Source organism: Acidobacteriota bacterium (assembly GCA_020845575.1).
Lineage (GTDB): Bacteria > Acidobacteriota > Vicinamibacteria > Vicinamibacterales > Vicinamibacteraceae > Luteitalea.
In genome coordinates this window covers 1-57,671 of record JADLFL010000055.1, presented here as the reverse complement: position 1 = coordinate 57,671, position 57,671 = coordinate 1, and the positions used below count along the sequence as shown (strand labels likewise).

Genomic DNA, 57,671 nt, shown 5'->3' with positions numbered 1-57,671 from the left:
CGGAGGAGTTCGGCAGCGCCAATCTCGTGATCGGCACGGCGCAGTTGTTCGTCGTGCCGATGCTTCTGGGTCTCCATGCCGCGGCCGCGCGGGAGATCGCCTCTTCTCCTGCACCAGGGCGGGTGCTGAGTTCCACGCTCGTGTTGATCGGTTGCCTCCTCCCGGCCGTGGTCCTGGTGGGCACAGTCACGGCGACGCCACTCTCGACTGCGCTGGGTGTGCCGCGCACAGTACTGCTCTGGAGTCTCGGGTTTGCGGCGGTGACCACTCTGCAAATCGTGACGCAAGCCATGCTGACCGGGCTGCGGCTGTTCGCGCGCGTCGGCCGGCACAACGTCGTAGCGGCGGTGGCGTATGCCGTGCCAACGGCGGCCCTGCTCGTCACGCGCGTTACCTGGACGTATGCGCTGTACGTTCTCCTGAGCGCCATGCGGCTGCTCGTGTTCGCCGGGCTCTGTCTGAAGGACACCGCGCCCTCGATGGAATGGCCGCAACGAGCCCTGGTTCAGCGGCTGGCACGATTCGGCGCGGTCTACTCGGTCGGCAGCGTCGCCTACCTGTTCGCACTGAGTTCAATCGACACGCTGATGCTCAACGCGTACCACGGAGTGAGTGCAGTCGGCCTGTATGGCGCCTACTATGCCGCGTTCAACATTGTTGCGAGCCGCGTGACCAAACTTGTCTCTGACGTCTTGCTTCCGACAGCAAGCGCGCACGGCAACCCATCGGCCATGTACGGACGTGTGGCCCGCACCTTCGTCGTCGTGGGCTGGTTGGCCGTTCCAGCGGCAGCGTTGTTGTGCCGCCTGCTCTTCGTCGTCTACGGTGGCAAGTTCGAGTTCTCGTGGGTGACCGCGAGCCTCCTCGGGTTGTGTATCTACATGCACCTCGGGGTCACCATGAGCGCTGATCTGCTCGTCGCAAAGGGCCTGCGCGGCGTATCGACGACCTCTGCCATCTCGCTCGTGACAGCGGTAGCCAATCTCGGTGGCAACGCGCTCCTCATTCCGGCTTACTCAGTCGACGGCAGCCTGCTGGCGACCGCGGCCGCGTCGCTGGCAGGTCTGATGCTCCGTGTCGCGGTACTCCGTCGCCAACCTGTCGTGACCCGGGTCACTTGATCGGCCGGAACGATCGCCGATTGCGAAGCGAAGATCGCCAGCGCCGCTCAATGTTGCCGCGTACAACAGGGACGGTCGAGAGCCATCGGGCTGCAGGGCGCAACAGGTCGCGCCAGTCGCGACGCGCTCCGCCTTCTCCTGGAGCCACCGGGTCAGCAGCGCCGTGCCAGGCGGCGGCATAGTCGCTTTGCTGAGGCGCGATGGCGAACGGCTCGACGGCTCGTATCCTCGAGGCTTCTACGAAGAGTAGAGCCGCCTCGCCCGACTGCAGTGTGATTCGGTTGCGAACTGTCGCCGGGTCCTCCACCGCATACCACGTCCCTCGCGGCGTCAGCTCAGCACTGGGGTACGCGTGCACGAACAGCACCATGCGGTCGACGGTGTAGCCGTGTTCGGGAGCAAGCGCGCGATACAGGAACTCCGGACTGAACTGGTAGAAGCCGTGTCCACAATGGTTGTTGGTGGGCGTGGCAAGAAAGAGTCGGCCACCAGGACGCACCATCTGCATGAGGCTCGCGAGGGCGGTCGTTGCGAAGAAGATGTGTTCGAGCGTGCCGCCATCGATGACCACATCGTACTGGCCGTGCCACGCGGTGGGTACCGGACGATTCAAGTCGGCCACGAGGTCTGCGCCTTCGTAAGCCGAAGCATCGACGGCCTCGACTGTGGATGCTCCGCACGCATCGAGCAGGAAGTGATCCGCGTACGGAGCCTCAGCCACGGCGCGCGCCACATCCGGCGCGATGCCGAAACGATGGAGTACGTCACTGCGCACCATGTTCTGTTGTCGGCCGACCGTCAGCGTCCGGGCGAAGGCGCCTTGCGCGCGGACACTCTCCAGCAAGAACTCGCCGTAGGGTGAGAGAAGTGCCATCGCTTCACTCTCGCACGGCCCACTGATACTCGCCACTGATCGAGCGCTGCCAGCCACCGCTCCCGACTACGCGCTCCAGTGCGGCCTGACAGCCTGGTCGAAACCGGTCGTGAGTCTCGACGGCGATGGCACGTACGCGCGATTCCCATTCGGCAGCATTCTCGAGCACCTCGAGTTCGCTGCCCTCTATGTCCAGCTTGAGAAGATCGAGACTGTCCCATCCGGTGTGTTCCATCACACCACCGACCGTGACGCCTTCCACGCCTCCGTCACCGACCGCTACTGCCTCGAACGCACAGGCCACGACAGCGTGATCGCGCACGCCGACGCGCTCCGACTGCCCCCGCAATGCGGCGTGCATCGGGCGGATGGTCGGCCAGTGCTGCGTGTTCCGAACGAGCAGATCGAAGTTGGCTCGCTCGAACTCGATGGCGACGACTTGGGCCTCCGGATACCGCAAGGCGAAGGCAATCGACGCGAACCCGACATTGGCTCCCGCATCGACGATGCGCGTCGGCGAGAAATGCAGGTGATGATCCAACTCGCCCGCGAGGAAGATCTGCTCGAACGTGGACAGGTCTGAGGTGTGCGCCCGAAGGAAAACAGGCCCAGGCCAATCCGGCACGTCGAGGCGAACCATGGTTCCAGGAACGTCAGTCCAGAGCCGTCGCACCTGCAGACACAGACGTAGGCCTCGCCACGTTCCGAATGTCGCCCGGTAGGATGCGCTCCACCGGGCGAACCGAAGCAGAGCGCTCAACGAGCGTCGCACACCGACTCCGCAGTCGCGCTCTGGACCGCTGTGAGGAAATCCGACACGCTGGCTGACTCTGAAAATGCCGCGACAGCACGAATCCTGGCATCCTGCGACAGGGCCTGACGCAAAGGCTCATCACGTGTGACACGTTCCAGAGCAGCGGCGAGTGCGACAGCGTCGCGCATGGGTGCCAGCAGGCCCCCCCGGCCCACGACGACACTGCCGCTCGCCACGGGCGGGGCGTCCACGAGATCGAGAGCTTCCCTGGCGCCGCTTACGTCCGTCGTGACGACAGGTGTGCCCGTCGCCATGGCCTCGATCAACACGTTCGACAACCCCTCGGCATCGCTCGACGTGACTAACGCCAGACTGCGCTGGTACGCGTGCAGCGGATCTGTGGCCCATCCTTCGATGATGACGCGGTCGCGGCAGGGCAGCGCAGCCACCAGGCGCCGGAGCGTGACCTCCTCCTCTCCCGCGCCAACGATGCGCAGGCGTACGTCAGGCACCCGTACGGCAAAGAGTGCGAACGACTCCAGCAGCAGAGGCAGGTTCTTCTGCGGATGCCAGCGCCCCAGACACAACAGCTCACGCGCCGGCGGATCGTCAGCAGGGCGAAAGCGGTCAACGTCCACGAAGTATCGGTAGTCGTGCACGCGCTCAGGTCGTGCACCGGCCGCCAGGAGTTCCTGCCGACTGAAGCGCGAGAGCACGAACAAGGCGTCGGCATCCACCGCCCGTCGCACGAGCGACGCACCGCCCCGAATCGACGCAAGACGCGTGACATCGGAGTAGTCCTGGGCCGCGACGAGCAGATGACACGACCGGCGTCCGTGCTTGCGTGCGATCTCGTTCGCTTCCACCGAGTGCAGATATAGCTGATGGCACATCACCAGGTCCCACTGCGGCAAGAGTTCATTGAGCCACCGGCGTACCTGACGCCGGTAACTCCATCCCCATAACGGCCCCGGCCCCCTGGGCCGCAGCACGCGCAGCACACGCACACCATCTTCACGTGCGTCCTCGGGTAGGCCAGCGGCATGTCCCGTCACCACGGTCACGTCATGTCCACGGCGCACGAGCGCCTCGGACAACCGTTGACATCCTCGTTCCAGACCGGCCGCCTGCGCGGGCGGGTACCCGCTGGCCACCATGACGAGATGCAAGGAGGGCGACTGTCCGCTCATCACCGGCGGCCACTCGCGCCGGCCGGCATGGCGTGGGGTGTGAACACCGAAGACATCCATGCATTCTCCCCGAAGGCCCCTCTCAAGTACACCCACAGTGCTAATCTCCGGACCGTGTCCGGACGTGTTCGCCGGTGGGCGTGGGTGGCAACCGCCGGTGCCGTGGCCAGCGTTGCGCTCTGGCTCCTGTCGTGGTCGCCAACCGTGACCCTGTCGCTCGCTCCGGACGCGATACGTCATGTCTCCGGACAGCAGTTCGCTGTCGACATGGCCACACTCGCTCGGGCGGGCTTCGAAGTGCCCGGCGATACGAACGAGGCGCCAGGCCGTTCCACCCTCGTGCTGCTTCGGGACGGTACCGCGCTCGGTCCATCGCATGCCATGCATGCCCTCATTGCGGACCACGGTGGAGGCAGCTACTCACACTGGGGAAACGCCCTCCTCTTTTCCTCCCCTGATGGCACCGACCCTCGCGAGAGCCCCGCGCGCTACAGCGTGTCCGCACGCGCGCAGCCGACCGGGCTCACACGATTCATCGCGCTGGTCGCCGCGGCGGCGAGTGGGCTGTGGCTGGTCAGGGTCGCTCGCCTCGGATGGGTGACGGCCGCCAAGCTCTGCGCAATCGCCACGGTCTTCAGCCTCGCACCGCGCTTTGCCGCAGGCGCGGCCGCGTCCGAGATCGTCCGGCTCCAGACCTCGGGTCAGTACGCACTGCTCCTTGTCTACGTGGTCGTCGTTGGATGTGCCGCGGTCGCCGCGGCCACGGCGCCCTTCCTCGACAGATGGCTGATGCGCGCGGGAGTCGGGCTGCCCTTCCTCGTGGGATTCACTGCCGATCAGGCCATGCGAGCCGTCTCGGGCGGAGCACTCGAGCAGGCGATGACGACGACGCTGGTACGTGAACTGGGCATGGCCACGACAGTGCTGCCGGAGTACCTGTCATCGATCGGCCCAGCGCTCGTGATGGGCCTGGTGCTGCTCGTGGCGTACGTGTTGCCGCCACGTGGACGAGCCCTGCCGTGGTCGGTTGGGGTGACCGGCGGCATCGCGCTCGGCGGTGCCGTGCTTCTCAACACGACCGGCATGCGCCCCGCGCCGGCTTTGCCCCCGTCCGTCGCCCTCGCGGGGCAACTGGCGGTCGCGGTGACACCAGAGAATCCGGCGGCAACCGCGCGCCTGCCAGTCTCCTACGCCCGCGCAATCTCGCCCCGCGCCCGTACGATCGTCTTCGTGGTGGACGAAAGTGTGCGCGGAGACGTCCTCGGCATCAACACCCACCGCTTCGACAACACGCCGTTTCTCGAGAGCCTCGGCCCTTCTCTCGTCAACTTCGGCCTCGCGACCTCGGCGACAAACTGTTCGGCCGCGTCGAGAGTCATCCTGCGGCTGGGCCTGCGCGCCGAACAACTCCCCGACGGTGCGGACGTGTGGCGCACCGCGCCGACGATCTGGCAGTACGCCCGTCATGGCGGCTTCGGCTCCACCCTCATCGACGCGTGGGAGCGGCTGCACAGCTACATGGATGCTGCGGAGGTCGCGCAGGTGGATCGATTCGTTCGGGTGACCGACGCCCCCGATCACGAGCGCGACAGGCGAGTCGTCGAGATCCTGGCCGAGGAACTGCGGCGGGGCGACGGATACAGGCTGATCTACGTCAACAAGTTCGGTATCCACCCGCCCTACACCGACAAGGTTCCGGTAGAGCTGGCGTACGAACCGCCGCAGGACGTCGCCGCACCGCATCTCGAGCGACGCCGGCAGCAAGACGTTCGCGCGTATCACAGGGCCCTGCGATGGTCGGTCGACGCGTTTCTCGAGAAGACCTGGTCGGCGATGGACGAAGAGACCGTACTCGTGTACACCTCCGACCACGGTCAGTCTCTCTACGAAGGCGGCTACGACCTTTCCCACTGTTCGCTGGTACCGACAGCTCATCGTGGCGAGGTACGGGTGCCACTCCTCGCGCTGACGAAGGACCCGCAACTGCGGAGAGACCTCGCGGCGGCCGCGGCGAATCACCGTGACCGCACCGACCATTTCGCGCTCTTCGCCACGGTGCTCGAACTCATGGGGTACGAACGGCGCTGGGCCGAGCACGAATACGGTCCCGGACTGTTCTCGGCGCCGCGTCACGGCCCTCGCCGCTTTCTCGTCGGCACCTTCAACGAGCGTTCGTCCTACTGGCTCGATGCAGAGTAGCCGACCTGCTGACATCCGTTCGCACAGGGCAGTCTTCGCCTGCCGGGCCAACCAAGTCGGATCATGAGACGCGTTCGAAACGAAGACGCGCCTCGACGAGCACCACATCCAGTTCGTCGCAGGCCTGTTGGAGGATTCTGCGCCGCTCTGCGGGCAGCTTCGGCGTCGACAGCACGACTCGCGTGGCCCCCGTCTCTCTCACGGCACTCGCCATCACGTCGAAGCCGCCGAACACGCGTACACCTTCGACTCGCGTGGTGTGCTTGCTCGGGTCATCGTCGAGAAACCCTACAACGCGCCAGCCGAGTTCCGGGTTCTCTCGCGTCTCGCGCATGACCAGCAGCCCCCCCTTGCCCGCTCCGTACACGAGCACCGGCTCTGCGTCGGGCGAATCTCTCCGCAGGGCCGAGTCCAGCGCACGAAAAGACACGCGTGTCGCCGCGATCAGGAGGAACAGCAGCACGCCGTGGATGACGAACACGGCACGCGAGAATCCCTCGAAGCGATAGAGCCCAAGGACACCGAGCACCGAAAGAACCGTTCCAGCGGCACACGCCTGCGCCAGTCGAATCAGATCCCACAGACCGGTGTACCGCCAGATACCGCGGTGCGTACCTAGCGCGAGGAAGGCCAGCACTTGTGTCAGGAGCACGATCGGCAGCGACCGCGCGAATATCGCCTGTTCGGAGCGAACGCCTTCTTCGAAGCGCAACAGATAGGCGGTGTAGTAGGCGATGACGATGAGCACCGTGTCGATGGCCACCGTGAGGACCTGCCGCCGGTACGTGAAGTCTGCCAGGAGCAGCGCAACGCCCGATGGGGCTTCTCCTTCGGGGTAGACCTGCAGCCGGCCGAGGAAGATGCCGAACAGGGCCGTGGCCAGTACCAGCAACAACGCCAGGACCGCACCATATGACAACCCGTATCTGTAGGACAGCCAGGCGATGACGCCGCCCGCGGTCGCGAGCGCGTAGAGCGTGATCACGGCCTGCCGTTCACTCATGCCAAGCGCAACTAGGCGATGAGACGTGTGGTCTCGTCCACCTTGGGAGACCGGACGGCCGGCTAAGACGCGTGCGATCGTGACGAACGTGGTATCGAAGATGGGCACCAGGACGACAAGCACCGGCAGTACCAGGACCAGCGTCGTGCCACGGGAGTACGGCCAGCCGCCCACGAGACTGAGACCGGCCACCATGAACCCGAGGAACAGGCTGCCCGTATCGCCCATGAAGATCGACGCGGGATTGAAGTTGTAGACAAGGAAGCCGAGACAGGCACCCAGCAGCACCGACGCCAGCATGGCGCCTTCCAATTGTCCGTCCATCAGGAAGAACGCCAGACGGAAGGCCGCGACGATCGCGGCGATGCCGGCCGCAAGACCATCCATGTTGTCCAGTAGATTCAACGCGTTCGTGATGCCGACCAGCCAGACGAGCGTGATCAGCATGTCGAGCACCGCAACACCCGTGAACTGGAACTGCAGCCCGACGATGGTCATCACGCCGGCGGCGAAAATCTGCAGGAACAGCTTCGTCTGCGGCCGTAGCACGCGTACATCGTCCACGAACCCGACGACCGCCAGCCCCGTGGCACATCCAAGCAGCACCCAGACCGGCATCGTCGTCGGCATTCCGATGGCCGCCGCAGCCAGTGCCGCGATCACGATGCCCACACCGCCCATCAGTGGAATGCTGGTGCGATGCCACCTGTCGGCCTTAGGCACGGCCACGAGCCCGGTCTGCACGGCCACCCGTTTGACGAGCGGCGTGACGAGAAGCACGAGCACGAATGACACGAGGCCTGGTCCCCAGACCGACAGTGCCATCACGCCAGTCCCTTCCGGTGCAGAAGACGCAGATAGAGTGCCTCGATATCGGTGACGAGACGCTCAGCACCATACATCTCGCGGACCGCAGCCCTGGCTGCGGTAGCCACGGTCGTCCCTCGATCCGGACTGTCGAGCACCGCGCGAATTTTCCGCGCGAGTCCGTCGGCGTCGTCCATGTCGGTGAGCCAGCCGGTCTCGCCGTCGCGTACGACGTCGGCCACGCCTCCCACACACGTCGATACGACGGGCCTGGCGCACGCCATGGCCTCTATGAGAGCGACCGGTGAACCCTCGTTGCGCGATGTGAGCACAACGACGTCGAGGTCGGCGTAGATGCGCGGGAGATCGGCTCGCCAGCCGAGCATGTGCGTCACTGGTTGCAAGCCGCTCCTGGCGAGGAGTGTCTCGATGTCGGCACGGCGCTCTCCGTCGCCGACGATCACGAAACGCACCTCCGGCCGAACCGCATGCAGCGCCCGAGCAGCGGCCACGAAGACCTCATGCGCCTTGATCGGCACGAGCCTGGCCACGATGCCCACGAGCGGTGTATCGGCCGGGATACCCAATTCCGTCCGCAACTCGCCTCGCTGCGCACGGACATCAGCGAACTGCGACAGGTCGAAACCCAGCGGGACGACGGAGAAACAACGCTCATGACCAATCCGCAAGTCCAGCAATTCCCGGCGCACGCGCGGACTGACAGCCACCAACTCGTCCGTGATGCGCGCCAGGCCTCGCTCAACGGCACGGAATGCCTGCTCCTTCCGTGGAGAGAAGTACCCGCGCAACACATGCCCATGGTAGGTGTGCACGACGACCGGCACGCGACACAGGGCAGCAGCAATCCTCCCGAGTGCCCCGGCCTTGGCGGCATGAGTATGCACGACATGCGGGCGCTCACTGCGGATGAGCCGTGTCAACGCGCGAAGACTATGGAGATCGCGAATGCCGCTGAGCTCGCGACCAAGTTCGGGAATCTGCACGATATCGGACATCGTGCTGCCGTACAGCGACAGGTAGTTGCCTTCGCACTCATCCTCCGCCCCCGTGACGAGCGTCGTGCGGAATTTCGTGGCGTCCAGTCGCTCCTTGAGCAGAGTGGCGTGGATCGCAGGACCACCAACGTTCAGGCGGGCGATGATTCGGACGATACGAATCACGGGAGGAAGGACGGGCGGACAAACGCCCCGGCAGTCACGCCAACGGCTGCGCCGGGGTGGCGCTCTTCTCCAACCGCGCGAGGTCGGCGTCCACCATCATCGTCACGAGTCCGCGGAAGTCGACATCCTGCTGCCAGCCGAGTTGCGTGCGGGCCTTTGTGGGATCGCCGATGAGGAGATCGACTTCGGCCGGACGGATGAAGCGCGGGTCGAGGGTGACGTGCTTCTGCCAGTCGAGGCCGGCGTGTTCGAACGCGATCTCGACGAGTTCGCGCACCGGATGCGTCTCGCCCGTGGCCACCACGTAGTCGTCGGGGGTGGATTGCTGGAGAATCAGCCACATCGCCTTGATGTAGTCGCCCGCAAAACCCCAGTCGCGGCGGGCGTCGAGGTTGCCGAGCGCCAGCGTGTCGGCGAGCCCGAGCTTGATGCGCGCGACGCCGTCGGTCACCTTCCGCGTGACGAACTCGAGGCCGCGGCGCGGCGACTCGTGGTTGAACAGGATGCCCGAGCACGCGAACATCCCGTAACTCTCGCGGTAGTTCACCGTGATGTAGTGCCCGAACACCTTCGACACGCCATACGGCGACCGCGGATGGAACGGCGTCTCTTCGCTCTGCGGCACGGCGCGCACCTTGCCGTACATCTCGCTCGAACTGGCCTGGTAGAACCGCGTGTCGGGCTTCACCTGCCGGATCGCCTCCAGCACGCGCGTCACGCCCTGGCTGTTGAACTCACCGGTCAGCAGCGGCGTGTCCCACGACGCCGGCACGAACGACATCGCGGCGAGGTTGTACAGCTCGTCGGGACGGATGTCCTCGATCAACCTCACGATCGACAACTGGTCCAGCAGGTCGGCGGGACGCAACTCGATACGGTCGAGCAGGTGCTCGATGCGCCAGAGGTTCGGGGCCGACGAGCGACGGACCGTGCCGACGACGCGGTACCCCTTGTCGAGCAGGAACTCGGCCAGGTACGACCCGTCCTGTCCCGTGATTCCCGTGATGAGTGCTGTTTTCGCCATGAGTGGGTGGATGGGCTCGCCGGATGAGGCACGTGGCCCAAAGCCGATAAGTATAGCTGGAATCACGGCCCGCCTTCGCGTCTGGCGGGCACCGGGGTGGACCATACTCTCAGCGCCCTGTCACCTGTCGTGCTGGGGCCTGCGCCACCGTGGGCTACACCCTCGCTCCCCGCCGGACCGCCGCAAGGCGGGCCCTGAGCCGCAGCGCAAGCACCAGCCGCGCCAATGGCCGGCGCGGATCCCACCGCGCAGGCGCGTTCCACCGCGTGTAGTAGGTGTACGCGCTGTCGTGAAAGGCTCTCAACGCGACGTCCGGCACGTGTCGGCTCGAATGCCCCACGACGTGCCGGACCGACACGGCCGGCGCATAGCGAATCGTGCCGCCTCTCGCGCGCAGCCGTCGACACAGATCGGCGTCCTCCAGGTAGAGAAAGTACGCCGCGTCGAAGCCGCCAACGGCCTCGAACGCCGCGCGCTTGATCAGGACGCACGCACCACTGAGCCAGTCGACGGGCACCGAGCCAGCGCCACGCGGCACCGATTCGGGCCACACGACATGACGAACCACGCGCTGCACGCCAGGCAACCTGCGCGTGAGCGCGCTGGTGCGCCCGAAGATGCCGGCGAACATGTCCGGATCGCCTCTGGCGCTGCCTTGCGTCGCGCTGTCGGGGTCTGTGATGCGCGGCCCGATTGCGACACACGACGCGTCCTGCCCTGCCTGCTCAATCAAGTGCGGCACGACAGGTGCCGAGAGGTCGCAGTCGGAATTGAGGAACAAGACCCAGGGTGCGGTGCCCTGCGCAGCACCGATATTGCACGCCGCGCCGAAGCCCAGATTGCGGCTCTGACGCACCAGACGCGCGCCTGACACGCACGACAGGGCATCGACAGTGCCGTCGGTCGACGCGTTGTCGACAACGACGACCTCGCCAGCCATGGCAGCCGTAGCGGCAACAGCCTGGCGCACGGTGTCGACGACGAGCGCGCCGCCATTGAAATTGACGATGACGACCGTCACGCCGGTCACCACCCGCCTCCCGCCAGCCTGACGCGCTTCTCCCGCCACTTGGTCAGCAGCGGAGGCGTGCTCATCGCCCGGAGCAGGGACAGACTGGACGCGCGGCGCGTGGCCATCGTGTGCCGGCGCTTTCGGCAGGCGATCGGCCACCCGGCCAACGCCTCGCGCTTGCCGGCCACGAACGCGCCCAGTCGTCCCCGCCAGAGAAAGTAGGCGGCGGCCAGCAGGTTGTACACGATGTGGAGCGGCAGCGTCGCCAGAAGGAGCGGCCACGGCAACGAGGCCCACCACACCCACTCGAGATTGCGCTGGCCAAGACGGACGGCGTTGGCTGACTCCACGCCGAGCGTGGCGCTACCCGCGTGACGGACCACGGCAGCCGGGACGTACCGGCAGGTCCCGCCTCCAATCCGCACCCGGAATCCCAGGTCGACGTCCTCGCAGTTGGACTGCAGCTGCTCGTCGAAGCCGCCAAGTCTGTCGAACAGCTCTCGCGCGATCGCGCACGCGGCACCGCACGGAGAGAACACATCGCGCGGCACACCGAACGCCGTCGTCCGCCCGCCGCTTCCTCGCCTGAATGGCGCTCCCCACCAGGCGTATCCGTCGCCAGCGCTGTCGATCACGGAGGGATCGCCCAGCCGGACCAGTCTGGCCGTGGTGACCAGCGACTGAGGCGCTCGGCGCACGGGCTCGACGAGATGGTCGAGCCATCCTGCCTCGGGCTCGGTGTCGTTGTTGAGGAACACCAGCACCTGCCCGCGCGCCTCGGCGGCGCCTCGATTGCACGCGGCAGCGAATCCCAGGGCCGCCTCCGCGTGTACGCGCCGAATCGCTGGCCATGCGGCGGCCAGCCACTGGGCGGTGCCGTCGCGAGATCCGTTGTCAGAGACGATGACCTCGTGGGAGGTGCGGGATCCCACGCCGATGAGCGGCAGGCAGCGTTGCAGCCACGCGCGGCCGTCGTGCGAAGGAATGACGATCGATGCCATCGGCGCGGCGGGTGCATCGCTCGGCACCATCGACGGGTCACCCATGAGCAGCCTCGCAGAGCGCCTCGAGCGTCAGCGCCGCGGTGCGTTCCCACGTCAACTGCGCCGCACGCGCCTGTCCCAGGACCTGTCGTTGCCGGAAATGGGCCGCGTCGGTGAGCGCGCCGACGAGAGCGGCAGCGGCATCGACATCGCCAGGCCCGAACAGGCAGCCGGCCTCGGCCACGACCTCGGGGACCGACCCGGCATCGGCGGCCACCACGGGAAGACCCGCGGCGAGCGCCTCCGCCACAGGCAGCCCGAACCCCTCATAGCGAGACGGGTACAACAGCGCGAATGCCCTGCCATACCATTCGCGCAGCCCGGCGTCGGTCACGTTCGCCACATGGTCCACGCGATCCGCCATCCCGGATTCCATGGCCGCACGCCGGACCTCGGCAAGACTGCCTCGATCCCGCCCGATCAGCACCAGTCGCCACGCTCGCCCGTCCACCGCGACCAACCGCGCGAGCACCGCCACGGCACACGGCAGGTCTCGCCGGGTGTGCAGATCACCCACGTGCAGCAGCACGGGCTCCCGTGTCTCTCCGGGGGCGGGCGAGGCGTTGAAGAACGACGCCGCCGGTGCCAGCGGCACCAGTCGAACGCGCGTCGCGGCCACGCCATAGACGCGCATCAGTTCGTCGGCCGTGAACGTCGACGGCACCAGTATCAGCCGGGCGCGGCCGACCGAGTGCCGATAGAACCAGCGCCGCAGGGGATCGCGACGATAGGGGTACCACTCCGGGCGACTCGCGTACACGATGTCGTGGACCGACAGCACCACTGGAGCGCGTCCCCAGAGCGGCGCCACATAGGCTGGCGCGTGATAGACGGCCGCGGCACCGCGGGCCAGCGTCAGCGGCACGCCGACGGCGTGGCGCCCCAGATTGGTGGGTGGTGACCATGCCTCGCTGACGGAGCGGCAGACGGGTGGCAGGCTCGCATCCGGCGCGGCGCCGATCGCGTCGACCGCCATCCCGACCCCCTGGCGTCCCAGCGCACTGTAGAGTTCAGAGACATAGCGCCGGACGCCGCCCGCCGGCGACGAGAAGGCACGGCCATCGACCGCCGTCAACACGCCTAGACGATAACCTGAGCCGCAGCGGCGGACATCAGGACGCCGCGGGCGCCGAGACTGCCCTGTCGGACGCGAGCGCCGTACGATGCTCGCGGTACCAGTCGATGGTCCGGCGCAGCCCTTCCTCGAAACCCGTCCGGGCCGTGAAGCCGAACTCCCGCTCGGCGCGTGTCGTGTCGAGCGAGCGACGGGGCTGTCCGTCCGGCTTGCTCGTATCCCAGTCGATCCGTCCCTCGAAGCCGGTCAGACGCGCGATGAGCTCGGCCAGGTTCCTGATGGAGATCTCGAAACCGGCACCCAGATTGACGGGATCGGCGCCGTCGTAGCGTTCGGCCGCGCTCAGGATGCCTTCGACGGCGTCCTCGACGTACAGGAACTCACGCGTGGCGCGACCTGTTCCCCATACCGAGATCGACTCGGCTCCGGATTCCCGCGCGTCCACGCACTTCTTGATCAGCGCGGGAATGACGTGCGACGAGTCGGGGTGGAAGTTGTCTCGCGGGCCGTAGAGGTTGACGAGCAGGAGATGAATGGCGTTGAAGCCGTACTGCTGGCGGTAGGCCTGGCCCTGGACGAGCAGCAGTTTCTTGGCAAGCCCGTATGGCGCGTTGGTCTCTTCGGGATACCCGCGCCAGAGGTCCTCCTCCTTGAAGGGAACGGGCGTGAACTTCGGGTAGGCGCAGATCGTGCCGACCGTGAGGAACTTGGCGACGTCGTGCCGCCGCGCCTGCTCCATCAGCAGCGCGCCCATGATCAGGTTGTCGTACAGGAAGCGCCCGGGTTGCTCCCGGTTGGCGCCGATGCCGCCGACCACTGCCGCCAAGTGGAGAATGACGTCGGGACGTTCACGGTCCAGGAACTCGCTGATCGCCGCTTCCCGACGGAGATCGAGCACACGGCTGCGCGGAGCGTGGACGTCGGTCGCACCGCGTATCCGCAGCGCCTCGACCACGAACGAACCAAGGAATCCGGCTCCCCCGGTGACCAGCACCCGCTTGTCCCGCCAGTACGACTCCGACACCCGGGCTCCTTCCACGGTGATGGACCAGCATACGCCCGGACATCGGCACGGCGCCGGCGTCAGGCAGTCGTCCGCCCATCCTCCAGGACGCGACGATAGACATCGAGCAGGTGCCGTGCCGCCGCGTCCCACGAGAACGCGGCGGACCGTGCCTGCGCCCGCTCGGCCAGTCCTCGCCGGATGTCGACGTCGGTCACGAGGCGACGCAGCGCCTCGGCCAGCGCTCCCGCATCACCAGGCGCAACGACGTACGCCGCATCGCCGAGCACCTCGGGAACCGTCGCCGTGCTGGTTGCGACGACAGCCGCCCCACACGCCAGGGCCTCGACCAACGGCAGGCCGAACCCCTCGTAGTGGGAGGCAAACACGAAGGCGACGGTCTCGCGATACAGGACTGCCAGTTCCTCATCGGGCACGAAGCCGAGCGTACGAATGCGGTCGGCGGCCCGCGTCCCTCGCACCCACTCGTCGGGGCTGTCCTCCAGCCATCCCTGCTGGCCGGCGATGCACAGCGGCGGCGCGTCCGGCAGCACCTCGAGCAGTTGGAGATAGGCCTCGATGATGAACCTGTAGTTCTTGCGCGGCTCTATGGTCCCCACCGCCAGGAAGAAGGCGCCCGGCTCCAGTCCGAGGCGGGTCAGCACCGAGCGTGCGTGCACGGGCGGATGCGTGAACGCGGCCCGCGCGGCCGGCCCCACGACATCGACGCGCGCGGCCTCCACGTGCGGAAACCAGTGGAGGAACCTGTCGCGGGTGAAGGCCGAGATCGCCACGAATGCGTCCGCCCGCAGGGAGGCATCGAACAGTCCCTCGAAGCAGACCAGCCGGTTGGCCTCCGTATGGAACTCCGGATGATCCAGCGGACTGAGGTCGTACACCGTGTACACGAGTGGCACGCCGAGGTCCCGTGGACAGCCGAAACTGTTGGAGTGCACGAGATCGACGTGACCCAGTCGCGCGGCGCGCGGCGGCGGACCGTCCCAGGCGGCGTTGAGTTCCGCCCATGTCTTCCGAAAGAGCGTGGCGTCGACCCGCTCGGACGCCATGCCGACGGCCCGGCGATACTCGGGATGTCGATAGTGGGAGAACACCGGCATCGGCACGATCGTGCACGACGCGTCTGCCTCGACGACTCTCGCCAGCCCCCCCAGCATCTCGGCCTGGAACACCCCACACCCGGCACGGGCTTCGGCGGTCTGGCTGACGTCGAATCCGATCCTCATGTCACGTGCTCGATGACTCCGCGCGTCGCGCGGCCCACAGCCAGCGAGCCATCTGGATCCGCTCGCCCATCGGCGTGCCGCCGTGCGCCACAAACAGCGCCCGGGCCTCGCGCACCATGGCGGTGACGTAGGCACGATTGGCCGCCGGCGTGTCTCGCGTGAGGCCGGCGTCTTCCACGATCGCGTGCGCCAGGTTGTAGACCCAGCGCGCTGGTGGTCGTCCGAACGTCCCGGCCAGCATCGCCAGGATCTCGCGATGCACCGGCACGCGGCTGCCGAGCGTCTTGGTGTCGGCGTGAAGCCGTGACCCCGCGAGCGTCCGCGGCAGGAACAACGGCGGTACGGCGGCGCAGTACCGGAGCCACAGCTCGTAGTCCATGGAGTAGCGCAGGTCGGCACGCAGTGGGCCATGCCGCTCGACCGCGCGCCGCCGGAAGAACGTGGCCGGCTGGCAGAAGAAGCAGACGTCCTTCAATCGCTCGTAGTCGAACGGCTCGGTACCGTACGGCTCGATCACGGTGCCGGCGACGTCGATGTGCTCGGCCTCGCCATAGACGACGTCCACGTCCGGATTGGCCGCGAAGGTGTCGAGGACGGCCTCGAACGCGCCCGGATAGTACACGTCGTCGGAGTTGATCCACGCGATGACGTCACCCCGCGCGCGCGCCAGTCCCTTGTTGACCGCCTCGGCCTGGCCACCGTCGCGTTCGATGACCGCCGTCAGCCGACCGGCGTATCCCGCGAGCACGTCGGCCGTCTGGTCGCTGCTGCAGGCATCGAAGACCAGGTACTCCAGTGGTGGACGACTCTGCGACAGCACGCTCTCGATCGTGCGTCCGATGAAGCGGCCCTGGTTGTACGACGGCGTGATCGCCGTGATGTGCAACGTCTCAGCGTTCATGCAACAGGTGCTCGAAGATGGCCACATACGACTTGCCCATCTGCTGGGCGCTGAACTCCCTGATACGGCGACGACCGGCGGCAATCAGCCGAAAACGCAGGTCCGGCATGTCGATCAGGTCGGCGACGGCGGCGGCGATGGCTGCCGGCCGCCTCGGATCCACGAGCAACGCCGCGTCTCCGGCGACCTCCGGCAGGCTGGTGACGTTGCTGCACACCACGGGCACACCGTAGCGCATCGCTTCCAGCAACGGAATGCCGAAGCCTTCGAACAGGCTGGGATACACGAGGCAGAAGGCGTCGAACCAGAGGGCGCCGAGGTCCGCCTCCGGCACGTAGCCGAGGATGTGGACGCGCGAGCCGAGGCCCATCGCGTCGATGGCCAGGCGAAGGTCGGCCTCGGCGTCCAGCAGATTGCCCGGCAGCACCAGCCGCAGGTCGCAGTCGGGACGGTCCCGCCATAGCCTGGCGAAGGCCACGAACAGGACGCGATGGTTCTTGTGCGGCCACCCATTCGCCGGGAAGATCGCGTACGGCGCCGTGCCGAGCCCATACCGTTCGCGCACACGCACCACATCGTCAGGCTGTATGTCTGGCAGCCGCCCATGTACGACGACCGGCGCGACAAACGTACGCTCCGGCGCGATGTGCAGCCTGGCGATGGCGTCCTGGCGCGTGAACTCCGAGATGCACACGACCGCGTCGGCGCTTCGCTGGACACGTGCGTAGAACGCCTGGCGGTTCGCCAACTCCTCAGCGGTGAAGAACATCGGGTACGTGAGGTGCTGCAGGTCGTAGAGCAGCGACACCACGGGCACGCCAGGCTCGGCGCGGAGCGGGTCCGTCATCGGACAGAACAAGAGTCGGACACCCTCCGAGACAAGACGTCCATGGCCCGCCGCCACGCGCACACGCCGTAGGCCACGCGCCAGCCAGCGCCCCGCGCGGCCGAAGCGGTCCATCGGGTCAGGTGCTCGCGTGTCCACGCACAGCCGGCGCATGCCGATCGTCTCGTAAGCGGCAAACGACTCGTGGTTGGCCTGCGACGTCAGCAGCAGGTATCGATGGGCATGCGCACCAGCCAGGATGTCCAGCAGCGAGAGTACGAATCCCTTGGCGCCACCGTTCTCGCTGCCGGGCAGAATCGGCGTGACGTCGATGGCAATCAGCGGCGCATGTGCGTCTGCCGCGGATGCGCTGGAGGATGCTGCCGAGGACGTCTGCAGGTCAGCACGGGCCAGGTCGATACGAGCCTGCTCCAGCAAGCCGACGAGTTGTCGCGATTCGAGCGCTGCGCGCGCGACATCGGCGTCCCTCTCGGCGACGAGCGCCGTGGTGGCATCACGTTGGGCGCGTGCCTCAGCCAGCCAGACGTGCAGCTGGTCGATCTGAGTGAGTCGCGCCGCCGCATCGGCTTCCACGCTCGTCAGGCGGTCGAGTGAGGACCGGCGTGCCTCGTCGAGATCGATCACGGACTGAACGATGCGCGCGGGTGCCGATCCGCTCAGCGCCATGGCGGGCAACGCCGTGAGGGGCTGGCTCGCGGCGACCAGGCACATGTCGTAGCGCGCGAAGACAGCCGGCTCGAACGTCACGTGACCAATGCCGACGCGGGCCAGGAGTTCCCGCACGGCCCGCCGGCTGAACAGGAACAGATGCTCGCCTGGCAGGAGCATCGAGAGGAACGGCGCGCCGGCGGCGCGCAGCGCGTCGTACGTCGCCCCTTCTTCATAGCGGGGCGTCTGCAGCACCATGACGCCTGCCGGACTCAGTACGCCGGCCGCCGCACGCATCGTGCCAACGGGATCGGGCAGATGCTCGAGGACGTCCATGGCAACGAGCACGTCGACACTCGCAGCGGGGATGGCCTGCGCCTCGAGCGGACCGATCAGCACGTCGATGCCGAAGGCCTGTCGCGCGACGGCGGCGATCGCCGGACTCAGTTCGAGCCCCGACGCATCGAAGCCCGCCGCCGATAACGTCGCGACGAATCCGCCGTGCGCGCAGCCGAGTTCGAGCGTCCGTGCGGGCGGCTGCGCGTAGCGCAGGACGATCTGCAGCCACCGAGGGATTCGGTCGACCAGGTCGGTCGCTGCTCGTGACCAGATGTCGGGGAGACCAAGCGCGGCCTGGTGACCGAACCAGTAGTCTTCCCCGTAGAAATCACGCCGATCGTCCTCGACGCGAGCCTCGAGTCCGCGGATGCACACCAGCGACTCGCACGCCGGGCAACGGGCATAGTCCTCGTTCCAGTGGACGAGGGCGTCGTGCCCACACCAGCACGATGTCACGACACCCACACCGCCGTGTGGCCGTCCAGGTTGGCGATGCCGTGAAAGGGGAGCGCCTGGCCCTGGCTGCGGAACTGCACGACACACGCGGCAGCGTCCTTGACGACGAGCAGCGTTTCGAGACGTTCGGCCAGGGCGGCGTAGGGCAGCGTGTCGCGCATGTCGGCGTCGGCCTGGTCGATCCACGCCAGGCCAATCGCGAAGGTGTATTCGTCGGGCGCGACGTCGAGCCGGATCTTCCGGCACCCGCGGATGCGCGCCCCTGCGAGCACCACCGGCGGGCCCATTACCCCCTCCTGCAGCGTATTGCGGCCGTGCACGACGATCGCCCGGCTGTTGAACAATTCGACGCCGACCACGGGCATCCTGATGTCGACACGCAATTCGAACTCGAAACAGACAAGCGCAACCGCTCCCACCTCGAACACGCGCGCGGGATGTCCCGATTCGTCACACAAGGCGATGGCCGTGCATCGGGCACCGTGGCCGATTTCGGTAGCGGCGTCCGGCGGCAGCCACGCGGCCGGTCCAGGCCACGGCGACGAGTCGGCCTGGCTCGTCACGTCGGCGGCCTTGTCGCGATCGATCGGAGCGTCAGGCGCGGCCGCGCCGCGTTGCAGCGCGAAGTACCGGCGCACGGCCGTGACGGTATCGCCGTCGTAGCGCACGTGCCCCTGGTCGAGCAGCAGCGCCGACGAACAGAACTGGCTCACTGCCGTCATGTCGTGCGTCACGAGCACGATGGCCACGCCGCGATCGACGAGGCCATGGAGATGGCGGAAACACTTCTGGGTGAAGAACACATCGCCAACAGCCAGCGCCTCGTCCACGAGCAGGAGATCGGCATCCACGCTCGTGGTGACCGCGAACGCCAGCCGCACGAACATCCCGCTCGAGTACGTCTTGACCGGCTGGTCGAGAAAGCCTCCGATGTCGGCAAACGCCGCGATCGCATCGAAGCGCTCGTCAATCTCCTCGCGAGACAGGCCGAGAATCAACGCGTTCAGGTAGACGTTCTCGCGTCCCGTGTAGTCGGGATTGAAGCCGCTCCCCAATTCGAGCAACGCCGCCACGCGGCCGGTGATCCGGACGCTGCCACTGGTGGCCTGGACCGTGCCGGCCAGGATCTGCAGCAGTGTGCTCTTGCCCGAGCCATTGCGACCGATGACCCCGAGGCGCTCGCCTCGTCGCAGCGAAAGCGACACGTCGTGAAGCGCAGCGAAGTCACGTCCGGTGCGACGACCGAACCGGCCGAAGGCGAGTTCCTTCAGGCGATCGATCGGCTCGTCGTACAGCCTGTACACCTTCGACAGGTGGTCGGCCTGTACCACCACATCAGAGGACATCGGCAAACCCCGCCCGAGTCCGGGCAAACCAGGTGTGTCCGGCCCACAGGACCAGCAACCCGATCGCCATCGACACCGTCCACGCCTGCCAGTCCGGCGCGCTCCCCGCCACGGCCACGTTGCGCATGTTCTGCACGATCGACGTGAGGGGATTGGCCGCAATGATCGGCTGGTACGCCGCCGGGATCGCGTCGAGCGGGTAGAAGATCGGCGTGGTGAAGAAGAGCACCTGCGTCGCAAGCGCGACGGCATGCGCCATGTCGCGAACGTACACGCCGAGACTCGCCAGGACCCAACTGCAGCCCAGTGCCAGCGCGACGAGCGGTAACAGGACAATGGGCACCAGCGCGACCGTGGGCGCGATGGCGCCCATCACCACGAGGCGGGCCACCGTGAGCAGCAGGACCGAGATGCCGGCGTGGAAGAGCGCCGCGCCAGCGATACTCACCGGCAGGACGTCGAGGGGGAACACGACCTTCTTGACGTAGTTCGGCGACGCCGCGATGAGCGACGGTGCGCGCGTCACGCACTCGCTGAACACGGCGAAGGCCGTGAGTCCGGCAAACAGCATCAGCCCATACTCGGCCAGACTGTTGGTGTGCGCGCCGGGCCATCGCGCCGTGAAGACGACGCCGAACACGAACGTATAGAGAGCCAGATTGACCATCGGCGTGACGAACGACCAGACGACGCCCAGCGTCGAACTGCGATAGCGCCCCGTAATCTCGCGCCAGGTGAGCTGGCCAATCAGGTCACGGTCACTCCACAGGCGATGCGCGACGCGCACCGGGTTGGCTGCGCGCAGCGTCGACGCGATCGCGCGCTCCGGCACGGCTCCATGCGCGGCGACACTCACGCGACACACCGCCCTGGGATACCGTACGCGTCCTCGGCTCGCTCGAAGACCCGTGTCCACGTCTGCGCGTCCGCCAGCGCGGCGCCGGCCGACGCCAGTGCGTTCCTGAGCGTGGCGTCGCCACACACCGCCGCAAGGGCCGTTGACAGCGCGTCGAGGTCGCCCGCGGGAACGAGTCGTGCGTCGACGCCGTCCCGCCAGAGCTCGGCAGGCCCACCATGCGCGTAGGCGACGACAGCGCTGCCTGTGGCGGCAGCCTCCATGGCGGCCAGACCGAACGACTCGACACGACTCGGGAGCGCGAACACGTCGATGGCGGCCATGAAGTCACGCACGCCGGCATCCCCGAGCATGCCGAGATCGGTGACGCGGGGGTCGAGTGGCTCCCGGGCGACGTGTGCGCCGTAGCTGGCCATCGCGGGGCCGGCCAGCACCACTCGCACATCAGGGTGGCGCGCCCACACCGCCGGCATGACCCGTAGCAGATCCGGAGTGCCCTTGTCGCGACTCTTGTTGGCCAGGTGGCCGATCACGACGGCGTCCGGACCAATCCCCCACGCGCCACGTTGACGGTCTCGATCGCCACCCGCGACACGGGCGATATCGACGCCCACGCCTGTCAGACGAATCCGGGCCGCCGGCACACCAGCCGCCACGAGCCGCGTCCCCTCACTCACCGTCTGGACGCAGACGACGTCGGCAGACGCCATCAGGTCGACGTTGAGTCGCGAGAGGTACGCGCGGCGCATCGACGCGCCGGCATCGCCGGGCGCGGGCACATGCGTGAATGGGCTGATCAGCAATCGCGCGCCGGTTCGGCGCGCAAGGCGTGTGGCCGCGTGCAGGAGTGTCGAGTAGGGCAGCGCGGCCGCGTGCACGACGTCGACGGTCCCCGATTCGCTGTCGCACGCGCGATCGAGCCCAGGAACCCAGGGCGACCATCGACACGTCGTCGCCTGCCATCGCGTACTGCCAGGCAGGGCGTGCGCGAGGGTCCGCGCCACGCGCTGCAGCGGCCAGCAGCGCGGCACGAACCGGCGGACGCGGACTCCGTCCAGGACATCGGTCGACGCCGGCGCGGTCGGCTCGCCGCGGCGCGTCAGACCGCGCACAGTGAGGGCATCCGTCGTCCAGACCTCGACCTCGTGTCCCGCAGCCGCATAGTGTCGACACAAGTGCTCGAACACGAGTTCGACCCCACCGATCGCGGGTCGATAGCGCGGACAGATATGAATCAACCGCGCCATGCTAATCGACTCCCGCACGGTGGCGCGCATAGGTCCACGCCGCGCGTGCGCCGGCTCGCATGCGTGCCAGCCCCGTGATCCGCGTCCCGACGACGTAGCCGGTCTCGCGCTCCAGTGCGTCGCTGATGAACCAGTGCCATGGCACGACGCCGCGTTCGCGGGCCACGATGGCGCGGGCTTCAGTGAAGTAGCGACGGCGCATGGTGCGGGTCTTGGTCCCGCCGTGATCGCGCGAGACCGCGGCAGGTGCGTCGAGGTACCCGATCGTTCCGATATGGCCGAGCCGCCACCAGAGGTCGTAGTCGAAGCACATGTCGAGCCCCGAATCGAGACCGCCGACAGCCTCCCAGGCCGAACGGCGAATCAGCGTGGCCGGCTGACAGATCGTGCACCGGCGCGCGAAGGTCGTGGCATCGAACGGCTGCGTCGCGATCTCGTCGCCAACCAGACCGGTCTCATCCGCGAGATAGCCTCGAGCAGTCACGGCCACCCATGTCGAGTGCGCGTCGAGCGCCTCCGCGAGCGCCGCCAGCCCTCCCGGCAGATAGAAGTCGTCGGCATTGAGCCACCCGACGGCCGCGACCTCGGGATGTCGCGCGAGAAGTGCCGACACCCCCTCGTTGACGGCGGCCGCCTGCCCGGCATCGGGTTGCGTCCGCACGTATGCGAATCGATGGCGTGCTGCGTCGATGATGGACCCCGACTCGTCGGTGGAACCCGCGTCGACCATCGCCACGAGTACGCGATGGGAGCCCGCGTCGAGCGAGGCGAGGGCCGTCGCGAGAAAGCGTCCCTGATTCAGGTTCGGGACGGCAATCCCGATGGCGCTCACGCGAACTCCATATCGCTGTTCCGCAGGCGCTACGCGCTGAGCGCCGGACCGCGCGTCACATATCGGCCCACCGCGTCCTGCCACGTCGGAAGCGGACGGCCGATGGCGGCGGTGAGCTTCGCGTTGGACAGCGCGCAGTAGGTGGGGCGCCGGGCGCGGAGGCGGACGTCGTTGACCGATGTCAGCGTCAGAAGCGCCGGGTCGGCACCCAGTTCCGCGGCGACGTGGCGGCCGACGTCGGCCCACGTGCCCTGGCCGCTGTTGACGCAGTGGAAGACTCCAGACGGCGTGTCGCGTGCCAGCAGATCGAGCGTCGCTTCGCGCACATCGTCCACGTAGCTCGGCGTGACGATGCGATCGGCGAACACGGGGGTCTGCCTTCCCTCACGCAGCGCTGCCGCGATCTTGTCGACGCTGCTGCGCGCCTGGCGACCGCCGAACAGGCTCTCCACGCGCAGCACGTACCACCGCGGCGCGTCCTGCGCGAACCACTCGCCGAGCAGCTTCGAGCAGCCATACACGCTCACCGGACACGCGCGATCCTCTTCGCGATACGGCTCCGACGCGCGCCCGTCGAACACGAAGTCCGTGCTGTAGTGCACCAGCGTCGCGCCGACGCTCGCCGCCGCCGACGCCATCGCCCGTACCGCGAGCGCATTCACCGCCAGCGCTGTCGCCGCATCGTCTTCGGCACCATCGACGTTGTTGTACGCGCTGCAGTTGACGATCGCGTCGGGCCGGTGCGCGTGCGCGGCGTCGACCAGCGCCGCGCCATCCGTGACATCGACATCGGCCCGCGTCAGCCCGACGATCTCGTGATCGGCAGCGTCTGCGAACGTGGACCCCAACTGCCCTGCCGCACCGAGCACCAGCAGCTTCATCGGAACGCCTCGATCTGCCTGTCGTCCAGCACGCCTTCCCATCGCGCCACGACGGCCGACGCCAGGCAGTTGCCCGTCACGTTGATGGCGGTCCGCCCCATGTCGAGCACCTGGTCGATGCCGAGCAGGATCGCCGCGCCTTCGAGCGGCAATCCGAACGTGGTCAGCGCCGCGGTGAGCACCACCAGCGCGCCACGCGGCACGCCCGCCACGCCCTTGCTCGTGAGCATCAGCGTCAGCATCATCACGATCTGCTGCCCCCACGACAGTTCGATGCCCGCCAGCTGCGCGACAAACACGCTCGCGATCGAGAGATACAGCGTCGACCCATCGAGGTTGAAGCTGTACCCGGTCGGCAACACGAACCCGACGATGTTGCGCGGGACGCCGAAGCGGGCCATCACGTCGAGCGCCTTGGGGAGGGCGGCCTCGGAACTGGCCGTGGTGAACGCGATCGCGAACGGCTCGCGGATGGCGCGCAGGAACGTGAAAAACGGCACGCGGATGAGGAGCGCCACGCCGCCGATGACCACGAACAGGAAGATCGCGAGGCCGAGGTACATCACGGCCACGAGCTTGCCGAGCGTGAACAGGATCGCGATGCCGCGCCCGCCGACGGTGGCCGCCATCGCCGCCATCACGCCGATGGGCGCGAACATCATCACGTACGCCGTGACGCGGAACATCACGTGCGCGACCGAGTCGAAGAACGCAAGCGCGGGACGCCCCTGCTCGCCGATCGCCGCCAGCGCCACGCCGAAGAACGTGGCGAAGACCACCACCTGCAGGATGTCACCGCGCGCCATCGCATCGAAGACCGACGTCGGGAACAGGTGCAGGAAGATCTCCCAGCCCGTCTGCTGTCGCTGCGCCATGGCTGCGACGTCCGCCGTGGAGGTCGCGGCCACCGTCACGCCGGAACCCGGCTCGAAGTAGTTGACGAGCGCGAGTCCGAGCACGAGCGCGATCGTCGTCGCCACCTCGAAGTAGATGATGGCCTTCAGGCCGATGCGCCCCATCGCCCGCACGTCGCCCGTGCCCGCGATGCCGACCACCAGGGTGCTGAACAGCAGCGGCGCGATGATCATCTTGATCATCCGCAGGAAGGCGTCGGCCAGCGGCTTGATACCCACCGCGATATCGGGCACGAGCACGCCGAGCAGGATGCCGAGAGCAAGGCCGATGAAGATCTGCGTGGTGGTGCCGGGCCACCACGAAGGGCCCGGCGTCGCAGGAGTCTCGGCGGGGGCGCCGAGCGCCTCGATGTCGATCTTCGCCATGCGGGATCGCTTTCAGGCCTGCGCGTAGAACGCGGCGATCGTCTCCACCACGTACTGCTGCTGGGCCTCGGTGAGCTCGCTGTAGATGGGCAGGGCCAGCGTCTCGTGCGCGGCCCGTTCGGATTCAGGCAGCGCGCCACGCGGCACGCCGAGATCGGCAAAGCACGGTTGCAGGTGGAACGGCACGGGATAGTAGATCTCGCAACCCACACCGTTGGCGCGCAGGTGATCGCGCAGCGCGTCGCGACGCGCCGCGCGAATCACGAACTGGTTGTAGATGTGGCGGCGGCCCGGCAGTTCCACGGGCAGCGACACGGGCGCGTCAGGCGCGAGGGCCGCCAGGAGCGCGCGATAGCGATCGGCGTTGCGGCGCCGCGCGTCGGTCCACGCCTCGAGGTGCCGCAGCTTGACGGCGAGCACGGCGGCCTGGATGGCGGCCATGCGGAAGTTTCCGCCTACCTTTTCGTGATGGTACGTGCGCTGCGCCCCGTGCACGCGCAGCAGACGCACCCGCGCCGCCAGCCCATCGTCATCGACGGTGACGAGCCCCGCGTCGCCCGCCGCGCCGAGGTTCTTGCTCGGATAGAACGAGAAGCAGCCCATGTCGCCGATCGTGCCGAGACGCACGCCGTCCAGGGTGGCGCCGATGGCCTGCGCGGCATCCTCGATCACTGCAAGTCCGTGCTCGCGTGCGAGTGCGACGAGCGGCGTCATGTCCGCGGACTGGCCGTACAGGTGGACGGGCACGATGGCGCGCGTGCGCGGCGTGATGGCGCGGCGCACGGCCTCGACGTCGATGTTGCAGCCCACCGGCTCGACGTCCACGAACACTGGCGTCGCCCCCGTGCGGCTCACGCATCCGGCCGTGGCGAAGAACGAATACGCGGGAACGATGACCTCGTCGCCGGGGCCGAGTTCGAGGGCCATCATCGCGACAAGGAGCGCGTCGGTGCCCGAACTGACGCCGATGGCGTGCCTGGCGCCAAGGTAAGCCGCGACTTCCGCTTCGAAGGCCTCGACCTCCGGGCCCAGGATGAATGTCTGCCTGTCCACCACGCGCGTGACGGCCTCGACCACGGCGTCACGGATGGGGGCGTACTGGGCGGCGAGGTCGAGCAGCGGCACCTGCATCACTGGCTGCATGCTACACTCGGCCCGCTGTGGCGGCCAACGACCTGCGGGCCCTGGTGGCCTACCGCGGACTGCTCCGCGGCCTCGTCCAGCGCGATCTCCTCGTCAAGTACAAGGGTTCCCTCCTCGGTGTGGCGTGGTCGCTGCTCCATCCCATCGTGATGGTGGCCGTGTACACGCTCGCGTTCAGGTACGTGGTGCGCGTGCCCATCGAGCGGTTCCCGCTGTTCCTGTTGAGCGGCCTGCTGCCGTGGATGTTCTTCGCGAGCGCGCTCGGCGCGGCCACCAGCTCGGTGGCCGACAGCGGCACGCTCGTGCGCAAGGTGGCGTTCCCGCGCGCGGTGCTGCCCGTGGCGGCCGTGGCGTCGGCGCTCGTGCAGTTCCTGCTGATGTACACGGTGCTGGTGCCGACGGCGATCGTGACAGGCGGCGGGCTGTCGTGGGCGTGGCTGGCACTGGTGCCCGTGATCGCCCTGCAGGTGGCGTTCACCACGGGCCTCGGCCTGCTGCTCGCGACGGCGTACGTGTTCGTGCGCGATGCGCGGCACCTCCTGGAGGTGGCGCTGCAGATGTGGTTCTGGCTGACGCCGATCGTCTACGCGTCGAGCATGGCGCCGGAGACCCTGCAACGCTGGCTTCGATTCAACCCGATGCTGCACTTCATCACGGCGTATCAGGGAATCGTCACGCAGCACGCGGTCCCGTCACCCGCCACGTTCGCGCTGCTCGCCGCCCTCGCGTCAATCTCCCTCGCGACGGGCTGGATGGTCTTCACGCACCGGCAAGGCCGGTTCGCCGAGCACGTGTAAGCGGGCGACCACACCGGATCAACGGACCACCCGTGCGACGCCGGCGGACGGAGTGCGGGGCCAGTCGATTCTCGGGTTCACCCACACGGGGACGTCGTTGACGGCGTTGCCCCAGCGTTCGGGGGTTGTCTCGAAGACGATCGTGACGCGCTTGCCGGCCCACGGGTCCAGACGCACGTCGCTCGGGTGGAGATTCTTGTGCGTCTCCACGAACATCGGCGCGAGCGTGTGCTCGACAACGCGCGTCGACACGCCATCGGCCTCGATCGACACGAACATCTGGATGCCGTCGCTGACCTTGTCCCACACGTCGGGCCGCATCGCCGCGCCGAACCTCACGTGCGCCCCGCGCGGCACGTCCACTTCCCAGCGAATCGTCGACGAGGGCAGCGCCACGATCGACCGGTACACGCGACCGAAGATCACCACAGGCTCAGGAGAGATGCCGCCATGCAACGACGGCCACGTCGTCTCGATCCGTGCATCGGGCAGGGCGTCGATCAGGTCGAGAGACCGGTACGGCTCGGTCGGCACCGCGGCAACCACCACACCCGCCACCGAGCACGCCGCGAGCACGGCCTTCGCAAGTGGCAGGGCCGCGCCAGGTCGCGCGACAGCCTCGTCCTCCGGATTGACGCGCGCATCGCCGCGCGTGGCGCGCGCGCACGCCCACGCGAGCAGCACGTTGAACGCGAGCAACCCTCCGCCGACAACCGGCCATGTGGCCACCCATCGGGGCCAGGGCCGCAGGACCTCGTGCATCCAGTACGGCAACGTCGCCCGCCGGGAAGAGGTCTCGAAGACGAGATCGCCCCACTGTTCCCGCCCATCGGCGAACAACCGCCCGTCGCGCAAGGCGTCGACGCGGCTGGCCGCCAGATCGATCGCCGTCCCGCCGTCGCCCTGCAGGTGCCTGATGGTGATCGCGTACGGCACGCCACGCGAATGACGCACGGGCGTGAATCGCACGTGCAGTGACGACCGCTTCACCGCATCGGCAGCGGGCACCGTCACGCGCTCGACGCGCCGGCGCGCGCCGTCCTGCCCTGTCTCCAGATCGACGACGAGCAGGCCACGCGGCGCGCCGCCGTCAACAGCCCGCGGCCGCAGCCACACGCCATCGAAGCCATCGGCTCCCATGGTGAACGACTGCGTCACGCCGCCCGGCGATCCCGCCGACACGCGCACCGCGGACGCGCGTTCCTGCCACGTCGACACGATTCCGTGCGGCGTGAAGCACCAGCGATCGATCTGCCAGGCGAGGAGCGCGGCGTACAGCAGGAGAAATCTCACGATGTCAGTCGAGTACCTCGCACTCCACGCCCAGCACGTCGCACACACCCTGGAGTTCGGCCAGGCAGTCGCCGTACACGCCGTGGATGTGATTGCAGTTGAACGCCTGGATGAACGCGTCGGGCGTACACGCGAACTTCGCGAAGGCGTGCGGCCAGTTGTCCTGGCTGATCGCCGCCACGTCGTGCGCACGATCGCCGAGGTCCGCGAACTCGGCACGGAACGCCACCATCCGATAGCGTCCCGCGCGGCGCGTGAGGCGCGCCAGCGTCACGGGACCCGGCGCGGCCACGTGATAGACCGCCGCACCACCGGCGGGGAAATAGAAGCCCTGCGGACGGAACTCCGTTTTCGCGAGGTTCACCACCGGGTCCTGGCTGTGGCCCGCGAAGTACGTCGCATGCTCGCCGCTGTTGCACAGATCCCACAGGCCCAGATCGGCGTGGTAGTGCCGCACGTCGGCAAACAGCACCGGCGTGCCGGCCAGGTGCTTGAAGATCTGCATCGTCAGCGCGGCGTCGGAGTCGGCTTCCGTCGAGCACACGATCGACGGCTTCGGCGTGCCGTCGGGATGATACGGGTCGTTGAGGAACGCCTCGGCCACGTCGGCCGTCGCGAAGTGTTCCGTCAGCTCCCGCTGCCCCTTGATGCCGCAGAAGTCGTAGCCGAACTCCTCGATGAGGTCGATCGCCCCGTAGTACATCCCGAGCTGACGACGAAGGAGGTCCTCGGTGAGGCGGAAGGTGGCGTCTGGCGCCGTCCAGTGAATCCTGCCGACGTGCTGCTTCAGGTACGCGAGCGCGGGCTCCACGCGCGTGCCCGTCGCCAGTTCCTGCTCGGCGCGACGGACGAGCTCGTACTGATCGATGTGATCGACATCGATGCCGAACTCGGACATCCACTGCGCGGGATCGATCACCGTCGTGTCGATGCCGAGCGAGCGGCCGCCGATGAGGGCATAGGTCAGGCCGCGCAGCCGGCGCGCGGCAGCCACGGCGCGCACACGCGATACGAGCGCCCCGTAGACGGCCGGGTCTTCGAGATCGCCGAACGTCTTGGTGAAGCGGATGCCTGCCTGATCGAGCGACCCCGCGTTGGCGAGCATGCCGACCAGACCGGGGTACTGCGGGTTGACACTCGCGAACATCGCGATGGGTTGCGGGCAGAACTGCGCGGCCACGCGTGCGTACTGCGGCCAGGCCCACACGGAGAAGTTGAAGATGACGGCGTCGACGTCGGCCGCCGCCATCGCCTTGCCGTTGCGCACCGCGATGTCATTGCGCCAGATCACATCGTCGCCCAGACGCACGTCGTGTCCGTCGGCGCGCAGCTTCGCGGCCAGCGCGTCGCGGAACTGCCGCTGCACGGGCGCGAGCGGCTGACTCAGGAAGTCGCGACCGTCTCCGAAATCAAGCAGGCCGATGCGCAGTGGACGAGCAATCAAGTGGTCAAGCATGAGAGGACCGAAGACGGAGGACGAAGGATGTGGACGACCCGGTTGCCAGTTGCCGGTTTGCCGGTTGCCGGTCATTAGGCCTCAGGCGACGGCAGGTTTTCAACGATCGGTACCTCGTTTCAAAAATGCGGCCGCCGTACCAAATTTCGATTGACACGACTCGGGCTCGGGAGTTTCATGGTGTGGCCTCGACACGCTGATGAACGGACGGATGCCGTTCTCCGCTCCGCGTCCCCTCCCAACTCGGGGCGGATGCGTGTGGGGCAAGGACGCGGACATGAACACAACGTGTTCACTCGCACGAACTTCAACCTGCCGGACGGCAACCGCTCGTCGGGCAACTTCGGCCGCATCACCGGAGCGTCGGCTGCGGGAGGCGGTAGCGATCCGCGCATCCTGCATCTCGCGCTTCGCGTGTGGTTCTGAGGACCATCGTGTCTGACTCGGCTCCCGAGACGGAGGCACTCGCGCCTCCCTCCATCTCCGGCCTGTATGCCGCGGCTGTCACGCCGCGGACGCAGGCCGGCTCCGTCGATCACGCCGCGTTCGATCGCGTGCTCGATCTCCTGCTGGCCGCCGGCGTCGACGGCATCTGTCTTGGCGGCGCCACCGCGGAGTACGCGCACGCGACGCGCGAGGAGCGCGTCGCGCTGATCCACAGGACGGCCGCACGCGTGGGCTCGCGCTTCCTCGTGGGCATCGGTGCCGCCGCCCCCCTCGACGTCGTGCCGCTCGGCCGCACCGCGCTCGATGCGGGCGCGCGCGCGGTGCTGCTCTCGATGCCGCTGTTCTTCCCGTACGCCCAGGACGATCTGGAAGCGTTCTGCCTGGAAGCCGCCGACGCGATCGGCGGTCCGGTCCTGCTCTACGACCTGCCGTCGTTCACCACGCCGCTCGCCACGGAGACGATCCTGCGGCTCTTCACGAACGCGCCGCACGTCATCGGGATCAAGGACAGCAGCGGCCAGCGCGATCGCCTTTCACAACTCGCCGACGCGCGCGGCGGCGCGCCATGGCGGCTGATGGTGGGCGACGATGCGGTGCTGGTGGAGGCGATGACGGCGGGATGGAATGGCGTCATCTCGGGGACGGCCGGTGCGCATCCGGAGTTGATGCTCGCGCTCATGCGCGCCGCGCGCGAGAAGGACGCGGCCGCGCTCGATGTGCTGCAACCGCTCGTGCAGGAGCTGTTCGCGCAGCAGGGACAGTTCCCCACGCCGTGGGGAATCCGCGTCGGTCTCGAAGCGCGCGGGCTCGCCATCGGGCCGACGCCCTTGCCCCTCTCGCCACGCCGCGCCGCCCAGCGCGACGCGTACCTGGCCTGGGCGCCAGGCTGGCTGGCACGCGTCCAACAGGTCCTCGGTCTCACGCGCGCGGGGTGATGGGGTCGGCAACCGGCAACGGGCAACCGGCAACCGACCGGGCGAATGGAGGCCGGGGGCTCCAGCCCCTGGCGAACGGTATGAATCGACGCGCGTTTCTCTTCACGTCCTCCGGTCTGCTCGTCGTTGGCAGGGTCGGCTCTGCGAGCCCGGCCCTTCTCGGCACGTCGGCGGCGCCTGACGTCGAGCACGTCACTGTCTGGCGCGAGAAGGGGCGCTACGGCGGGTGGCCGGCCAACCACGGCATCTGGAACTGGGGCGACGAAATCCTCGTCGGGTTCACGGCCGGCGTGTTGAAGACGGGCGATCCGAATCGCCACCCGATCGACAGATCCGCCGGTGAACAGCACGTGCTGTCGCGGTCGCTCGACGGCGGGCGCACGTGGGCGCTCGAAGTCCCCGCGACGCTGCAACCGCCGCCGCGCCCCGAACGTCGCGCCGTCACGGGCGAGCCGCTGCGCCTCCCAACTGTGCAGACGTTGTCAGCGCCGCTCGACTTCACGTCGCCTGGACTGGCACTCACCTTCCGCGCCTCGCACGGCACGCCCGGCGCGTGGATGTACGTCGGGCGCGATCGAGGTCGCCAGTGGTCAGGGCCGTATCAGATCCCCGCGTTCGACACGCCGGGACTCGATCCGCGTACCGACCATCTCGTCGTCGGGCCGCGCGAACTGCTGGTGTTCATCACGGCGCTCAAGACCAACGGCAGGGAAGGCCGTCCACTCACGCTGCGCACGCGCGACGGCGGGCTCACCTGGGAGCGACTCGGCTGGATCGGACCCGAAAGCGACGGCTATCGCATCATGCCGTCGACGGTGTCACTGGGCGGCGGGCATCTCTACACCGCCATCAGGCGCAACGACGGCACGCAGCATCACGTCGAGGGCTATCGCAGTCGTGATGCTGGCCTCACATGGACGTCGGCCGGCATCGTCGTCGCCGATACAGGCCGCGGCAATCCGGCAAGCCTGCTGCGGCTCGCAACGGGAGGTCTCTGCTGCGTGTACGGGTTGCGCGCCGCGCCGTTCAGCATCTGCGTGGTGACGAGCGACGATGCGGGCGTCACGTGGTCGTCGCCGCGCACGCTGCGTGAAGGCGCCGCGGACTGGGACCTCGGCTATCCCCGGTCCGTCATCCGCCCCGACGGCCGCATCGTGTCGGTGTACTACTTCAACGACCAGTCAGGCCCCGAACGCTACATCGCCGCGACGGTGTGGAGGTAGCGCAGGTTCAGGTGTAGCCGCACCTTGGTGGTCCCGTCCCTACAACGTGTCGCCGTCCGGGACCGACGAGTCAGGAAGCCGGCTGTCGGTGCTCTTGCGGGAGAAGAGGGGCCACAGGAGCGTCAGGGCGGCGAGGACCAGGAACAGGAGCGAGATCGGGCGCGTGACGAATGTCGCGAGCGAACCTTCCGACAGCGCGAGCGCGCGGCGCAGGTTCGACTCGGCCATCGGGCCGAGGATGAGCGCGAGCACCAGCGGTCCCATCGGGAAGCCCTGTTGTCGCAGCAGGAATCCGAACACACCGGCGATGAGCGCCGTCCACACATCGCCCGTCGACTGATTGAGCGCGTAGCTGCCGCCGAGGGCGACGGCCAGCACCGTGGCCCACAGATACTGATCGCGAATCCTGAGGATCTTCGCCAGCACGCGCGCGCCGATGAGGCCCCACACGAGCGTGATGAGCGACGCCATGAACACGAGCGCGACGATCGTGGCGACCAGGTCCGGACGATTGCGGAACAGCAGCGGGCCTGGCTGCAGGCCGTGCATCAGCAGCGCGCCGATCAACACGGCCGCCGCCGAATCGCCCGGGATCCCGAGTGCGAGCGTCGTCACGAGCGAGCCGCCGATGCCCGCGTTGGCACCGGTCGTCGCGGCGATCAGTCCTTCGAGCGACCCCTTGCCGAAGCGCTCCGGCGTCTTCGAGAAGCGACGGCTCTGATCCCAGGCGAGGATCGCACCGACGTCGGCGCCGGCGGCCGGCATGATGCCGATCCAGATCCCCATCAGCGAGCCGCGCAGTCCGTGCGACCAGAGCGTGCGCGACTCTTCCCGCGTGGGCAGCATGCCGGCCGTCTGCGTACGCGCGTCGAGCTGCTGGCGGGGCGGCGCGCCCATCTGCGTGAAGACCTCCGCGATGCCGAAGAGTCCCACCATCACGGGGATGAACGACACACCGTCGAGCAGTTCCGGCTGTCCGAAGGTGAAGCGCGGATACCCGGTGATCGCGTCGAGGCCGATCACGGCGAGCAGCAGGCCGATGATGCCCGTCGCCAGGCCCTTCAGCATCGACCCGCCGGATACGCCGACGATCGTGCTGAGACCGAAGACTGCGACGGCGAAGTACTCCGCGGGCCCGAACCGCAGCGCGAGGCGCGACAACGGCAGCGCCGCGATCAGCAGGACGACGAGGCTGAGGAAGATGCCGAGGAACGCGCCGATGGCGTTGAGACCGAGCGCAAGACCCGCGCGCCCCTGTCGCGCGAGCGGATGGCCATCCCAGGTCATCGCGATCGACGCGGGCGTGCCCGGCGTGTTGAGGAGAATCGCGGGCACGCCGCCGCTGAAGATCGCCGACACGAGCAGCCCCAGCAGCATCGCCATGGCCTGATCGGGCGCGACCCAGAACGTGAACGGCGTCAGCACCGCCAGTCCCATCGTGGCCGTGAAGCCGGGAAGGCTGCCGAACAACACGCCGAGTCCAACGCCGATGAGCACGTAGAACCAGGCGTCGACCGACAGCAGCGGCGCCAGCAGGAGCATCGGATCGCCCGGCATCTACTGGAACCTCACGCCGAGCCCGCGCTCGAAGAGGAGTTGGAGCGCGGTGGCCATGATCGCCGCCGCGACGATCGCGCCGCGCCAGCCGAGCCCCGTGAGCCGCATGAACGCCAGCAAGGCCAGGCCCGTGAGCACGCCGTACGGCACCGTGCGCCACAGGGTGACGTACACGACGAGCACGGCCATCGTCGCGGCGATCGCCACCTGATGACGCACGAGGCGCGGCGCACCGCTGCCGGGCGATCGCACCAGCAGCAGCCCGATGACGAGCAGCGACACGCCGAGGAGCCGCGGGACGACAGCCGGTCCGGGGACGCCCTGCGATCCGCCCGGATAGCCGATCGTCGCCGCGAGGATGGCAAGCGCAAACACCGCGAGCACGGCGGCGACCAGGCGCGGGCCCGCCATCAGCTCACGAATCCGAACTCGCGCACGAGGCGCGCGTATCGCGCTGATTCCCGATCGACGAACGCGCGGAAACCCTCCGCGTCGAGCGGCTGGACGTCGAGACCGGCGGTATCGCAGTACGTGCGGAACGCCGGCAGATCGAACGCCGCGAGGACGTCCTGTTCCAGGCGCGCGAGCGTCCCGGGTGCCACGCCGCGCGGCATCATGAATCCGCCCCACGCCTCGAAGATCAGGTCGAGGCCCGCGTCGCGGAACGTCGGCACGTCAGGGAACACGGGCGACGAGGCCTCGCCCATGATGCCGAGCAGGCGCACCGCACCGCCCCGCACGAGCGCCTGCACCTCGGGCACGCCGGCCATCACCGCGTCCACATGGCCGCCGAGCAGCGCCGTCGTCGCCGGGCCCGACCCTGGGAACGGTGCGTAGATGAACGTCCGATCGAGGTGGCGGCCGAGCGCGAGCGCACCGAGGTGCCACACGCTGAGCGGCCCCGCCGTGCCCAGCTTGATGCGCGCGCCACCGCGCAGCGCGTCGAGGAACGCCGCAAGCGTCGTGTAAGGTGAGTCTGACGCAACGGCGAGTGCGGCGGGCGCCCTGTGATGGCGGGCCAGGAGATCGAAGTCGCCCGTCGAGAGGTCGACGTAGCGCAGATGCGGCACGACGGCGAGTTCCACGGGCGCGTAGCCGATCAGGTAGCCATCCGGCGCCGCGTACTTCACCGCCGAGAACGCGACGGCCCCCATGGCGCCAACGCGGTTCTCGCAAAGGACCGGCACGCCGAGACGTTCGTCGAGTCCGCGCGACGTGAAGCGCGCCACCGTGTCGGACATCCCGCCCGGGGGCGCGTGCACGATGACGCGCACCTCACGCGAGGGCCAGGGAGACTCCTGCCGCGCGCACCCCGCCGCGAGCACTACGGCTCCAGCCGTCAGGAATTGTCGACGCGTGAACAGGCTCACCGCGGCCGGGCTCGGAGAGCCGGCCCTACCCAATCTCGCAGAGTCGGCCCCACCTGATCTCGGAGGGCCGGCCCTACCTGCCCCTTCTGCCTCGTTCGCAGTAGGTAGGGCCGGCTCTCCGAGCCCGGCCGTCCCCTCAATACGCCGCACGCGCACCCCCTGTCGAGCGGCCGAGGGGCCCGAGCCACGCGCGGGCGCCTTCGGCGAAGATCGTCAGGTCCGACGCGGCGTGAAACAGGCGATAGCCCTCGTCGGCGAAGCGCTGCAGCGACTCGGGCGACCCCACGGGACGCCCGCAGTACTTGCCGTGTCGCACCGCCGCGTCGCGCACGCGATCGGCGGCCTTCAGCACGTCCGGGTGCGTCATGTCGCCACGCAGCCCCATCGAGAACGAGAGATCGCTCGCCCCGACGAACAACACGTCGATGCCCTCGACCGCCGCGATCGCCTCGCAGTGCTCCACGCCCTCGACGTCTTCGATCACGGCCACCACGAGCACCTGATCGTCGGCCGAGTCGAAGTACGACGGCACGGCGGGCCACGTCCCTTCAGCCAGACCGGAGCCCGAACCGCGACGGCCCCGCGGCGGATAGCGGCACGCACGCGAGAGTTGCTCGGCCGCAGCCGGCGTGCTCATGAACGGCGCCACCACGCCGTGGACCCCCTGGTCGAGCACGCGCTTGGCCATCCACGTCTCGCCCGCGGGGATGCGCGCGATGGGCACGGCCGGCAGTCCACGCGTGGCCAGCACGATGTGACGCAGGGTCTCGAGCGTGATGGGCCCGTGCTCCATCTCCACCCACAGGAAGTCGAACCCGGCTCGTGCGGCGAGCGCCGCCACGTCGAGGCTCGTCGACGTCACGGGCATGCCCACCACGTACTCGCCTCGCGCGAGGCGCGCCTTCACCGGGTTGACCCACCGCGTCCCTGTCGTCGCCATGCTCACTTCGCGTCAGTGTCCTTGAGCAGCCAGACCTCGGCGACCTGGTTGCCTCGCCCCGAGCCCCCGATGCCGTCGTTGATCCGCCATGTGAGCGTCAGCTTCCCATCGGCCGTCGCGGCCTTCGGGATCGCGAACTCCACCGGTGCAACAGGCGACGGCTTGGCGATCGGACCGTGTACCTCGTGCGCCTCGTCTGCCGCCAGACGAATGCGCACGTTCTGGCTGTAGATGTCGCCGGCATAGACCACGCGCACGCGGTATTGCGCCGCGGGGTCGAGGTCCCCGTACGTCATCTTCAGCGCGCCATCGTAGAACGCTTCGGCGTGGCTCATCCACGACAACCGCCAGTTGGGCTGCGACCCGAAGCCCGTGAGACCCGAATGATACGGTCCGGGATCGTCCCTGAACGCGGGCGGCGCCACCAGATGGGGCTGCAGACCGGGCGCTCCAAGGTCGTCGTAGAACCCGCCTGGGCCGGGATCGGTCCAGCGCACGATGCGATTCACCGCCGCGAGGCGCTCGCGCTCGGCGGGCAACGCGCGGATCTCAGCGAAGCGCTCGGTCAACCACACGCGATCGTTCAGCGGCACGTCGATCAGATCGAGATTGGCACCGCGGCCGATGCCGATCGCGCGATACAGCGGCACCGACAACTGCATGCGGATGCTCTGGTAGAGCGCCTCGGCCAGCTGGAACACGCGCGTGCGCAGTTCGGGTGCCACCGGCTGCGTCGACGCCGCCAGCACGCGCTCGGCGTCGGCCATCGCCGCCATCGTCCCGACGCCCGCTGCCGACGCAAGCGCCGTCGTGGCCTGCGCCTGCACCGCCTGCTCGTGCAGCAGGCGCCGCTTGATGAACGCGTCGTAGTAGGCGCGATAGAGCAACTGCTGGAAGCGCCAGTTCAGGAGGTCGCGCGGCGCCGCGTTGCGCTCCATCGTCTGGAACTTCTCGAGGGTGCGGTCCACGCCCACGTTGCCCGCCAACGGGCCGCGCCAGTTCTCTTCGAGCGAGAAGATGCCGTCGGCGAGCGGCTCGGCGTAGGCAGGCCCCACGAAGTAGCGCGCGTATTCGCGCACGGCCTGGTGCACGTCGCCCTTCGGGTTCCAGCCGAGGGCGCTCCAGACGATCTTGTTCAGGTCGTCGTTGCAGCCTTCCGAGTACGTGAGGAAGTCCGGCGCGACAGTCAGCCAGCGCGTGAATGCAGCCTGCTGATCGAGCGGGCGCGGGTTGATCACTTCGCGATCGAGCACGCGCGCGTACGCCACATCCCACAGCGGCACGGGATACTCGGCTCGAATCGTGTGCGTGATGTCTGGATAGCGGCGCAGCTTGTACTGCTTCGGGATGCGCGATCGCACAGTCGAGAGCGAGTCGCGGTTCTGCGGGCCGATGACGATGCCGGTGAGCCAGGCGGGCTGCTTGGCCATCAGGCCGTAGAAGGTCTCCATCCACTGCGCCGTGAACCCCTGCGGCGACAGCCACATCTGGAACTTCGGATGGTGCCTGCGGATGGCGGCCGTCTGCGCGTCGAGCAACCGGAACATGGCCGACGGCTCTGTGTGGCCCGGATCGCCGCCGGGCACGAAGATCGCGTCGACACGCGGCAGTTGCTTCAGCACTCCGTCCCACTCGGCGACGGCCTTCGCGATGTTGGCGTCAGTCGTGTAGTCGTCGTCGAGCGCCGGGTACCACACCCACACGTCCAGGCCGTACTTGTCGGCAAGCCGGGACATCTCGACCATCATGTCGATCTGCGGACGCGGGAAGTGCGGACTGTCGGTGTCATCGTCCGATCGCGGTGGAATGAGTTCGATGGCGTTGGTGCCGAACACCGCGAGGTCGCGGATGTACTGCTCCCACTGCGGCACGTCCCACGCGTCGTAGGAGTTGGTCTTCGGGCGATACCCGAGCTGATGCCCGCGCATCGCGACCACGGGTGTCTCGGTGACGTCGACCCCGGCGGGAAGCGTCACGCGATCGTGCGCGATGTGAAGCGTCCGCAGGAGCTTACCCACACCGAACAGCACGCCGCGTTCATCGGTACCGGCGACAACGACGCTGCCCGGCGCACCGCTGACGCGATAACCTTCGACGCCCGGTGCGGGGCCCGAGAGTCGCGAGGCCAGCGGTCCGCGTCGCAGCGTGGCCAGCCGGCCGACGTGGATCGCCGCACCACTTGTCACGCGGTCGGCGATCGACCAGCGCGCCAACGAGCGGCGCTGCACTTCTTCGAGGAGCATGGTCGCGGCCGTGCGCTCGCGCGGCGTGGCATCCGCGGCCACGACGATGGTTGCGGTGGTGAGATCGAGCGGTTGCGGGACGACGCCTTGTGCGAACACGGGCGCCGAGAAGGCCCACAACCAGGTGAGGAAGGCCACTGTCGAGCGAACGCGGGCGTACATGGAGAATGCCTCCGGGCGGGAGCGCGTGGATGCCATTTTGAAAGATGTTTCATTTCTACATCACCTGTTTTACAAATGGCAAACCCTTCGAGCGGAGGCGGGCAAGGCCGGCCCGCCGCGGGCGCGGGTGGCGTCGGACGGGGCCGCCCCGCCCGCGCGCAGGCGCGTCTCCCGTACAAGGGCTGTTCGCGTCGAGGACGGGTGGGGCTGTCCGACGACAGGCCCCGCGCCCTTGCCAACAGGGTGCGTGCGTCAGGTGCGTGTCAGGGCCTTGGCCGTCTGGGTGGCGGCGCTACGGACGGCGTCGATGATCTGCGCCTGCCTGGCCTCGTCGCGAAGGCGCATCTTCGGCATCGACAGACTGATCGCGCCGAAGACGACGCCATCGGGACCGGCGATGGGCGCACCGAAGCAGCAGCCTTCGAGCACGCTTTCTTCGGCATCCACCGAGTACCCGTCCTTCCGCACGCGCTCGAATTCCTGCTTCAGCGCGATCTCGTCGGTGATGGTGTGATCGGTGAACCTGTGCGCACCGTAGCTCCGCTGCAGGCGTTCGGCCACTTCGTCTGACTGGTGCGCCGTGATGGCCTTGCCGAGCGAACTGGCGTGCGGCGGCAGGATGCGGCCCACGATGTTGCCCATGCGAATGAGCTGCGGGCTGTCGAGCGTGGCCACCACCTCGATGCGGTTGTCCAAGTGCATGGCCAGCGTGATGGTCTCGTGGAACTCGCGGCTCAACGCACGCATCTGCGGCATGGCGGCGTCCACGAGTGCTGACACGCGCCGGCCGTCGCCCCACATCCGCAGGTCGGTGGCGAGCGCGTACGCACCGTCGGCGGTCCGCTCGACGTAGCCCGAGACTTCCAGCGTGTGCAGGAGCCGGAATACGGAGCTCTTGGCCAGCCCCACCCGGCCCCCGACCTCGGCCAGTCCGAGCGGTTGCTCGTGCGTGCGCAGGACGGCCATGATGTCGAGCGCGCGACCGATCACCTTCGAGTAGTACTTGTCGTCCCGCGCCCGCGCGTCGGACACACGCGCGGCGGGACCCGGGGGGCTGGGACTACGAGGTGTCATCCGTGTCGGCGTATTGTACGTCCTGATGCGTCACCTACTGCTTGCCGGCCTCACGTGCGCGGTCCTCGCCGCCGGGCTCATCCCGGCACGGGCGCAGAGCGCCCCGCGCCCCATCGTCACCAAGGTCTTCGGTCCCGAGACGCCGACAGGTCCATACAAGCACCCGGCCTGCCTGACCGAGCTCTCCAACGGCGACCTGTATCTCGTGTACTACGGAGGCCAGGGCGAGTACGCCCGCGACACGACGGTGTTCGGCGCGCGCCTGAAGAAGGGTGAGACCACGTGGAGCACACCCGTCTCCATCGCACGCGATCCGTTCCGGTCCGTCGGCAACGGCGTGATCTGGCAGGCCCCCGACGGCCTCGTGTGGCTCTTCTACGTGGTGCGCTTCGGTGAGACGTGGGGCACGTCGCGCATCCAGGCCAAGGTCTCGCGAGACATGGCCGCCACATGGTCCGACGCCTTCCCGCTCGCGCTGGAAGCCGGGATGATGGTGCGCAACCGCCCCATCGTGCTCCACGACGGCAGCTATCTCCTCCCCGTGTATCTCGAAGACGGCGAAGACACGGAACTCGTGGGCCCGAAGAGCACATCGCGGTTCCTCAGGTTCGATCCCGCGACGCAGGCATGGACCTCGCTCGGCGAGATCCGATCCGCGAACGGCAACATCCAGCCTGCCGTCGTCGAACTCGAACCCGATCACCTCATCGCCTACGCCCGGCGCGGCGGCGGCTATGGCCCCGTCGAGGACGGCTGGGCGATCCGCGCGGAATCGAAGGACGGCGGACGCACGTGGTCCGACGGCCGCAACAGCGCATTTCCCAACCCGAATTCCGCGCTCGACTTCCTGAAGCTCTCGTCGGGCGCGCTGCTGCTGGCCTACAACGACCACATGTGGCAGCGCACGCCGCTCATGCTCGCACTCTCCGACGATGGCGACAGGACGTGGCCAATCAAGCGGGCGCTGGCGTCGGGCGACAACAGCTACGCGTACCCGATTGCCTTTCAGGGCGCCGATGGCAGGATTCACCTGATCTACACGTCTGACTCGCGCACGGCGATCAACCACGCCATCGTCACCGAGGACTGGATCCGCGGGCGCTGACGCGGCCGTCGCTATACTCTCCCGGTGCCTGCCCCGGCGGTCTCGGTCCGCAACGTCTCCAAGCGCTTCACGCTCGTCCACCAGGGCGGAAGCGGCCTCAAGGAGCGGATGCTCGGGCTCGTCGGCGGCAACCGCGGCGCCCACGAGACGTTCTGGGCGCTGCGCGACGTCTCGGTCGACGTGGCGCGAGGCGAGACGCTCGGCCTCATCGGCCACAACGGCTGCGGCAAGAGCACGCTGCTCCAGATCGTGGCGGGCATCCTCGAGCCCGACGGCGGGACCGTCGCGACCAACGGCCGGCTCACGTCGCTGCTCGAACTCGGCGCCGGTTTCAGTCCCGATCTCTCGGGTCGCGACAACATCTTCCTGAACGCCGCGCTGCACGGCGTGCCGTCGGCGGTGATTCGCCGGAAGTTCGACGAGATCGTCGCGTTCGCCGAGCTCGACCGCTTCATCGACACACCGGTGCGCAACTACTCGTCGGGCATGTACATGCGCCTCGGCTTCTCGGTGGCCGCGCACCTCGATCCCGAGATCGTGCTGGTGGACGAGGCGCTGGCCGTGGGCGACGAGGCCTTCCAGCGCAAGTGCCTCCGCAAGATCCAGGCGTTCCAGGAGCAGGGTGTCACGGTGATCATCGTGTCGCACGATCTGCTGCTCGTGGAGCGGTTGTGCTCGCGCGCGTGCCTCCTGCAACGTGGCGAACTGGTGGCGCTCGGCACGGCCGTCGACGTCATCTCCCGCTATCACCAGATCGCGGCGGCCAGCGGCGACGTCGCCGGCGAGTACCGCTGGGGCTCACGCGAGATCGAACTCCCGCGCGTCAGGCTGCTCGACGATGACGACGTACCTGTCACGTCGCGACGAACGGGCGAGGCGCTGACGATCGCCTTCGACTATCGCGCGGCTCACAGGTACGAACGCCCTGTCTTCGGCCTCGCGTTGTACCACGAGGACGGCACCCATCTCACGGGGCCCAACACGCGCATGAACGGCCTCGCAATCGAGGCCGTCGAAGGCGACGGCGAAGTGAGGTACCGCATCGCGCACCTCCCGCTGCTGCCGGGTCGCTACGTGCTCGCCGTATCGGCCTACGACCACCACCTCGTGGATCCGCTCGATCATCGCGAGCGTGTCGCAACGTTCACCGTCGTCGAAGGCGGCACGAACGAACGCTTCGGGAAGATCACCCTCGACGGCACGTGGAGCGTGACTCCGGCAGACGCACGGGAGCCCGTCGGGTCGTGAGCGCCCCCGACCTCGCCGCCATCATCCATGGCGCGCACTGGCCCGCGGCAGACGCGGGCACAGCCTGGCGCACGCGGCTCGCGCGTGCGCTCCACCGCGACGTGGACATCGTGCTGGCGCGCGACGAGATGTCTGCACCGCGCGGTGCCGCCGTCACGATCGCCGCCGGCCTCGCGCGGACGACCGCCGCGCACGTTCTCGTCGTGGACGTCCATGCCGTCCCGAACGACGAGACGCTCAGGCAGGCAGTGGCCGCACTCGAGTCAGCGGACATGGCCGTGCCCGCCCAGGAACCCTATCCGGATGGAGGCCAGGGGCTGGCACACGCGTGCACGTCCGGCATACCGGCGCTCGATGACCCGCCGCTGTGGAGCGCGCGACGGCAGTCGCTGCTCGACGTCGGAGGCCCGGACGCCGCGCTGTGGTCGTTCGGCATCGTCCAGGATCTCGCGGCGCGCCTCGAACGGACGGGCCGCACTGTCGCACGTCTGCCGCTCGCCAACGTCAGGGTGACTGCACGCACGTATCCGTACGCACCGGCGTTCGAGACGTTCCTCCGGTGGCGCAACGCCCTGCGGCTCGCCTTCCTCCACACCTCGCCCGGCGCGCTCGGTGCGGCACTCACCGCGCCGGTGGCTGCGCTGCTCGCCTCGGCGTGGAACGCAACAGGACTCGACGCCGCGCAGGTCTCGTTTGGCGGTGACTGGGGCCGCGCGTCGCTGGTCACGCGACTGCGCACGCGGCTCGGTGGACCTCCACCCGACGCCCTCTGGCCCGCCGACGAGGCAGGCACGGCGATTCCGCTCGCGGCGCTGCAGGCGTTCACGCGCGACATGCCCGGCCTCGTGCGCACCCGCGACGCAGCCGGCCTCGGTCACACGCCCACTCCCGTCGAAGCACCGGCATCATCGCCCGCCATCGACACCGGACTACCCCTCACCCCTCCCCGCGTATCGGTCATCGTCGTCAACTGGAACGGCCGCCGGCATCTCCATGACTGCTTCTCGTCGCTGCTCGCGAGCGACTATCCGCACGACCAGCTCGAACTGATCTGCGTGGACAACGGCTCCACCGACGACAGCCGCGCGTGGCTCGCCGAGCACGTCCCGCAGGTGCGGGTGGTGGCGCTTGCCGAAAATCGCGGGTTCACGGGTGGCAACGCCGCCGGTGTCGATGCCGCGACCGGCGACGTCTTCGTGTTCGTGAACAACGACATGAAGTTCGAGCCGACGTTCGTGACGCGGCTGGTCGACGCGCTCGATCGTCGCGTGGCGTGCGCCGCTGCGCGCGTGATGAGCTGGGACGGCTCCCGCATCGACTTCGTGCGCGGCACCGCGAGTCTCGAGGCACGCGGGTTCCAGGAGCATTACGGCGATCCCTTCGTGCCGGGCATGGCGCTCGCCGAGTCCTTCTTTCCGAACGGCGGCGCCTTCGCCGTGACGCGGCGCGCGTACGAGGAGGCGGGCGGCTTCGATCCGGCGCTCTTTGCCTACTACGACGACATCGATCTGGGCTGGCGCCTGCGCATGGCCGGACACGTGATCCGCACGGTGCCCGATGCCGTGGCGTATCACAGGCACGGCGCCACGGTGAGCACGCAGCCGCACGCGCACAAGCGCTTCGTGCTCGCACGCAACGCGCTCTGGATCGCGCTGCGCAATTACGACGACCGCACGCTCCCGCACGTGCTGCCCGCGCTGCTCGTCCTCGCCGGGCTGCGCGTGGCGCAGGACCTCGTGTGGCTGCGCACGCCGCTGCGCGATCTCCTGCGCCCGTGGCTCGAACCAGCCCGCCGGCATCGCGTGTCGCCTGAGGTATATGCGCGCTCAGAAACGTCTTCTCCCACGCGCGTGCTCGCCAGTCTTCCGATGCCCGAGTTCGCGGCGATCGGCGCGACGCTCGCGGATCGGGATCGCCTGACGTCACTGCACGACGAACAGCAGCGCCACAGACGCGTGCCTGACGATGAAGTGCTGCCCTTCCTCGGGCGTCCGTTCCAGGAACTGGACGGCCGGCGTTCGTATCGCGACACGCAGAAGGCACTCGTCGACACGCTCGGCCTGCGCGCCCGGCTCGGCATCAGGCCGCACGTGCTGCTCGTGACGCACGAAGCGCTGCGCGGCAGCATGTCCGGTCCGGCCATTCGCGTGCTGGAGATGGCACGCGCGTTGAGCCGCACCGCGCGCGTCACCGTCTGTGCGCCGGCGCCACTCGAGATTCGCGACGACAGCGTCGCGCTCGTTCCGTTCGACCCGACGACACCCACTCCGGCGTCGCTGAAGGCCCAGGCCGACACCGCCGACGCCATCGTCGTGCAGGGCTTCGCGCTGACGTCGTATCCATTCCTTCGCGCGCTCGTGTGTCCCATCGTGGCGGACCTCTACTGCCCGTTCACGATCGAGCACCTCGAACAGCATCGCGCCGGAGGCACACCTCCCACGCCGGCGTTCGATGCCGAGGCGGACGCCATCCTTGGCGTACAGAACGCGCAGTTGCAGCAGGCCGATTTCTTCATCTGCGCCAGCGAACGGCAACGCGACTTCTGGCTCGGCGCGCTGCACACCGCGGGCCGCGTCAACGCGCGCACGCTCGCGCGCGACGCGGACCTGCGCCGCCTGATCGACGTCGTGCCGTTCGGCCTGCCCGCCGAGGGCGTGGACACTGCCGCCGATCGCGCGCGCCGGTCACGCGTCGATCGCGGACTGTCACCTGCCGTGCTGAAGGGCGTGCATCCCGCCATCACGCCAGCGGACAAGGTGCTGCTCTGGGGCGGCTCGCTGCTCGACTGGCAGGATCCCGAAACGCTGATTGCAGCCGTCGCGCGCATCGCTCGCCGGCGCGATGACGTGAAGCTGTTCTTCATGGGCGTCAAGCACCCGAATCCACACGTGGCGCCCATGGCTGTGGTGGAGCGATCGCAACGACTCGCCGCAGCGCTCGGCGTCTCCGGCACGCACGTGATCTTCAACGACTGGGTACCGTACGACGAGCGGGCGCTGTACCTGCTCGAAGCCGACCTCGGCGTGAGCACGCACCACGCGCATCTCGAGACGCGCTACGCGTATCGCACGCGCATGCTCGACTACCTGTGGGCGCGCCTCCCGATCGTCTGTACGGACGGCGATCACTTCGGACACCTCGTGCGCGAACGACGTCTCGGGTTGGCGGTACCCGCCGACGATGTCGACGCGCTCGCCGAGGCGATTCTGGAGATGCTCGACAACGAGGGAGCCCGTGCGGACGCGCGCACGCAGCTTGCCGCCGTGGCCGGTGAGATGACGTGGGATCGCGTCGTGGATCCGCTGCGCGCGTGGCTGACCGATCCGCAGTTCGCTGCCGATCACGAGGATCAGATTCACGCGTTCAGGTCTCACCTGGCCGGCAGCTACAAGACGTCGCGCTGGCTGAAGCGTGCGGCGCTGCGACTGGGCGTGAAGGAAGCCGACATGGAGGCGTTCAAGCGCTGGGGGCCCGTGCGGGCCGGCATGTCGCTGCGCAACACCGTGGCGATTCGCCGCGCGCGACGGCGGGCGCGCACGAAGTGACCTCGCCATCCACGGCGTCGGCCGAGGCTCCGCTCGTGAGCGTGATCGTCGCGGCACGCAACAACGCCTCGACCCTGCCGGCCTGCCTCGAGGCGTTGCGCGCGCAGGACCATCCGCACGTCGAGGTGATCCTCGTCGACGATGGGTCCACCGATACCACGGCGGCGATTGGCGACGCGCATGGCGTCCGCGTGATCCGGACTCCCCCTGTCGGCGCATCCGTCGCGCGCAATCTCGGCATCGACGCCGCGCGCGGCGAGATCGTGGCGTTCACCGACGGTGACTGCGTGGCCGCGCCGGGCTGGGTTCGCGCCCTCGTCGACGGTCTCGGGCAGAGCGGCGCCACGGGTGTCGGCGGACGCCAGATCAACGTGTTCACAGCGGGGCGCGAGGCGTCGGCCGAGGCCTTCCAGGCGTTCTTCCGCGTGGCGTCCATCGTGAGCGACTACACGCGCGGCGACGACAGGCCGCGTGTCGTGCAGCACAACCCGAGCTGCTGCAGCGCCTACCGCATCGACGCGGTGCGCGCGTCCGGCGGCTTCAGCCCGGACTTCTGGCCCGGCGAAGACGTGGATCTCGATCTGCGGCTCGCGGCCCGCGGCGCGACGTTCTACTACGTGCCGTCTGCGCTGGTCCACCACCATCGCCCTGGCACGTTGGCGTGGTTCAGGAGGATGATGCGGCGTTACGGGGCGGCGGAACGCCGCCTCGTGTGGCGGCACGGCCGCAGGCGTGCGATCGATCATCTGCCGATGCTCACCGCCGCGGGCGTGGCGGCTCAGGCTCTGCTGCTCGTACCGGCAACACGGGCGGCCGTGGCCGTCGCCGACGCGCTGCTCGTGCTGATGGCCGTTGGGGTACTCATGGCCACGACGCCGCTCCGGCTGTGGCCCGCCGTTGTCGCGTTCGGTGTCACGGCGGCGTGGGAGTGGCATGTGGGCTGGTGGACGGCGCGGAGGATGCGGGCGTGACGTCGCACGACGCGATGATCGACAAGGAGCGCGAACACGAGGACGCGTGGTACGCTCGCGCCCTGCGTGAGCGGTTCTTCGAGCGCGAAGGGTTCCGACAACTCGTTGCGTGGAACGTGGCGGCGTTCCTCCGACAGGTTCCCGTGCGTCCCGACATGCGCGTCCTGTCGATCGGCGCGGGGCTCGGCGACTACGAGATCGCGCTCGCGCCACTCGTGGGCCACATCACCGCCGTCGAGCTGTCGAGCACGGCCGCCGACACCGCACGCGCGCGCCTGCGCGCCGCCGGTCACCACAACGTCGCCGTGATCGCGGGCGCCATCGACAACCAGGCGTTCGAGCCCGGCGCGTTCGACGTCGTGTACGCGATGGGCGTGTTCCACCATTTCCTGCCCGATCAGCGACGGGCATTGCTGGCACGCGTCGCCACATGGATCGCGCCATCCGGCTGGATCTACGTACGCGACCCGAACGCGCGCGGGATCCTGCGCCGCGCGATGGAGCGCTGGTTCCGTCGGCGCAGCACCGTACACGCGGAACAGGAGGCATCGCTGGATCCATTCGTGCTGATGGCCGAAGCCGAACAGGCAGGGTTTCACGCCACCCGGATCGACTACATCGACGTGATCGGCGGCCCGCTGCCATGGCTCGTGCGCAGCGAGTCGCGCGCGCTCTGGCGCGCGGTCTTCGCTTTCGACAGGGCATGGCTCGCCGTGCCGGGGCTCCGTCGCGCGGCATCGCAGTTCGCGCTCGTCGGACGACGATGAGACAGCGGATCGCATGGCTGCCGATACTGGCGGTCATGGTCGCGGCGCTGCTCGTGCTGTTCGAGCGCGAGTGGCGTCATGGCGAGGTCTTCTCGCCCGCCGATCTCGTGTACCAGTTCTATCCGTGGTCCTACGAGGAACCGCGGAGCGCGGCCACCAATCCCACGCGATCGGATGAGGCGTTCTATCACCAGCCGTTGATGGCCACGCACTTCGCGCGGCTGCGGGCGGGGGCGTTCCCCGACTACGACGACACGCGGCTGTCTGGCGTGCCCGCCTTCTTCGATGGTCTCGACGTCGGTCGCGCGTTCTCGCCATTCAGCCTGCCGTTCCACCTGCTGCCGGCCGAGGACGCCGTCAACTGGTACGGCCCGCTGCGGCTGCTCGTGGCCGCGCTCGCCATGTGGCTGTTCCTCCGTGAGCTGGGTATCGGTGCCATCGGCGCTGCCGCGGGCGGCGTCGCGTACGGGCTCAACGGCCACTTCCTCACATGGCTCAGCGCGCCCATGCCGACCGTGGCCGCGTGGCTGCCTCTGGTGCTGCGACAGGTGCGGCGGTGCGTCAGGCGCGGCAACGCGAGGGACGTCGCGGGCCTGGCGCTCGCAATCGGCGCCCTCGCGCTCGGCGCGTACATGGCCACCATGCTGGTCTGCCTGTTGGGCGCAGGGGTGTATGCGCTCGTCGAGATCTGGCACGCCCGGAGTGCCGCACACGGGCCGGAAACGCCCGGCGACGACGCGCGGGCTCACGGCCACGCGCTCCATCAGGAAGGCGCGGCAGCCGCCAGCACCGGCACAACCACGCGCGGTCTGCTGGCGTGCGTGGGCGGGGGCGTGCTTGGCCTCGCGCTCGGTGCCGTAGCGCTTGGGCCGATGCTGGCGTCGCTCAGCGACTCGCCGGCCCGCGCGCGCGTCGTGTCGGCGGAAGGCGCCGAGTGGGCCAACCTCGCCACGCTCGCGCTGCCCGATTTCTGGGGGACACCGGTCCGCGGCAACTGGTGGCACCCCGACGCCACCGCCAGCTATCCCGAGCACGTCGCCTACTTCGGCATCGTCGTGGTGCTGCTCGCCGGACTTGGCGTATCCGCGCGCCTGTCACGCGACCTGTCATCGGTGCGGTGGACGTTCGTGGGCCTGACGCTGCTCGCGATGACGCGTGCGTACGGGGCTCCGCCCGGACGATGGCTGCTGGCGCTGCCGGGGCAGGCGCAGTCCAACCCGTTCCGCTGGTATGCGCTCGCCGCATGCGGTGTCGCCGTGCTCGCCGGTATCGGCGTCCACGCGTGGGTGGCGCAGGCCGATCGTCGCCGACGACTCCGACAACTCGTCGGCCCCATGTCCGTGGGGCTCGTACTCGCCGCCGTGTCGGCAGCCGCACTCCTCGTGTACCTGCCCGAGATCCGCGCGCATCATCTGCAGCCGTTCGAGCGGCTGCAGGTGGTCCGCTTCGTGGGGCTCGGCACGCTCACGATCGCGCTCCTCGGGACCGCGAGCCTGTGGCCGTCGCACCGCGTGCGCGCCGCGGGGGGCCTGCTGCTCGTCGCGCTCGCGGCTGGCGATCTCGTGCAGGCCCACAAGGCATTCAATCCGTCAGTCGCACGCGACAGGTACTACCCGTCGACCGCCACGATCGACTGGCTGCGCACGCACGCGGGTGATACGCGACTCGCGCCGGTCGACACGGCAGCCGACCTGGTCGAGGGCCACGTCTGGAGTCTGTTCGGGCTGCGCTCGGTGACGGGGTTCGACTTTCACGGCGATGCGGCGTACCAGGACTACCTGCGCATCGCGCAGGCACCGCCGGGAACGACGGGGACACCGCAGCCGGCCGAGTGGGACCACGTGGGTCTCCACCGCGACACGCTCGACCTGCGGATGCTCGGTGTCCTCGGCGTGCGGTACATCGTCACGGCACCGATCGACATGACGCCGCGCGCCGGCGGATACATGCCGCTCGAGCCGCTGGCGGAGGGTCGCACGGTGATTTTCGAGGTGCCGGTGCGGCACGAAGGCATCCGGGGCATCGATCTTCTGACGGCCACGTACGCACGGCGCAATCGCGGGCACTGGACGTGGACCGTCGCGACCGACGATGGACGCGTGCTGGCGGAAGGCCGCACCGCACAGGCCGACCTTCGGGACAACGACTGGTGGCGCCTGTCGTGGCCCGCACTTGGGGGACCACCGCCGCGCGCGATCGTCGTGACGCTGCGCGGCGAAGGCAGCGATCCGGAGACGAGCGCCACGCTCCTCGCGTCGGCATCACCGTCAGCGATCGGCACGCGACTGCGCATCGACGGACGCGACGATGCACGCACGATCTGGTTCCGATCGTTTGCCGTCGCACCCGATCGATTCCCGGGCGCCGTGCTCGTCCGATCGGCCGATCTGAACGTCTACGAAAACCCGCACGCCCGGCCGCGCGCCTGGTTCGTCGACGGTGTAAATGTTGGCGACCCTTCCACGCACGCGTCCGCGATGCATACGCAGGCGTTCGACCCGGCGCGCGAGGCCTGGCTCGCCGCGCCTCCCTCACATGCCCCTGCCTCGACGGCCCGCGTGGTGGCGTCAGCCGTCGGCGACGACACACGCACGATCACCGTCGATGCCCCGGACGGCGGCGTCATGCTCCTGGGCGATCGCGCGCATCAGGGCTGGAATGTGCAGATCGATGGTCGCCCGGCGACATGGACGCGAGCCGATGGCGTGCTGATGGCCGTGGCCGTCCCCCCCGGCACCACGAGCGTCAGCCTCCAGTTCCGGCAGCCAGCCATCTATCGGTCTCTCGCCGTTTCCACCGCCAGCCTGATTGGCATCGTCTTTGCCTTGCTGATGGGCATCAGACGTGCTCCATCCGTTCGCGGATCGTGCGACTGATGCGAAGGCGGGCCGGTTGTTCTCTCCTCGCCTTCGCATGGTTCCTCGCATCGAACCATGGGTCCCCAGCCCCGGGTGAAGGTGCTTTCGAGTCCTGTGGTGCGCTGTGACGATTACAAGACTGTCGTTCCCCATACGTGTCTCGTCAGTGGTGCCCGTGCTGGTGGCCGGCATCCTCTCGGCTGCCGTGGCGTCGGCCCAGACCTTCCGCGTCAACAACGGATCGTCGGCAACGGTGTCGGCTGCTCCCGACTACGCGGCCGAAGTCAAGGGCGACCCGTGGGACTTCGACAAGCCCTCCGACTACTCGTACATGTACTCGGTCGGCGAGGTCACACCGCAGGACAACGACAACGACTACACGGCCTGGCAGCCCTGGCCCACGGTCCAGAACGGCGTCTTCACAGGCATCACGCGCGAGGCGAGTCCGTCCCTGCAGATGCTGTTCGGTGGCGTGCCCTACGCGATGAACGACCGTCAGGACACGGGGCTGCGCATGCCGGTGGATGCAGCGCGCTACGTGACCCTGTCATTCCGGATGAAGCGCTCGTGGGCTGCGGGGAACACGGAACTGCTCAAGACGATCTGGGAAAAGGGCCGGCGGGCCGTGGGGACCCCCAGTGCGGTGTTGCTGCTGCTGGCCAAGGGCCACGACGCCGACGCCGCTCGATGGATCAACCAGAACCCCGTCGCCACGCAGGGAGCCGCCAATGACTGGCAGGTGTATCGCGTCCGCCTGACCGACCCGCGCATGCTCATCCCGCAGCGGTATTCCGGCACGTCGTGGGCGGGGCAGGTCATGGGCCTGAGCCTTGCGCTGGGGAGTGGGCCGGTCGGAAGCACCGTACAGATGGACTGGGTCAGGCTCACGGCGCCACGCACGGTGAACCTGTCCTGGCAGTCGCTCGGCGGCAGCGTGGTGATCACCGCGACCGACGGCACACAGACCGTCCAGGTGTTCCCTGAAGACCTCGCCCCGCGGACCAACGATCCGCGCGCGTCGACCGGAGCGTTTCCCGACAACAGCAGCGTGGCGTGGGACTACGGCCACCTCACGCCAGGCACCTGGACGCTGACGGCACAGGGGGCATCGACCACGCGCACGGCCACACTCGTGGTGGACGCCAATCCGTTCTTCACGATCCTCAATCCAGACGAGACCGGCGGCGAGGACATGGCGACCACGGTGCTCGGGGATCCCTGGGACCTGGCCAATCGGGAGGACGTGTTCCGATACACCACGCCGAGCAGTGCGCACTTCGACGTGAAGAACGTGTCGTTCGGACCGCAGGGCATGACGGGCGTGGCCTACAGGTCGATCCCGAGCTACCCGCACAGCGACTCGCAGGTGCGCTTCTTCGACGATGACATGGGCACGAAGTTCGAACTGACACCTGCCCTGGCGCGCCGCTACCACCGGCTCACGTTCACCATCGACTACGACCTGCCGCCACAGTCCACCTTCGACCCTCTCGCGCCACGGCCGTTCCTCGAGGACATCGATACGCGGAACGGGCGTCCGGGCGTCGGAGGCATCGTCCGCGCCACGTGGCGCACGGCGGCACACCGGGGCGGGCCGTTCGCGCAGACGTGCGGTCTCATCGTGCAGGACGGCGGCCCGCGCACGTTCACCATCGACCTGAGTGCCTACGCGTCGGGCCAGGAGAACTGCGTGCCGGAGGGACTCCAGTTCCTCCCCGGCGGATCGGCCTGGGGCAACCTGGCGTCGCCCATCACCAACTTCCGGCTCGACATCAACGAGGGCGTCCTCGAGACGCCGTTCCGGTTGTCGAACGTCAAACTCGCGGCCGACGATGAGCCCGATGCGTCGGGGCAGTTCATCGTGCAGTGGTCGGCGCAGGATGGCCGGTACTCCGCGAATCCCTCGGCGCCTGTCGGGGCGCAGGTGGCGCTCTACCTCGACACCGACACCAATCCGTCGGACAAGCGGCTCATCGCCAGCGGGCTCAACGCGGCCACGGGGGCGTACATCTGGGATCTCGGCGCGATGCCCGGCGGGGTCACGCCAGGCACGTACCACGTGTACGTCGAGATGACCGATGCGGCGGGCTACAGCTACGGCAAGTACGCGACCGGTCCCTTGCAGGTCACGCGCACGTACGAAGCCCCGATGACGCTGTCGCAGTGGCAGACCTTCTACGGCATCACGGACATGAACGCCGACCCCGACGGCGACGGCGTGTCCAACCAGGCGGAGTTCGCGGCAGGTACCAGCCCGCACATTCCCAATCGCTGGGAACTGGCCGAAGGGTCGACGGGCTTCTTCAAGGAGCGCATCGCCATCGCCAACCCGGAGAACCGTTCGGCCATCGTCAGGGCCATCGTGCTCTTCGGTCAGCGCGGCGATCTCGGCGAAGCCACGCCGCCTCCGGCCGTGATCCAGGAGATTCCGATCGCCGCGTACGGTCGGCACACCATCGACATCAACAGCCTCGCCAACGCGAGTTACAACGGCGAGGGACGGGCGGTCTCGGTGGTCGTCGAATCCATGCGCGGCGGCGTGGTCGTCGAGCGGACGATGAGCTTCGGCAACAACGACGGCTGGGGCGCCCACACGGGCAAGGCCGTCGAGGCACCGGCAAAGCAGTGGTTCCTCGCCGAGGGCGCCGCCAACAACTTCTTCCAGACGTTCATCATGATCACCGCGACGGGAACGGTGGCCCCCACGGTACAGGTCGACTTCCTGCTGGAAAGCGGCGAGGTCGTCAGCATCCCCGCGAATTTCCCGAGCGCTCCGGCGCGCATGACGCTGTGGGCCAACCAGGTCTGCGCGCCGGGCACCGGAGACACGGGATGCGTCCGCGTGCTCGACGGCAAGGCGTTCTCCACGCGCATCACGGCGGATCAGCCCATCTCGGTGGAACGCGCGATGTACTTCAACAAGCCCGGGCGCCAGTTCGAGGGCGGCCATGCCTCTGCGGCGGTCTCGACACCGGCCACGCGCTGGTTCGTGGCCGAGGGCGCCACCGGCCAGAACTTCGACACCTACCTGCTCATCGCCAACCCCGGCGCGCAGGACACCGTCGCGACGGTTCGCTATCTCACGCCGAGCGGCACATACACGCAGACGTACGGCGTGCGCGCCAACAGCCGCCTCACGCTGTACGTCGACAGCGAGTTGACGCAACTGTCGGGACTGGATGCCCTCACGACGCAGGTCGACGTCTCGGCCGACGTCTCGGCTACGCACCCCATCGTCGTGGAGCGCGCCATGTACTGGTTCGGTTCCTTCCAGAACTGGACCGATGCCCACAACAGCGCGGGACTCACCACGACGGGGACACACTGGGCGATGGCCGAAGGGCAGAACGGCGGCGCGCTGAAGTACCAGACGTTCGTGCTCATCGCGAACCCCTCCAACAGCGCCGCGACCGTCCGCATGCGCCTGCTGCGCGAGGGCGGTCGTCCGGTCGTGACATCAGCCACCTTCACCGTGCCGGCCAACTCGCGCTTCACGTGCTACGCCGGCCAGCCTGGCCCCTGCAAGGACACGTTCGCGCAACTGGCAGACAACGAGCGGTTCGGCACGAGTGTCGAGAGCGTCAACGCCGTCCCCCTCGTCGTCGAGCACGCGCTGTACTGGAACGGCGGCGGCGAACTCTTCGGTGCCGGCACGAACGAGACGGCGGTCAAGATCAAGTAGCCGGGCACCGGGCACCGGACACCGGGCACCGGCCATCGGGCAAGCGGTCGCCGCCTTCTTCACACTGGAGCGCACGGGCTTCACCCGTGCGTCGGCGCCAGGGGCTGAAGCCCCTGGCCTCCAGCAAGTGCCCGTACAAGCCGGACGGCATGTCGCATTGCCGGTTGCCGGCTACCCTGTAGGGCGTGCCCCCAGCCTCGGTCTCCGTCGGCATCGTCACATGGCAGCCTGATGCGCTGCTCGAACGGTGCATCGCGTCGGTGCGAGCGCAGGACCATCCAGGGATCACGCTGCACGTGTGGGACAACGGCACCACGGCGGCGTCGCGTGCGCTGATCGAACGGCTCACGACCCCCGACGAGCGGGTGTTCGCCGATGCGAACCTCGGGTTCGCCGACGCCCACAATCACCTCATCACCCGCACGTCAGGCACGTACTACCTGTGCCTGAATCCCGACGCCGTCCTGGCGGACGGGTACGTGCGCGCGCTGGTTGAGGCCCTGGACGCGGCGCCGGATGCCGGCTCCGCCACGGGGCGCCTCCTGCGACTCGACGCCCCCGACGTGATCGATTCGACGGGGATCGTGATGACGCCCGATCAGCGACACCTCGATCGCGGCGCGGACCTCCCCGCGTCAGGCCGCTTCGAGCAGGGGCCCGAGCGCATCTTCGGGCCCAGCGGAGCGGTGGCGCTCTACAGGCGCGCCATGCTCGACGACGTCGCATTCGAGGGCGAGTACTTCGACAGGGCCTTCTTCGCGTATCGGGAGGACGCCGATCTGGCGTGGCGCGCGCAGTGGCGCGGATGGGCAAGCCTCTACGTGCCGTCCGGCATCGCCTGGCACCGTCGACGCGTGACGCCGGAGCGACGGTCTGATCTTCCGCCCGCCATCAACCGATACTCCGTCAGGAACCGCTTTCTGCTCCGGCTGAAGAACCAGTCCGCCGGGCTGGCCTGGCGGTTCCTGTTGCCTGGCGCGCGGCGCGACGCGCAGGTGGTGGGCTACGTGCTGCTGCGCGAGTGGTCGTCGATCCCGGGCTTGCTCGACGTGTTCCGGCTGCTGCCGCTGATGCTGCGGTGGCGCCGTCACGTGCTGGGCCGCAGTAGGGCGACATCAGCGGACATGGCGCGGTGGTTCACAACGCCAAATGGATGAGCCAGCAGGGGTTGCGTCGACGACAGGGGTAGCGGACACTAGCATGCGCGTGATACGGACGGCAGGCGATCGCTTCGGTCAGGAGCAGGGGAGGTGACGGCGTGATTGCCGAACGCGCGCGCCTGGTCAACGGCGCCTACGTCGTCAGCGATGCGCTTGCCACGGTGCTGGCGCTGGCGCTGGCCTACACGCTGCGTGGGGTCGTTCCCGGCGACAGCATGCCGTTCCTGTCCGGCCAACTGCCACCCTTTGCGTGGTACCTGCCGGTCCTTGCCTGCGTGATCCTGGTCTGGCCGCTGGTGTTCTATGCCTTCGGCCTCTACGGCCGCCAGGGGCGCACGCTCAGCAGCGAGACGTCGGTCATCCTGAGCGGCATCGCGATCTCGGGCCTGATCCTCATCGCGTTCATCTTCACCGCGCGGCAGGTCTTCATCAGCCGCCCCGTCATCGTCGCGTTCCTGCTGTTCGACTTCGTGCTGGTGGTGGGCCTGCGCCGGCTGGTGCGGGCATGGCTCATGGGCGGCGGCGGACCGCGCCGCATTCTCGTGGCCGGCGGCGCCGAGGAAGCCGCGGCGACGGCGGTCCTGATCAACGCGCATCGCGACTGGGGTCTCGACGTCGCGGGTCTGGTCACCGACGGGCGATGGGACGATGCGCCGGGTTCGGCGTTCCCGGTGGTGGGCACGTACGGCGATCTGTTCCGGCTCGTGCAGGAACAGCACGTCGCCGAAGTCGTGATCGCACCCGCCACAGGGCAGCTCGCCGATCTGCGTGCCATCGCGGGCATCATCTCGCTGCTCGAAGAGCAGGGGACCGTGGTGCGCCTGGCGATGAACTTCCTGCCGCGATCGACTTCGCGTCTCAGCTTCGATCAGCTCGGCGACGAGTTCCCGCTGCTCACGTTCTCCCCCACGCCAGGCAGTGAAGTCCGGCTGGCCGTGCGGCGCGTGGCCGACGTCGTCATCGCCGCAGCGCTACTCGTGGTGCTGAGCCCACTGCTGGCGGCGATCGCGATCGGCGTGAAGCTGGCCTCGACGGGACCGGTGCTGTTCCGGCAAACGCGCTGCGGCCTGCACGGGCAACGTTTCATGTTCCTCAAGTTCCGCACGATGGCCAACGACGCGGAGCAGCTCAAGCCGTTGCTCGAACCGTTCAACGAGATGGACGGACCGGCGTTCAAGATGACCAACGACCCGCGCGTGTTCCCGTTCGGCAGGTTCCTGCGCCGCACGAGCCTCGACGAGCTCCCGCAGCTCTGGAACATCCTGCTCGGCGACATGAGCTTCGTCGGACCGCGGCCATCGGTAGTCGAAGAAGTGGAACAGTACGAGCCCTGGCAGCGCCGGCGCCTCAGCATGAAGCCGGGCCTCACCTGCCTGTGGCAGATCAGCGGCCGCAACGATCTCACGTTCGACGAGTGGATGCGGCTGGATCTCGAGTACATCGACAACTGGTCGCTGTGGCTCGACATCAAGATCGCCGTCAAGACCATCCCCGCCGTGCTCCTGGGCCGCGGCGCCCGGTAGTGCCCGCCGCCGATCCGGCCTCACGGGCACAGGCGCTGGTGTCCGCCGTGCTCGCGCGCGCGCCGCACCCGCGCGTCGTCGAAGCCGGCTGCGGCGCACGATCGCACCTCACCTACCCTGCGTCGGCGCGCGTGACGGGCATCGACATCCTCCGCACGCAGTTGCGGCGCAACGCCGGATCGGCGCTGGCGCAGGGCGACGTGGCGAGACTGCCCATCGCCACCGGCGCGGCAGACGTCGTGGTGTGCTGGGACGTGCTCGAACACCTGCCGGCTCCAGACACCGCCATACGCGAGATCGCCCGCGTGCTGCGCCCTGGAGGTCTGGCCGTCCTCGCCCTGCCCAACATCCTGTCGCTCAAGGGCCTGGTCACGCGCTTCACGCCGTGGCGCTTCCACGTGTGGGTGTATCGCCGCGTGCTCGGCGATGCGTCAGTGGGAACCGACGCGTTCGACCAGTTCCCCACCACGCTGTCGCTCGTGCTGCGGCCGGCGCGACTGCGGCGCACGGCTAAAAGTATCGGCTTGCGCGTAACGGACCTGCGCCTCTATGAAGGTCCGGTACCCGTACACCTCAGGCGCAGGTACCGTGCCGCCGACGTCGCGCTCTCGTGCGTCTCGCTGGTCACCCGCCTGGTCTCGGCTGGCCGCTACGACGCCACGCTCTCCGACGTCATCCTCGTCCTGGCCAAGCCCGACGAGGCGATCTCATGACCAGGCGCCTGCGCATCCTCGGATCGCGGGGCATCCCGAACAGGCACGGCGGGTTCGAGGCCTGCGCGCAGCACCTGGCACCGTGGCTCGTCGAGCGCGGCTGGGACGTGACCGTCTATTGTCAGGAGGATCCCGGCACGCAGCGCCGTCGGACTTCATGGCGCGGCGTGACGCTCGAACACGTGCCCGTGCCGTACAAGGGCGCGCGCGGCAGCCTTCTGTTCGACGCCATCACCACGCGTGACGCCGCGGCGCACGACGACCTGGTGCTCACGCTAGGCTTCAACACCGCCGTG

The 57,671-nt window shown here is 68.4% G+C and carries 45 protein-coding genes (1 of these 45 running past the window's edge); 17 read left to right on the top strand and 28 right to left on the bottom strand.

The genetic code is table 11. From position 1 onward, the window contains the following. Positions 1-1,121 carry the 3' portion of an oligosaccharide flippase family protein gene (locus IT182_16335; protein ID MCC6164918.1) on the top strand. Its footprint begins 232 nt before the window's first position, so 1,121 of the gene's 1,353 nt are visible here — the last part of the coding sequence; its start codon lies off the left edge, out of view; the stop codon is at positions 1,119-1,121. On the opposite strand, the gene IT182_16330 is transcribed toward IT182_16335, so the two are convergent. From IT182_16330 to IT182_16320, 3 genes are all read right to left on the bottom strand, one after another. Further along, entirely contained in the window at positions 1,114-1,995 is an 882-nt protein-coding gene (locus tag IT182_16330) for a hypothetical protein (GenBank protein ID MCC6164917.1), read from the bottom strand. The genes IT182_16335 and IT182_16330 overlap by 8 nt on opposite strands. Positions 1,996-1,999: 4 nt before the next feature. Beyond that, positions 2,000-2,635 (bottom strand): FkbM family methyltransferase, encoded by a 636-nt coding sequence (locus IT182_16325; protein MCC6164916.1) that lies wholly within the window; start codon positions 2,633-2,635, stop codon positions 2,000-2,002. A gap of 116 nt (positions 2,636-2,751) precedes the next feature. Continuing rightward, positions 2,752-3,846 carry a glycosyltransferase family 4 protein gene (locus tag IT182_16320; GenBank protein ID MCC6164915.1) on the bottom strand — a complete coding sequence of 365 codons (1,095 nt, stop codon included), beginning with the start codon at positions 3,844-3,846 and terminating at the stop codon, positions 2,752-2,754. Positions 3,847-4,053: 207 nt separating this feature from the next. On the opposite strand from IT182_16320, the gene IT182_16315 reads away from it, so the two are divergent. Then, positions 4,054-6,138, top strand: coding sequence for a sulfatase-like hydrolase/transferase (locus tag IT182_16315; GenBank protein MCC6164914.1), 2,085 nt, complete (start codon positions 4,054-4,056; stop codon positions 6,136-6,138). A gap of 61 nt (positions 6,139-6,199) precedes the next feature. Here the strand turns inward: IT182_16315 and IT182_16310 are convergent, their stop codons facing one another. From IT182_16310 to IT182_16230, 17 genes are all read right to left on the bottom strand, one after another. Continuing rightward, the gene (locus IT182_16310) at positions 6,200-7,966 is read right to left on the bottom strand and encodes a hypothetical protein (GenBank protein MCC6164913.1); all 1,767 of its coding nucleotides are present in this window, start codon (positions 7,964-7,966) and stop codon (positions 6,200-6,202) included. Further along, a complete protein-coding gene (locus IT182_16305; protein MCC6164912.1) occupies positions 7,966-9,129 on the bottom strand; it encodes a glycosyltransferase in 1,164 nt (387 codons plus the stop codon). The genes IT182_16310 and IT182_16305 overlap by 1 nt, the downstream gene beginning before the upstream one ends. 34 nt (positions 9,130-9,163) lie before the next feature. Continuing rightward, the gene (gene gmd / locus IT182_16300; GenBank protein MCC6164911.1) at positions 9,164-10,153 is read right to left on the bottom strand and encodes a GDP-mannose 4,6-dehydratase; all 990 of its coding nucleotides are present in this window, start codon (positions 10,151-10,153) and stop codon (positions 9,164-9,166) included. Between the two features lie 154 nt (positions 10,154-10,307). Continuing rightward, a complete protein-coding gene (locus IT182_16295) occupies positions 10,308-11,183 on the bottom strand; it encodes a glycosyltransferase family 2 protein (protein MCC6164910.1) in 876 nt (291 codons plus the stop codon). Continuing rightward, the gene (locus tag IT182_16290) at positions 11,180-12,211 is read right to left on the bottom strand and encodes a glycosyltransferase (GenBank protein ID MCC6164909.1); all 1,032 of its coding nucleotides are present in this window, start codon (positions 12,209-12,211) and stop codon (positions 11,180-11,182) included. The genes IT182_16295 and IT182_16290 overlap by 4 nt, the downstream gene beginning before the upstream one ends. Then, the gene (locus IT182_16285) at positions 12,204-13,286 is read right to left on the bottom strand and encodes a glycosyltransferase family 4 protein (protein MCC6164908.1); all 1,083 of its coding nucleotides are present in this window, start codon (positions 13,284-13,286) and stop codon (positions 12,204-12,206) included. Before IT182_16285 ends, IT182_16290 begins: the two co-directional genes overlap by 8 nt. A gap of 34 nt (positions 13,287-13,320) precedes the next feature. Further along, positions 13,321-14,307, bottom strand: a complete 987-nt coding sequence (locus IT182_16280) for a GDP-L-fucose synthase (protein MCC6164907.1) — start codon at positions 14,305-14,307, stop codon at positions 13,321-13,323. A gap of 59 nt (positions 14,308-14,366) precedes the next feature. After that, complete coding sequence (locus IT182_16275) at positions 14,367-15,530, bottom strand: glycosyltransferase family 4 protein (protein ID MCC6164906.1); 1,164 nt, start codon at positions 15,528-15,530, stop codon at positions 14,367-14,369. A gap of 1 nt (position 15,531) precedes the next feature. Continuing rightward, positions 15,532-16,431: a glycosyltransferase gene (locus tag IT182_16270; protein MCC6164905.1), complete on the bottom strand. Its 900-nt coding sequence runs from the start codon at positions 16,429-16,431 to the stop codon at positions 15,532-15,534. Then, complete coding sequence (locus IT182_16265) at positions 16,421-18,721, bottom strand: glycosyltransferase (GenBank protein MCC6164904.1); 2,301 nt, start codon at positions 18,719-18,721, stop codon at positions 16,421-16,423. The genes IT182_16270 and IT182_16265 overlap by 11 nt, the downstream gene beginning before the upstream one ends. After that, positions 18,718-20,067: an ABC transporter ATP-binding protein gene (locus IT182_16260; GenBank protein ID MCC6164903.1), complete on the bottom strand. Its 1,350-nt coding sequence runs from the start codon at positions 20,065-20,067 to the stop codon at positions 18,718-18,720. Before IT182_16260 ends, IT182_16265 begins: the two co-directional genes overlap by 4 nt. After that, positions 20,057-20,899, bottom strand: coding sequence for an ABC transporter permease (locus tag IT182_16255; GenBank protein ID MCC6164902.1), 843 nt, complete (start codon positions 20,897-20,899; stop codon positions 20,057-20,059). The genes IT182_16260 and IT182_16255 overlap by 11 nt, the downstream gene beginning before the upstream one ends. Before the next feature lie 20 nt (positions 20,900-20,919). Further along, a complete protein-coding gene (locus IT182_16250) occupies positions 20,920-22,188 on the bottom strand; it encodes a glycosyltransferase family 4 protein (GenBank protein ID MCC6164901.1) in 1,269 nt (422 codons plus the stop codon). Further along, entirely contained in the window at positions 22,172-23,002 is an 831-nt protein-coding gene (locus tag IT182_16245) for a glycosyltransferase (GenBank protein ID MCC6164900.1), read from the bottom strand. The genes IT182_16250 and IT182_16245 overlap by 17 nt, the downstream gene beginning before the upstream one ends. 29 nt (positions 23,003-23,031) lie before the next feature. Next, on the bottom strand, positions 23,032-23,883 hold the full coding sequence (rfbD, locus tag IT182_16240) for a dTDP-4-dehydrorhamnose reductase (protein MCC6164899.1): 852 nt from the start codon (positions 23,881-23,883) through the stop codon (positions 23,032-23,034). Beyond that, the gene (locus IT182_16235) at positions 23,880-25,163 is read right to left on the bottom strand and encodes a cation:dicarboxylase symporter family transporter (protein ID MCC6164898.1); all 1,284 of its coding nucleotides are present in this window, start codon (positions 25,161-25,163) and stop codon (positions 23,880-23,882) included. The genes rfbD and IT182_16235 overlap by 4 nt, the downstream gene beginning before the upstream one ends. A 12-nt stretch (positions 25,164-25,175) precedes the next feature. Continuing rightward, a complete protein-coding gene (locus tag IT182_16230; GenBank protein MCC6164897.1) occupies positions 25,176-26,294 on the bottom strand; it encodes a DegT/DnrJ/EryC1/StrS family aminotransferase in 1,119 nt (372 codons plus the stop codon). Positions 26,295-26,323: 29 nt separating this feature from the next. Here IT182_16230 and IT182_16225 point away from each other — a divergent pair, with 29 nt between their 5' ends. Continuing rightward, positions 26,324-27,103, top strand: a complete 780-nt coding sequence (locus tag IT182_16225) for an ABC transporter permease (GenBank protein MCC6164896.1) — start codon at positions 26,324-26,326, stop codon at positions 27,101-27,103. Positions 27,104-27,121: 18 nt separating this feature from the next. Here IT182_16225 and IT182_16220 read toward each other — a convergent pair whose 3' ends face one another. Continuing rightward, positions 27,122-28,396 (bottom strand): hypothetical protein, encoded by a 1,275-nt coding sequence (locus IT182_16220; GenBank protein ID MCC6164895.1) that lies wholly within the window; start codon positions 28,394-28,396, stop codon positions 27,122-27,124. 4 nt (positions 28,397-28,400) lie between these two features. Beyond that, positions 28,401-29,840, bottom strand: coding sequence for a fucose isomerase (locus tag IT182_16215; protein MCC6164894.1), 1,440 nt, complete (start codon positions 29,838-29,840; stop codon positions 28,401-28,403). A gap of 300 nt (positions 29,841-30,140) precedes the next feature. Here IT182_16215 and IT182_16210 point away from each other — a divergent pair, with 300 nt between their 5' ends. The 3 genes from IT182_16210 (at position 30,141) to IT182_16200 (ending at position 32,457) form a co-directional block, all read left to right on the top strand. Continuing rightward, complete coding sequence (locus tag IT182_16210; protein MCC6164893.1) at positions 30,141-30,278, top strand: hypothetical protein; 138 nt, start codon at positions 30,141-30,143, stop codon at positions 30,276-30,278. A gap of 8 nt (positions 30,279-30,286) precedes the next feature. After that, a complete protein-coding gene (locus tag IT182_16205; protein ID MCC6164892.1) occupies positions 30,287-31,234 on the top strand; it encodes a dihydrodipicolinate synthase family protein in 948 nt (315 codons plus the stop codon). Positions 31,235-31,314: 80 nt separating this feature from the next. Then, positions 31,315-32,457, top strand: a complete 1,143-nt coding sequence (locus tag IT182_16200) for an exo-alpha-sialidase (GenBank protein ID MCC6164891.1) — start codon at positions 31,315-31,317, stop codon at positions 32,455-32,457. 39 nt (positions 32,458-32,496) lie between these two features. Here IT182_16200 and IT182_16195 read toward each other — a convergent pair whose 3' ends face one another. The 6 genes from IT182_16195 to IT182_16170 form a co-directional block, all read right to left on the bottom strand. Next, positions 32,497-34,014, bottom strand: a complete 1,518-nt coding sequence (locus tag IT182_16195; GenBank protein ID MCC6164890.1) for a tripartite tricarboxylate transporter permease — start codon at positions 34,012-34,014, stop codon at positions 32,497-32,499. Continuing rightward, positions 34,015-34,425, bottom strand: coding sequence for a tripartite tricarboxylate transporter TctB family protein (locus IT182_16190; protein ID MCC6164889.1), 411 nt, complete (start codon positions 34,423-34,425; stop codon positions 34,015-34,017). Further along, complete coding sequence (locus tag IT182_16185) at positions 34,425-35,384, bottom strand: tripartite tricarboxylate transporter substrate binding protein (protein MCC6164888.1); 960 nt, start codon at positions 35,382-35,384, stop codon at positions 34,425-34,427. The genes IT182_16190 and IT182_16185 overlap by 1 nt, the downstream gene beginning before the upstream one ends. 136 nt (positions 35,385-35,520) lie before the next feature. After that, a complete protein-coding gene (locus IT182_16180) occupies positions 35,521-36,324 on the bottom strand; it encodes an aldolase (GenBank protein ID MCC6164887.1) in 804 nt (267 codons plus the stop codon). Between the two features lie 2 nt (positions 36,325-36,326). Continuing rightward, positions 36,327-38,687: a hypothetical protein gene (locus IT182_16175; protein ID MCC6164886.1), complete on the bottom strand. Its 2,361-nt coding sequence runs from the start codon at positions 38,685-38,687 to the stop codon at positions 36,327-36,329. Between the two features lie 294 nt (positions 38,688-38,981). Next, a complete protein-coding gene (locus IT182_16170) occupies positions 38,982-39,803 on the bottom strand; it encodes an IclR family transcriptional regulator (protein ID MCC6164885.1) in 822 nt (273 codons plus the stop codon). 25 nt (positions 39,804-39,828) lie between these two features. Here IT182_16170 and IT182_16165 point away from each other — a divergent pair, with 25 nt between their 5' ends. The 11 genes from IT182_16165 to IT182_16115 all read left to right on the top strand — a co-directional run. Then, positions 39,829-40,908, top strand: coding sequence for an exo-alpha-sialidase (locus IT182_16165; GenBank protein MCC6164884.1), 1,080 nt, complete (start codon positions 39,829-39,831; stop codon positions 40,906-40,908). A 24-nt stretch (positions 40,909-40,932) separates the two neighbouring features. Continuing rightward, positions 40,933-42,156 carry an ABC transporter ATP-binding protein gene (locus IT182_16160; protein MCC6164883.1) on the top strand — a complete coding sequence of 408 codons (1,224 nt, stop codon included), beginning with the start codon at positions 40,933-40,935 and terminating at the stop codon, positions 42,154-42,156. Next, the gene (locus IT182_16155; GenBank protein MCC6164882.1) at positions 42,153-45,701 is read left to right on the top strand and encodes a glycosyltransferase; all 3,549 of its coding nucleotides are present in this window, start codon (positions 42,153-42,155) and stop codon (positions 45,699-45,701) included. The genes IT182_16160 and IT182_16155 overlap by 4 nt, the downstream gene beginning before the upstream one ends. Next, positions 45,698-46,672 (top strand): glycosyltransferase, encoded by a 975-nt coding sequence (locus tag IT182_16150; protein MCC6164881.1) that lies wholly within the window; start codon positions 45,698-45,700, stop codon positions 46,670-46,672. The genes IT182_16155 and IT182_16150 overlap by 4 nt, the downstream gene beginning before the upstream one ends. After that, entirely contained in the window at positions 46,669-47,439 is a 771-nt protein-coding gene (locus tag IT182_16145; protein ID MCC6164880.1) for a class I SAM-dependent methyltransferase, read from the top strand. The genes IT182_16150 and IT182_16145 overlap by 4 nt, the downstream gene beginning before the upstream one ends. Further along, positions 47,436-50,315 carry a hypothetical protein gene (locus tag IT182_16140; protein ID MCC6164879.1) on the top strand — a complete coding sequence of 960 codons (2,880 nt, stop codon included), beginning with the start codon at positions 47,436-47,438 and terminating at the stop codon, positions 50,313-50,315. Before IT182_16145 ends, IT182_16140 begins: the two co-directional genes overlap by 4 nt. Before the next feature lie 106 nt (positions 50,316-50,421). Further along, positions 50,422-53,979: a hypothetical protein gene (locus IT182_16135; GenBank protein MCC6164878.1), complete on the top strand. Its 3,558-nt coding sequence runs from the start codon at positions 50,422-50,424 to the stop codon at positions 53,977-53,979. Positions 53,980-54,164: 185 nt separating this feature from the next. Continuing rightward, positions 54,165-55,136, top strand: a complete 972-nt coding sequence (locus IT182_16130; protein MCC6164877.1) for a glycosyltransferase family 2 protein — start codon at positions 54,165-54,167, stop codon at positions 55,134-55,136. 101 nt (positions 55,137-55,237) lie between these two features. After that, entirely contained in the window at positions 55,238-56,662 is a 1,425-nt protein-coding gene (locus tag IT182_16125) for a sugar transferase (protein MCC6164876.1), read from the top strand. Between the two features lie 38 nt (positions 56,663-56,700). Further along, on the top strand, positions 56,701-57,375 hold the full coding sequence (locus IT182_16120) for a class I SAM-dependent methyltransferase (protein MCC6164875.1): 675 nt from the start codon (positions 56,701-56,703) through the stop codon (positions 57,373-57,375). Further along, a partial coding sequence (locus tag IT182_16115) for a DUF1972 domain-containing protein (GenBank protein ID MCC6164874.1) occupies positions 57,372-57,671 on the top strand: 300 nt, incomplete at its 3' end. The genes IT182_16120 and IT182_16115, both read left to right, overlap by 4 nt.

What these genes read in the sequence shown, in the direction of transcription:
- IT182_16330 (MCC6164917.1), bottom strand. Translation starts at nt 1,995, where the DNA reads ATGGCACTTCTCTCACCCTACGGCGAGTTCTTGCTGGAGAGTGTCCGC.
- IT182_16325 (MCC6164916.1), bottom strand. Translation starts at nt 2,635, where the DNA reads ATGGTTCGCCTCGACGTGCCGGATTGGCCTGGGCCTGTTTTCCTTCGG.
- IT182_16310 (MCC6164913.1), bottom strand. Translation starts at nt 7,966, where the DNA reads ATGGCACTGTCGGTCTGGGGACCAGGCCTCGTGTCATTCGTGCTCGTG.
- gmd (MCC6164911.1), bottom strand. Translation starts at nt 10,153, where the DNA reads ATGGCGAAAACAGCACTCATCACGGGAATCACGGGACAGGACGGGTCG.
- IT182_16290 (MCC6164909.1), bottom strand. Translation starts at nt 12,211, where the DNA reads ATGGGTGACCCGTCGATGGTGCCGAGCGATGCACCCGCCGCGCCGATG.
- IT182_16275 (MCC6164906.1), bottom strand. Translation starts at nt 15,530, where the DNA reads ATGAGGATCGGATTCGACGTCAGCCAGACCGCCGAAGCCCGTGCCGGG.
- IT182_16270 (MCC6164905.1), bottom strand. Translation starts at nt 16,431, where the DNA reads ATGAACGCTGAGACGTTGCACATCACGGCGATCACGCCGTCGTACAAC.
- IT182_16260 (MCC6164903.1), bottom strand. Translation starts at nt 20,067, where the DNA reads ATGTCCTCTGATGTGGTGGTACAGGCCGACCACCTGTCGAAGGTGTAC.
- rfbD (MCC6164899.1), bottom strand. Translation starts at nt 23,883, where the DNA reads ATGAAGCTGCTGGTGCTCGGTGCGGCAGGGCAGTTGGGGTCCACGTTC.
- IT182_16235 (MCC6164898.1), bottom strand. Translation starts at nt 25,163, where the DNA reads ATGGCGAAGATCGACATCGAGGCGCTCGGCGCCCCCGCCGAGACTCCT.
- IT182_16230 (MCC6164897.1), bottom strand. Translation starts at nt 26,294, where the DNA reads ATGCAGGTGCCGCTGCTCGACCTCGCCGCCCAGTACGCCCCCATCCGT.
- IT182_16200 (MCC6164891.1), top strand. Translation starts at nt 31,315, where the DNA reads ATGAATCGACGCGCGTTTCTCTTCACGTCCTCCGGTCTGCTCGTCGTT.
- IT182_16195 (MCC6164890.1), bottom strand. Translation starts at nt 34,014, where the DNA reads ATGCCGGGCGATCCGATGCTCCTGCTGGCGCCGCTGCTGTCGGTCGAC.
- IT182_16190 (MCC6164889.1), bottom strand. Translation starts at nt 34,425, where the DNA reads ATGGCGGGCCCGCGCCTGGTCGCCGCCGTGCTCGCGGTGTTTGCGCTT.
- IT182_16180 (MCC6164887.1), bottom strand. Translation starts at nt 36,324, where the DNA reads ATGGCGACGACAGGGACGCGGTGGGTCAACCCGGTGAAGGCGCGCCTC.
- IT182_16170 (MCC6164885.1), bottom strand. Translation starts at nt 39,803, where the DNA reads ATGACACCTCGTAGTCCCAGCCCCCCGGGTCCCGCCGCGCGTGTGTCC.
- IT182_16165 (MCC6164884.1), top strand. Translation starts at nt 39,829, where the DNA reads ATGCGTCACCTACTGCTTGCCGGCCTCACGTGCGCGGTCCTCGCCGCC.
- IT182_16140 (MCC6164879.1), top strand. Translation starts at nt 47,436, where the DNA reads ATGAGACAGCGGATCGCATGGCTGCCGATACTGGCGGTCATGGTCGCG.